This window comes from Paracoccus sp. (in: a-proteobacteria), assembly GCF_032007265.1.
In the GTDB taxonomy this organism is placed as follows: domain Bacteria; phylum Pseudomonadota; class Alphaproteobacteria; order Rhodobacterales; family Rhodobacteraceae; genus Paracoccus.
The window spans coordinates 1-41,694 of the sequence record NZ_DALZMB010000023.1 but is presented as its reverse complement, the minus strand read 5'-3'; the positions used below and the strand labels follow the sequence as shown (position 1 = coordinate 41,694).

Below are 41,694 nucleotides of genomic sequence, written 5' to 3'. Positions count from 1 at the left end.
ACGCTACGAGAAAATTCTACTGCCGCATCCCCTTAACCAAGGGGAGGATTACCGTCTCATGCGTCCTGGTCGTTGTCCCGAACCTGACCCGCAGAGCAAGGCCATATGGGCTCATCGAGAATGTCGTGACTCATCGCGATCATCGGCAAAGGGGCTATGGATCGCAGATCCTTGATGCTGCGACAAATGCCGCTTGGTCGTTGGATTGCTACAAAGTCATGCTGATCACCGGGGCGAAGGATCGCGCTACGCTGAATTTCTATGCCCGCGCGGGGTTTGAGCAGTCCAAAACGGGGTTCGAGAAGCGCCGCCTGCCTGCTTGGCGTGAAGGCTGACTATGGGCGTGCACTTTGATCGCGATCCTTCTGGCGCGCGCAGTGGCGGCCGTGGGCGCAGGTTTGACACTTGATCTGACAGGCCTCGGGTCAGGCGGGCAAATGCAGATTATTCCGCCGGTGGGACCGTGGTGCGGTAGTCGCCGCCGTGATCGTCAACCTCAACTTTGCCGATCCACCCGGTTACGGCCTCAAGGGGCTGTTCAATCGTCGTGTTCACCATTCTTGCGAATATGGCGTAAAAAAGCGCGAATACGCATAGCAAAGCCACGGCAATGGCTGCGATTACCTTGCCCCGCGAACCGCTTGGCTTGTTCTTGATACCGCTTTTCCTCATGACGCTCCTTGGGTCGGATTCGGGCTGGCGAAGGCATAGATAGCAGAATGGCCCCAGCTATGCGAAGGGCCGCGTCTGTTGCATGGCTTTGGGCCCTGCATCCCTTTGGGGGATCACGCCCTGTGCAACCATACGAGAGGTTAGGGAAATTCGGAATTTGGATTTTCGGCGGATGGGGTGCCAACTGCGTCCGGCATGTTGAGCTGGCAGAAGGCACCGCGTTAGAGGGCGGCCCATCGAACATAAGGCATAAGGCAGGGATGTTTGACGATCAGAATAACCGCTGCCCATTTCTTGGGTGTCGCGTAATCTGATTGAAAAGATTGTGGAAATGGCAGCCCGTAGGGGAGTCGAACCCCTCTTTTCAGGTTGAAAACCTGACGTCCTAACCGATAGACGAACGGGCCATTCCAGTGCCGCGCAGCTTGCGCCGCGTCGTGTGAGGCGGTGTTTAGGGCAGGGGGGCGGACACTGCAAGATCAAAACTGCATCAAATGACCCAGAGACATTAACTTTATCGCAAAACTTTGGATCTAAGCTGAATTGGGGGCGTGAGATCAGGGAAAAACCTTGCAAGACAAACGGATGGCCGCGCGGGTCATCGACAGTCTTGCATTCGGGTAAAGACATCCGGGCAAAGAAAAAGGGCTCCGTTTAAGGAACCCTGCGTCGTCTTTTTCTGGATGGAAATGGCAGCCCGTAGGGGAGTCGAACCCCTCTTTTCAGGTTGAAAACCTGACGTCCTAACCGATAGACGAACGGGCCATTCCAGTGCCGCGCAGTGTTACCCGCGTGGTGTGAGGCGGTGTTTAGGCCAGCCCATGAGGGCTCGCAAGAGGGAAAAAGCACTTTGACACAAAATAGTTGTCAAAGCGCTTTCCGTTCTGGTTCAGCCACTGACTGCCGCATCATCAAGGCGCAGTCGCACCCGTTCCTTGCCCCCCCAAAGCGAAAGCTCGAGCTTGCCCACCAGATGATAGCGACGCCCCTTTGCACCCAGCATGGCCGGGCCCAGGGGGCTGTTCATGGCGCCCCATGCCACGGCCTCGATCGCGGGCGATCCGGGGCTGCGAAAGCGCAGACGCAGGTGGTTTTCCCCAATGGTCGAAATGCCCTCGACCATTTGATCGGCAAAGGCAAAGCGTGGCGCGGATGCTGCCTGACCAAAAGGGCCAGCCCGCTCGAGCATCTGCATCAGCTCAACGCTGACGCCCTGCGGATCCAGCAGGCCCGAGATGCGCAGATCGTGGATTCCGGTCCGTTCGGCCATTTCGCGCGCCAGCAAGGCCTCGAGCCGCTGCATTGCAGCGGGGATCATGTCGGCAGCGACGGTCAGCCCGGCGGCCATGGCATGGCCACCGCCCTTGATCAGCAGTCCCTCGGACGCCAGGGTCTGGATCGCGCGACCCAAATCAACCCCGGGGACTGACCGCGCCGAACCCTTGCCGATTCCATGTTCGATACCGATGATCACCGAGGGCAGGTTGACGGCCTCTTTGACCCGCGCGGCGACAATTCCCACGACCCCGGGATGCCAGCCCTCGCCGGCGGCCCAGGCCAGTGACGGGCTGTCGGACTGGGCGAGATGCGCCTCGACCTGTGCCAAGGCTTCGTCGCGAACGGCGGCCTCGATGGTGCGGCGGTCACGGTTCAATTCGTCAAGCTGTGCAGCCAGCGTTGCGGCCTGACGTGGATCGGTCGTTGAAAGGCAAAGCGCCCCGAGATCTGCCTTGCCAATTCGTCCGCCTGCGTTGATGCGCGGCCCCAGAAGAAAGCCCAGATGAAACGCCGTGGGCGCGGTATCAAGGCGTGCAACATCGGCAAGCGCAGTCAGGCCGATCCGCTCGCGTCGGGCCATGATCGTCAGGCCCTGACGCACGAAGGCCCGGTTCACCCCAACAAGGGGCGCGACATCGGCGACCGTAGCCAGCGCGACCAAGTCCAGAAGCGGTATCAGATCGGGCAGGGGACGCCCGGCTGTGCGCAGTAACCGATTGGCCTGAACCAGCGTCAGGAAAACGACACCAGCCGCACAAAGGTGACCAAGCGTGCCATCCTCATCCTGGCGGTTGGGGTTAACGACCGCCAATGCCGGAGGCAGGGTTTCGCCGCCCTGGTGATGATCCAACACGATCACATCCGTCCCCTTTGCCGCGGCAAGGGCGTCATGGCTTAGCGTGCCACAGTCAACGCAGATGATCAGATCATGGTTTTGCGCCAGTTGGCTGATGGCCGGGGCATTCGGGCCATAGCCCTCGTCGATCCGGTCGGGAATATACAGCGTGGCGGCCTGACCCTGCGCCCGCAGCCAGTCGATCAGCAGCGCCGCCGAGGTCGCGCCATCGACATCATAATCGGCAAAAATGGCAATTTTCTGCCCCTTTATCGCGGCTTTGACCAACCGCTCGGCTGCGGGGCCCATATCACGCAGCGCCAGCGGATCGGGCAGAAGGTCACGCAGCTTCGGATCCAGATAGCCAGGGGCATCCAGCGCAGCCACCCCGCGCGAAGCCAGGACCCGCGCAATCGCCAAAGGAAGACCCGTCTCTTGAGCCATTGCCTCGGCCGCGCGCTCTAGCGCGGGGTCCGGGGCAAGCCAGCGGCGACCGGTCAGCGAATTTTCAACATTCAGGAAAGCACTCATGGCGTGATTTCTGCGCCAGCCGGTGCGAGCTTGCAAGCATGCGCGTGTAAAAACACATGCAAAGCTTGGCCGAAGGGCTGCGGGCCACAATGAATGGCCCGCAGCTGGGTGAATTAGGCGCGGATGGGGTTGCGATAGATCATGCGCCGCACCGAACCGGTTTTCGAGCGCATCAGGATGGTTTCCGTCTGCAGGAAATGCGGCTCACGCTTGACGCCGGCCACGATCGAGCCGTTGGTCACGCCGGTCGCGGCAAAGATAACATCCGCAGTGACCAGCTCGTCGCGCGAATAAATGCGGTTGAGATCCGTGATACCCGCTTTCGCTGCGCGACCACGCTCGTCGTCATTGCGAAACAACAGACGGCCCCAGATTTGCCCGCCCATACATTTCAGCGCCGAGGCGGCCAGAACCCCCTCGGGTGCGCCGCCCGAACCCATATACATGTCAATGCCGGTCAGCTCGGCTTCGGCGCAATGGATCACACCGGCAACATCGCCATCGGTGATCAGGCGAATGGCTGCACCGGTTGCCCGCACTTCGGCGATCAGATCCTCGTGGCGCGGACGCTCGAGGATGCAAACGGTGATGTCGCTGTCTTTGACGCCGCGCGCCTTGGCCAGTGCCTTGACGCGCTCGGTGGGGGTCATGTCAAGGCTGACCACATCTTTCGGATAGCCCGGACCGATTGCCAACTTGTCCATGTAAACATCAGGCGCATGCAGCAGCGTGCCGCGAGGTGCCATGGCGATCACGGTCAGCGCATTGGGCATGTCCTTGGCAGTCAAGGTCGTGCCTTCCAACGGGTCAAGCGCGATATCAACCTCAGGACCCTGACCCGTGCCGACTTCCTCTCCGATATAAAGCATCGGTGCTTCGTCGCGCTCGCCTTCGCCGATGACGACAACGCCTTTGATGTCCAGCATGTTCAGCTGTTCGCGCATGGCGTTGACGGCTGCTTGGTCGGCGGCCTTTTCATCGCCTCGCCCGATCAGCAGGGCCGAGGCATGTGCGGCTGCCTCGCTGACGCGGGCGAGGCCGAGCGACAGCATGCGGTCATTGAAATCGGTGGTGGGCATGAAAATATCCTTGGGACGATATACGGGTTGATCGGGCTTTTACGCTTGCACCGGCGGTGCAGCAAGACTGGGGGCGCTAACGGCTCAGCTTTCCTTGAGCTCAAGCGCAAGTGCATGGACCCGTGGAACGATGTCGCCAAGCGTGCGGTGAACCAGCCGATGACGCTCCATCCGGGTCAAACCGGCGAAAGCAGGCGAGGTCAGGCGAATGCGGAAATGGCTCTCGCCGCCTTCACGAAAACCAGAGTGACCCCGATGCCCCTCGCTTTCGTCTATGATTTCAATAACCTCTGGCTGAAGTGTAGCCAGTTTCATCCGCATCTCATCGGCTATCATCCCGAACCCCCTTTAAAGTGACGTGAAATAGCCTAAACTATCGGTCCCGACGAAAACAAGGCAGGCACTATGAGCACTAGGGATCCGTTCGCGTTCGATATTTCCGCCGCTTCCGACAAGAAGCGCAGGGCTAAAGGCCGCCGCGGGATGTCGGGTGCTTTCGAGACATCGACACGCCGCTGCGACAAGGCGGGCTGTAACGAGCCCGGACAATATCGCGCGCCAAAATCACCGCGTTCGCTGGATGATTATTTTTGGTTTTGCAAGGATCACGTTCGCGAATACAATTTGAATTGGAACTATTTTCAAGGGCAATCCGAAGAGGAATTCCAGGAATTCCTGGATAACGCAACCGTTTGGGACCGCCCGACCAAACCCTTTGGCCGCGCTGCACAAGAGCAAAAATGGGCGCGTCACGGCATCGATGACCCGCTTGAAATTCTTGGAGCAAATGGCACCAACCCCGAGGTGCGGGCACGCGCCAATCTTCGGCGCTTGCCGCCAAGCGAACGGCGAGCCCTTGAAATCCTTGAAGCGAAGGACAGCTGGACGCGCGGAGAAATCCGTAAGCAATATAAATCATTGGTCAAAGATCTGCATCCCGATATGAACGGGGGCGACCGCTCGGATGAGGACCGCCTGCAAGAAGTCGTCTGGGCCTGGGATCAGATTAAGGAAAGCAAAAGTTTTCGCGACTAATGCTTTGCCAAGAGGGCTGCCTCTGTTCTGGATGGCACCCTCTTTGGGTATTTAGAATGATAGAGAAATGAGTTGCTCGCATTTCTCGAGCGAGCGGCAGAAACTCTTTCTTCCATGAGAATTATCCTGCGGGGTCCGGGGGCGCATAGCCCCCGGTCGTTTTTGATCGGCAAGAAACGATCAGATCGTCTTCAGAAGGGGATCTACCAGATCGGTCTTTTCCCAAGAGAAGCCACCGTCAGCTTCTGGCGCACGGCCAAAGTGACCATATGCTGCCGTTCGGCGATAAATCGGGCGGTTGAGATCAAGATGTTCCCGAATGCCCTTGGGCGACAGGTCCATGACCTTGGAGATGGCCTGTTCAATCTGCTCCTCGGGGACCGTGCCGGTTCCAAAGGTATCTGCATAGATTGACAGAGGTTTTGCGACGCCGATCGCGTAGCTCACCTGAATGACACAGCGCCGTGCAAGTCCGGCCGCCACGACGTTCTTGGCAAGATAGCGTGCAGCATATGCCGCTGAGCGGTCAACTTTGGTCGGATCTTTGCCCGAAAACGCGCCGCCACCGTGGGGTGCTGCGCCGCCATAGGTGTCGACGATGATCTTGCGCCCTGTCAGGCCCGCATCACCATCCGGGCCACCGATCACAAATGTACCGGTTGGGTTGATCCACCATTCGGTATTTTCCGTCAGCCAATCCTTTGGCAGCGTTTCGCGAATATAGGGTTCGACGATGGCGCGAATGTCGTCCGAGGTCAGGCTTTCATCGTGGTGCTGATGCGAAAGCACCAGGCTTGTCACCTCAACCGGCCGGCCATTCTCATAGCGAAGGCTTAGCTGAGATTTGGCGTCCGGTCCAAGTTGCGGCTCTTGTCCGGATTTGCGTGCCTCTGCCAAGCGGCGCAGGATGGCATGCGAATACTGGATCGGCGCGGGCATCAGCTCGGGCGTTTCGTCAACGGCATAGCCGAACATGATGCCCTGATCTCCGGCGGCGTCATTCTTGACGCCTTGCCAGATATGGGCCGATTGTTCATGCAGGACGTTTTTCACCTTGCAGGTATTCCAATGGAACGAATCCTGCTCGTAGCCAATGTCGCGGATGACATCGCGGGCGATCTGGCCAATGCCGCTCATATATTCACTGAGGCGATCTTTGTCATTCAGACCGATCTCGCCGCCGATGACGACCAGTCCGGTCGTGGCAAATGCCTCGCAGGCTACACGGGCATGCGGGTCTTCGGTCAGGAGCGCGTCAAGAACGGCGTCAGAAATCTGATCGCAAAGTTTATCGGGGTGTCCCTCGGAAACCGATTCCGAAGTGAACACGTAATTCTGTCTGGACATGGGGTTGCTCCGTTGAAAGTAGCCGTCACGCCAGGAAGCCGTTGTGACGGTCAGCCATCAGCGATATGCCACCCCGTCAAGGACGTCAACCTCGGGATGACTTGCGTTTTAGGCGATCTGCGAGGATAGACCCGGCCAGTACCAGACATGTGATCAGCAAAATTGGCCAATCGCCGGTCTTGCTCCAGGGGGTTTGGGCAAAGCTGCCGGGAAGGGCTGCATCAATCCTGCCTTCAAGGTTCAGCCCCAGCTCTGCCCGAACGACACCACGTGCGTCGATCACGGCCGAGACCCCGGTATTGGCCGCGCGCATCAAGGGCAGCCCCGATTCGATGGCACGCAGCCGCGCTTGCGCCAGGTGCTGCCAGGGGCCTGACAATGTCCCAAACCAAGCGTCATTGGTGATCTGCAAAAGCCATTCGGGCCGCTCTGGTCCCGAGGTCAGAAGATGGCGGGAAAAGACCGCCTCATAGCAAATCAGCACCTGAACGGCGGGCAGATTTGCACCCAAACCGCGCAGGCTTTGCGGCCCCGGCCCGGGGGTGTAGCCATTGCCATAGCGCGCAGCAAAGGCCGAGATTCCCAGCCGCGACATGGCATCTCCCCAAGGGGTATATTCGCCAAAGGGGACCAGATGGAATTTATCGTAAATTTGACCGATTGCGCCATCCGCGCGGATCTCGGCCATGCTATTGAAATAGCGTGTCCCTTCGACACGCTGAACCCCCATCAGTACGGTGGTGTCAGCGGATTGGGCGATTTGCTGGGGCGCGTCGCCTGCATATTCCAGCAGAAAGTTCACGGCCGTTTCCGGCCAGATCACGACATCGGGCGCGCGACCATTATCCGTTGGCCCATGCGAAAGGTCCAACAAACGCAGGTAAAAGACTTCGGACCAATAGGGGTCCCATTTCAGCTGTTGCTGCGCATTGGGCTGCACCAGTCGCACGATTTGCGCATGATCTGCGGGGCCGGGCGCGGCAAGGCGGGCAAGGCCATAGCTCCAGGCGACGAGGATCGTAAGGCAGGATAACACCGCACCCGCAAGGCCACCGCGCAGGCGACTGCTTGGGCCGCGCCAGCACCAGATCGGAAGGCTCGCGGCCAGCATTGTCAGCGCCGAGAGGCCAATGCTGCCACCGACTGAAGCAAATTGGCCCGCCGGAGTATCGATCCAGATATGTCCGGTCAGTGCCCAGGGCAGACCCGTGAACAGCCAGCCGCGCAACCAATCTGACAGCACGATTGCAGCAGCAAAGGCCAGACCACGCATCTTGAAACCTGTCGTCAGGCGCAAGGCAAGCCAGCCGGGAACTGCCCAGAAAAGGGCGCCGCCAAGGGCAATCAGAAACAGGGCAAAAGGCGCCATCCAGCCATAGATCTCGGGCTCGACCAGAAAAGGATCGACGATCCAGAACATGGCCAGCGCGAAATAGCCAAAGCCCGCGCAAAGGGTGCGAAACCCTCCGATGCGCGCGGTTTGGCTGCGGGCGACGCGCCAGACCAGCAAGGACAGTGCCAGAATGGACAGGGGCCAGACACCCCAAGGTGCCTGGCCCAATGCTGCGGCGCATCCCAAAAGGACATCGAACGCCATCCACCCAATCCGTTGCGCGCGCAAGCGGCGACGCAGTCGAACCATCAGATTGGCGTCCATGATGGCCTTCCTGCTTATTCCTCGGCGGCTGCCGCGGGCTTGGCGTCACCAGATGCCTCGGCGGCTGCCGCGGGCTTGGCGTCACCAGATGCCTCGGGTGCAGCCGCGGTGGTTGCGGCCTCCTCGGCAGCAGGTGCTGCTTTGCGAGCACGAGGCGCGCGCTTGCGAACAGGCTTTTTCGCCTCGACAGGGGCAGTTTCAGCTGCGGTTTCTGCAGGGCCTTCGGTCGCCGGCGTGGCCGCAGGGGCCGCCTCGGCGGGCGCGGCTGCGCTTTCGCTATCTGCGCCAGCGACATCGGCAGGTTTCGCCGTTTTGCGCGGGGCGCGCTTGCGAGGTGCCTTTTTCACAGGGGCTTCGTCTGCAACCGCGTCTTGCGCGGGTGCTGCGGCTTCTGTGATCGGCTCATCACCAGCCGGGGCGTCCGTGGTGCTTGCAGGTTTCGCTGCTTTGGCACGGCTACGGGTTTTACGCGCCGGCGTGCGGGTTGCTGCGGCCTCGACGGCTGCAACAGCCTCGGGTGCTTCGGCGGTCGGGGCCGTTTCGGCTTTCTCGACGACAGCGACCGGCTCGGAGGCGACGGGCTGGGCCACAACAGCCACATGCTCGACCGGGGCCGGGGCGGCAGGCGCTACCGGCTCGACGGCAGCGGGGCGGGTTTCAATCGCGATAATCTCGACGTGATCCGCGTTATCTGCCGATTTTGCGGCTTCTGGTGTTTCATTTTCCAGGAATGCCGGCTGGAAGCTGCGCAGCATAAAGTCCGGAACATGATCACCCATGCCCACGACCGCATGACGGTCGTCACGGCGATGATCGCGGTGGCGCTCGTTTCGCTGTTCGGTCCGGGGTTCATGGCGAGGCTCGTGACGCGGCTCTTCGCTGCGGGTCTCGTGGCGACGATTGTCGTCACGGTTGTCACGGCGCTTGTCATCACGGCGACCGTTTTCCCGACCATGCTCGCGACCGTTTTCGCGGCCATTCTCACGACCGTTCTCACGGCGATTTTCGCGACCATTTTCACGGGCAGTTTCGGTGGCGATGGAAGCGGGACGGACGTCCTCGGCCTTTTGCGGCTCGACGGTGGCAACCTGCTCGGTGACCTGATGATCGACGGGCACCATTGCAGCCTCTTCGCCATGTTCATGATCGCGCGGATGGCTGCGGCGCTGTCGGCCGCGACCATTCGTGCCATTGCGTCCGCCACGGCCACCATTTTGACCCTGACCATGCGGGCGCGGTGCGCTTTGGGCGGCTGCGGACAGCGAGAAGTTCTCGGGCAGATCGCCGCGCGGCAAGCTTTGTTTCACCAGGCTTTCGATCGCCGCCAGCAGCTTTTCGTCAAAAGGCGTTGCGATCGAGATTGCCGTTCCCAGACGACCGGCGCGACCGGTGCGGCCGATACGGTGGACATAATCCTCGGCATGGCTGGGAAGGTCGAAGTTGAACACATGGCTGACCGAAGGCACGTCAAGACCACGCGCCGCCACATCCGAGGCCACCAAAATCCGCAGCTTGCCCTCGCGGAAGTCCTCCAGCGTGCGGGTGCGCTGACTTTGGTCAAGGTCGCCGTGAATGGGCATCGCGTCATAGCCATGGGTTTTCAATGACTTGGCGACGATATCTACATCGGTTTTACGATTGCAGAAAATGATGCCGTTTTGCAGCTTGTCACCTTCGGCATCGATCAGCGCACGCAAAAGCTCGCGCTTTTGCTTGGCGGTCTGGTCTTTGCGGGTGGGGACGATTTCGATCAAGCGCTGCGTAATGGTCTCAGAGGTCGTCGCCTGACGCGCCACTTCGATCCGCTCGGGCGAATGAAGGAAGGTATCGGTGATGCGTTCGATCTCGGGCGCCATCGTCGCCGAGAAGAACAGGGTCTGGCGCGTGAATGGCGTCAGCTGGAAGATGCGCTCGATATCGGGGATGAACCCCATGTCCAGCATGCGGTCTGCCTCGTCGACGACCATGATCTGAACGCCGGTCAGCAGCAGTTTGCCGCGCTCGAAATGATCCAGTAGGCGGCCGGGCGTGGCAATCAGCACATCGACGCCGCGGTCAATCAGCTTGTCCTGCTCGCCAAAGGATACGCCGCCGATCAAAAGCGCTTTGGTGAGGCGGGTGTGTTTTGCGTAGACATCAAAGTTCTCGGCAACCTGGGCCGCAAGTTCGCGAGTCGGTGCCAGAACCAGGCTGCGCGGCATGCGCGCACGGGCGCGACCACGGCCAAGCAAGGTGATCATCGGCAGCGTGAAGCTGGCGGTTTTGCCGGTTCCGGTCTGCGCAATGCCCAAGACATCGCGGCCTTCCAATGCGGGCGGGATTGCGCCAGCCTGGATCGGGGTCGGGCTGTCATAGCCGGCCTCGGCGATTGCCTTCAGGACCTTGGGGTCCAGCTTAAGGTCAGTAAACTTGGTCATCAGGGCTTTCGTCTGGGTGCTTGAGTGTCCGGAACAGCTGACAAGCGTCGGGCTTGTCGGCTTAATCGGGACGCATTTTCCAAACGCCCCTGTGAAAATCGCCGAATGCGATGCTTGGCCACTACCTTAAATGTGCGCCAGCGTCAATCGTGATCACAATCGCGCCTGTCAACCATCTATCATCCCAACCACATGCGGGCGAGGGGGAATGGACGCCAGCCGGGGCTATACATTCGGGGCGAGCCGCCCCGCAAAGCTGCGCCCCAGAGGCGGGCGCGGCGAATTTTTCGTTTTCATCGCGCTAATTCACTGGGGATATGCACAGAATGTGCGCCGTAGGTTGACTGCCCCTTGCTCGCAAGGTTATCCCGCAGGGTAATCTAGGATGGATCCCATGAACCTGTTTTCCGATATTCGCACGCTGGTCCTTGACGCGCTAAGCAAACTTGTAGCCAAGGGCGATCTGCCCGAAGGTCTGGACATGGCTGCTGTCACCGTCGAGCCGCCGCGCGATCCGGCGCATGGTGATATGGCCACCAATGCCGCGATGGTGCTGGCAAAGCCCGCCGGCAAAAAGCCTCGCGAGATTGCCGATGCCTTGGCTGAACTGTTGCGCCAAGATCCTCGCATCACGGCCGCCGAGGTTGCCGGGCCGGGCTTTTTGAATATGCGTATCGCTGCCGAAAATTGGCAGAATGTGGTGCGCAACGCCCTGAATGAGGGCGCCGATTACGGTCGCTCGACGTTGGGTGCGCGGCAAAAGGTCAACGTTGAATTCGTCAGCGCCAACCCGACCGGACCGATGCATGTCGGCCATACGCGCGGTGCGGTCTTTGGTGATGCTTTGTCGGCTCTGCTGGATTTCGCGGGCTATGACGTTACGCGTGAATATTACATCAACGACGGCGGCGCACAGGTCGATGTGCTGGCACGTTCGGCCTATGAGCGTTACCGCGAGGCCAATGGCCTTGAGCCGCAGATCGTCGAGGGGCTTTACCCCGGTGACTATCTGATCCCGGTCGGCCAAAAGCTTAAAGAAAAATATGGCACCAGCCTGATCGACCAGCCCGAATCCGTGTGGCTGAACGATGTCCGCGATTTCGCGACCGCCGAGATGATGGCGATGATCCGCGAGGATCTGGCGATGATCGGCGTCGAGATGGATGTCTATTCCTCGGAAAAGGCGCTTTACGGTACCGGCCGGATCGAGGCCGCGATTGCGCGCCTGCAAGACGAGGGGCTGATCTACGAGGGCGTACTCGAGCCGCCGAAAGGCAAGACCCCCGAGGATTGGGAGCCGCGCGAGCAGACCCTTTTCCGTTCGACATTGCACGGTGATGATGTCGATCGCCCCGTCAAGAAATCGGACGGCGCCTGGACCTATTTCGCCCCTGATATCGCTTATCACTGGGACAAGATCGACCGTGGCTTTGATCAGCTGATCGATATTTTCGGCGCGGATCACGGCGGATATGTCAAACGCATGACTGCGGCGGTTCGTGCGCTTTCTGGCGGGCGCGTTCCCTTGGACATCAAGCTGATCCAGCTGGTCAAACTGTTCAAGAACGGCGAGCCCTTTAAGATGTCCAAGCGGGCAGGGACCTTTGTCACCTTGCGCGATGTCGTCGAGCAGGCTGGCCCGGATGTGACCCGCTTCCACATGCTGACGCGCAAGAATGATGCGGCGCTGGACTTTGATTTTGACAAGGTGCTGGAGCAGTCCAAGGACAACCCGGTCTGGTATGTCCAATACGCAAGCGCGCGGGTCAATTCGGTTCTCAAACGCGCCGGGGACTTGGGCGTCGACACATCGGATGCTGCTTTGGCAAAGGCCGATTTGTCCAAACTCGATCATCAGGCCGAGCTTGATCTGGCGAAAAAAGTTGCAGAATGGCCACGCATTATTGAAATCTCGGCGCGCGCCAATGAGCCGCATCGGATTGCATTCTTCCTATATGACTTGGCTTCCGACCTGCATTCGCTGTGGAACCGTGGCAATGACGAGTTGTCGCTGCGCTTTGTGCAAGAGGGCGACCTGACCGCGACCGCCGCGAAAATCGCATTGGCTCGTGCTGTCGGCGTTGTCATTTCAGCCGGGCTTGGTATTCTTGGGGTGAAGCCGGCGACCGAAATGCGCTGATCAAGGCGCTGAACCGGCATTGAGCAGTGAACGATTGACGCCGGATCAACCGGCAGGCAGGCAGGACATGGCAGTGGTTGATTTCCGCGCTGGCGGATTCGTTGGCGCGCAGCCCCGGCAGGTACGCGACTATCCCTATGGTCAAGATCCGCATGGGCAAGATCCCCGTTACGACGCGGATGCCGAGGATTGGCAAAGCGATCCCCAATGGGACGAGCAGCGCTATTATACCAATGCCGATGAGGGTCTTCTTGCTCAAAGCGGCTCGGTCATCGGGCGGGTCGGGCGCTTTACCCAATATCTGGGCGCGCTGATCTCGGTCGGTCTTATGGTCATGCTGCTGGTCTGGGGCTATAAGCTGGTGGTCCGCGATGTCTCGGGTGTGCCGGTGATCCGTGCGATCGAAGGCGAGGCGCGCTCGGCCCCCGATAATCCCGGCGGCGAACTCAGCGCCCATACCGGGCTGGCTGTCAATTCTGTGGCGGCTGGCGCGGATACGCGTCCGACCAATCAGGTGGCCATCGCGCCCGAATCGACCAGCCTGGGCGAAGAAGATGTCGCCATGGGCAATCTTGGCGCCACTGCGCGCGCCCCCTCGCGCGATGTCGATCTGCCGGTCAATGAAACCAGCGCGCGCGTGATCGCACGCCCCGATGCCGAGGCCGCAGCCGCCGAAGCTGCCGCCAAAGCCGCCGCTGCACTCGAGGCCGACCGCCTGGCCGCTTTGGCCGATACTCCGACCACGCCCGTTTCGGAAACGCCAGCCAATGAGGCGGTGACCGATCTCGAAGGCGAGGCCGCCAATACCGATGCGATCAATGTCGCCCTGACCGAGGCAGCTGCCGCCGCCGCGCCGCCACCCGCAGCCGTCAAGATTTCGGCGCGTCCGGCACCGCGTCCGCGCCGTGCAGCCCCCGCGCCAACCGAGGCCGCGACCCGGGTTCCTGCCGCTGTGACCCAAACCGCTGCAGCCGCCCCGGCGCCTGCTCCGAAAGTTGCCCCTTCGGCGATCTCATCGGGTGCGGCCATGGTGCAGATCGGTGCTTTTGACAGCAATGCTTTGGCCGATGGTGAATGGGGCCGCGTCTCGCGCAAATTTGGTGCTCTGTTTGCTGGCAAAGCGCAGGTCATCCAGAAAGCTGAAAGCGGTGGTCGTACCTTCTGGCGCCTGCGTGCCGCCGGTTTTGAAAGCCGCGACGAGGCGCGTCGTTTCTGTGCCGCGCTGATTGCCGAGGGCATCGATTGTATCCCCGCAACGGCCAAGTAAGCCATGAAGGCAAGAACGTGACCCAAGAAACAGTGGCCGGCGCGACAATCCTCGGGGGGATCGCCGGCCCCGAGCTTTCCGCAGACGAGCGGGCCTTTTTTCGCGAGGCCAATCCCTGGGGCTTCATCCTTTTTGGTCGTAACATCGACACCCCCGATCGCCTGCGCCGCCTGACCTCCGAGCTGCGTGCAACCCTTGGTCGCGAGGCCCCGATCCTGATCGATCAGGAGGGCGGCCGCGTCCAGCGGATGCGCGCGCCCCATTGGACGGATTTTGCCGCGCCGATGGATATTGCCCGGCTGGGCCAAAGGGCGGTCTGGCTTCAATATCGCCTTCTGGGCGCCGAATTGCACGAGATGGGCATTGATTGCGATTGTGCGCCGGGTCTGGACATCGCCAATCCTGAAACCCACCCTTTCCTGATGAACCGCTGCTTTGGTCAGGATCCGGAAATGGTGACGCTTCTGGGTCGGGCAGCAGCCGATGGGTTGATGGCGGCAGGCGTTTTGCCGGTGATGAAACATCTTCCCGGTCATGGCCGCACCCGCGTCGACAGCCACCATGATCTGCCTGTGATCGATGCCTCACTCGAAGATCTTGATGCCTCGGATTTCGTGCCTTTCCGCGCACTCGCCAATCTGCCCTTGGCCATGACCTGCCATATCCGTATCAGCGAGCTCGACGATCAACCCGCCACGGCCTCTGATGCGGCAATCCGCCTGATCCGGGAACGTATCGGCTTTGACGGGCTTCTGATGACCGATGACATCGGCATGCAGGCGCTGTCGGGCACACCAAGCGAGCGCGCCCGCGCTGCAATTTCTGCCGGTTGCGATGTGGTGCTCAGCTGCAATGAAAGCCTCGAGCAGATGGCGGCAATTGCAGATGCATCCGGCCAGCTGACGCCCAAGGCCCAGAAACGCGCCGCTCAGGCTCTTGCAATGCGGCGCGCGCCTGATGATGCGGATCTCGGCGATCTTCGCTCTGAATTGCGCGCGCTGGGTGGCCTCGCCTGACGTCTCTGTCATCCAAATACCCGCGGGGTCCGGGGCAGCAGGCCCCGGCTTGCCTTGCCTTGCAAGTTGCGCGACACCCAAGTTGACAGCGGCCCCTGCATTGCCGATTCTTCCACCCATTCTTGGCTCAGCCTGTGCTGGCCCGTCTCGCCGCCAAACGTCTTGAAACCCAGCAGCCGATAAACCTCACGCCGATGCGCACTGACAGCGATACTTCCCCTCTCGCGGCATTGATCAGCCCGACCGCCGCTTCTCAAGGGGGCGATGGGGGCAATGCTGCTGCGCCCCAGCCCGGCGTCGCCGAGCGTCGCGCAGAAGAGGTACTGGTTGTCGATGTCTCGGGCTTCGAAGGCCCGTTGGATCTTTTGCTAACCATGGCACGGATGCAAAAGGTCGATCTCATGGCGATCTCGGTACGTGATCTCGCCGAGCAATATCTGGGCTTTGTCGAAAAAGCCCGCGCTTTGCGCATCGAGCTGGCCGCGGATTATCTGGTGATGGCAGCTTGGCTGGCCTTTCTCAAATCCCGGCTGTTGCTGCCCCCCGATCCGGCCGCCGAAGGCCCTTCTGCCGAGGATATGGCCGCCCATCTTGCCTTCCAGCTCGAACGCCTCAATGCCATGCGCGAAGCCGCGGCCCGGCTGATGGCGCGTGACCGGCTGGGCCATCAGCGTTTTGCCCGTGGCGCGCCCGAGAATATCACCCGAAACCGCCAGACGCGCTGGCAGGCCGGGTTGATCGATTTGATGCGGGCCTATGCACGGCTGCGCACCAAAGATGAATTTCGCCCCTTCGCTTTTGATCGCCGCGATATTTTCACGATGGAGCAAGCGCTCGAGCGGCTTCGCGGGCTGATCGGCTTTAGCGGCGACTGGACCACATTGGCGCAGTTTCTGCCCGATGACTGGGGCGCCGACACCAAGCGCCGCCGCTCGGCTACAGCAGCGACTTTCGCGGCCTCGCTTGAACTTGCGCGTCAGGGCGCCATTGAAATTCGCCAATCCGAAACCTTCGCCCCGATCACCATCCGACGGCGCGCCCAACCCCCCGGACCGACGTGAACGAAATCTCTGCACCCCCCCATCAGGAACCCGATGACGCGGCGGATGCGCCGATCCCTGCGCCGCCGCTGCATCAGCAAGAGCGCATGGTCGAGGCGATTTTGTTTGCCTCATCCACCCCTCTGACCCTGCGCCAGATCGCGGCACGCCTGCCCGAGGGGTGTCAGCCGGCCGAAGTGCTTTACGGCCTCAGGGTTCGCTATGAGGGGCGCGGTGTCCAGCTGGCCCGTGTGGGCGAGGCATGGGTGTTTCGCACCTCTGCCGATTTGGGATTTCTTATGCAAGAAGATGCGATTGAAAATCGCAGGCTCTCGCGCGCGGCGACCGAAACTTTGGCGGTCATCGCCTATCACCAGCCCGTCACCCGGACCGAAATCGAAGAGATCCGCGGTGTTGCCGTCAACCGGGGCACGCTTGATCAGCTGATCGAAATGGGCTGGGTCCGTATTGGGCGGCGGCGCATGACGCCGGGCCGTCCTGTCACTTTTGTTGTGACCGATGATTTTCTGGATCACTTCGGGCTGGAAAGCGCGCGCGATCTGCCGGGCCTGTCCGAACTGCGCGCAGCGGGCCTTCTGGAATCGCGCCCGCCTGCCGATAGCATTGCCGCCAGCATCTTCCCCTCGCCACTCTCCGAGGATGATGATCACGCCACCACCCAAGACTTCTTCGAAGACGAATAACGCCAGGATAGGCCGAGCCATGAGCAACATTCTTAACCAGATTTCACGGTTTTTCACCCGCAAGATGAGCAATTGGGCAATGCGCCGCGCGGTCAAAGGCCTGAACCAGCCCGCCAAAGGCGCGGCCAAGGCCACGCGCACCGCATCCGAGGCCTCCGTGGCGACACCGCAGCAAAAGGCTGCCCGCGCAGCCGCCAAACGCTCGCGTCAGGCGGCACGGGTGACCCGCAAAGGCCGCTAAGGGCCGGTTTGCCGGACAAGCTGTCTGATAGGGTGATTATGGGCAGGTAGGGGCGCATCAGCGCCCCAAAACCTATCCTATCGGCTTAACGCCCAAAACGGATCGATTGGCCTAGCGAAACTGCTTGGCCAATTTCAAACCCTGACCTTGATAGTTCGAGGCAATGCCGCTGCCGTAAAGGCGTCCGGGGCGTTCGGCCATCCGCTCATAGACCAATCTGCCCACGACCTGACCATGCTCAAGCGCAAAGGGTGCCTCGTGGCAGCGGACCTCAAGCACGCCGCGCGCGCCTTGGCCGCTGATGCCATGGCCAAAGCCTGGATCAAAAAAGCCCGCATAATGCACGCGAAACTCACCAACCATCGCCAGATAAGGCGACATTTCAGCCGCATAGTCGGGGGGAATGGCAACGGCCTCGCGGCTGACCAGAATATAAAAGGCGCCGGGATCAAGGATCAGGCTGCCGTCATCGCTGTGCAACTCGTCCCAGAAATCGCGCGCCGGATAGGCGCCGATACGGTCCAGATCGATAACCCCGGTGTGCGGGCGGGCGCGATAGCCCACCAGATCGCCGCTGGCAGGGCGTAGATCGACCGAGAAGCCCAGCCCCTCGTCAATCAGCGCCTCGCCCGTTACCAGCGGCTCGCTTGCGTGCAGGGCCGAAAGCTCGGCATCATTCAAGATGGCCTGACCGCGCCGCAGCCTCAGCTGGTTCAGGCGCATGCCCGGACGCACCAGCACCGAAAATGAGCGCGGGCAGATCTCGGCGTAAAGCGGGCCATCATAGCCTTCGGGCAGGCGATCGAATTCGGTGCCATTATCGGTGACAAGTCGCGTCAGCAGATCCAGTCGCCCGGTCGAAGATTTGGCATTGGCGACGGCATCAAGCCCCTTGGGCAGGCGCAGACGCTCCATCAGCGGCACCAGATAGACGCAGCCTTTTTCCAGAACGGCACCACCGCTTAGATCCATGCGGTGCATCTCGAAATCGGCCAGGCGCTCAGAGACCAGCCGATCACGGCCCGCCAAAAATGAGGCCCGGATCCGCCACGCGCTTTGCCCCAATCTAAGATCAAGGCTGGCGGGTTGGATTTGTTCAGCAAGGATCGGTTGGCTTGCGGAAATCGAACCATTCTCGATCAACGCGCGCAAGGCCAGGTCGGGTAAAACGCCGTTCATGAGGTCTCCGTGAAAACGGAAACGCTCACCTCCGCAAGGAGATGAGCGTTTCTGATTTGGTCGGGCCGGAGAGATTCGAACTCTCGACCTTCCGCCCCCCAGACGGACGCGCTAACCAGGCTGCGCCACGGCCCGACACGGCGCATATAGATCGATCCTGAGGGGCAGCACAAGGGGCCATGGCCTGATTTTTCGACAGAATTTTGAAGAAAGTGAAAAGCGCCGGAAAATCGCGGAATCATGGGCCTTAACGCAGGTCGCCAAGCGCATGGCGCAGGGCACGCGCCTGTTCTGGCAGGGGCTCTTGGCGGGCCAGAAGCGTGGTCAGCGTCGCTGAAAGGCTGGCAAGCCACTCTTGATCGGGAATCGGTACGACCTGATGGCGCGGCTTCACGAAATAGGCGCCATTTGGGCCGCCACGGGCCGGATCGTAAGAAGGGTGCAGATCTGGCGCCCCTTGCGCGCTTTGCGGCAAGCTTGCGTGTTCGGGCTTTGTCGGTGTGCCAGGATGCTGATGCGGGGCAGGGGGTGGCGTTGCCGGTGCCTCGACCTTGGTGTCGGCGGCCTCGAGCTGTTCCCCAGCAGGGGCCTGAGCATCCCCCGCAGACGGGCGGGCAGGTTCAGGGGCAGACGGCAGGACAGACACAGGCGATGTTTGCGCTGTCTCATCGGTCAAGCTGGGCTGAGCTGGCTTTGATGCCTCGATCGCCGCAGCAGAGGTCTGCAAATCAGAGCCGTGCAAATCGGCAGCCTTCAAATCACCAGCTGGCTCAAGCGTTTGCGTCAAAGGGGCGGTTTCGCGCGGCGGGTCTTCGTGCCGCGCAACCGATGGCACATCGTTCGGGATAGCCTTGGCATGAGAAGGCTGTGCCTGTGGCCGCTCATCGTGCGCTGAGGCGGCCAGAGGCGGTGGATGCTGCATCGGCGCGTCTGGCACCGCAAGGCGCACGGCCGTGCGAGTGGTTGCAAGGGCGCCATCGCCCATACCCTCGCCCAGCCGGGCCGCCCCGATCTGGCGCAGACCTGCGCCACGGTCCTCGGCAATCAGGCGCTTGGCACCGCGAATGCTTAGACCGTCTTCGCGCAGGACCTGACAAAGCCCGGCCACCAGCTTGATATCTTCGGGGCGATAGTAGCGCCGCCCATCAGCCCGCTTGACCGGCGACAGCTGGGTGAACTGCCCCTCCCAGTAGCGAAGGACATGGGTCGCCACGCCCACAAGGCGGGATACCTCACCGATCGAGCGAAAGGCCTCGGGCGCTTTGGTCATACGGCTTAGCGTTTGTTGCCGGCCGACACGCGATCTTTCATCAGATGCGAGGGTCTGAAAGTCAGGACGCGGCGCGGAGTGATCGGGACTTCTTCCCCGGTCTTGGGGTTGCGGCCAATACGCTCGTTTTTGTCGCGAACCGAGAAGGTCCCGAAAGACGAGATTTTGACCTGTTCCCCGCGCACAAGGGCGTCCGAGATATGGCCAAGCACGCTTTCGACCAGCTGGGCCGATTCGTGACGAGAAAGACCGACGTCGCGGAACACGGCCTCGGCCAGATCCATGCGGGTCAAAGTGGAGTCGCTCATGAGATCTACCTTTCGAATGGGCGTCAGGATGCGGACTTTAGCTTGGCAAGTCAACAACGGCCACCCAATTGCGTTCCCTGATGCCCGCAAAATCGCTGCAATATTCGCGTCTTACAACCAATTTGGCGTGAAATCGGCCTTGGAAGTCGCGCAAAAGGCGCTTGGCCGTTTAAAATCTATCCCGAAGGCTGAAGGCGGGATTGATAAAAAGCATCCCGGCGCCCCTCCTTCGCCACCTCAGTTTCCGACGGAAAGCGGGCAGAACCTTCGGTTGATTTGAACTTTGGCCTCGGTCCCCTATCTTATCTCTGGCCCAGGGTGGTTCGCGCCCTGATGAAACGCAGGAGGGGTGAAATGGCAGGCGGATGGTCGCGCGACGGCGCGGTGAACGAACAGATCGAAGCCTCGATTGCGGATGAGCTGGCGCGTATGCGCGCCGAGCGCGAAGCGTTGCGCGGCACCAGTTTGAGCGAATGCGAGGAATGCGGTGATCCGATTCCAAAGGCACGGCGCGAGGCCATTCCCGGTGTCAGGCTTTGCGTCAGCTGCCAAAGCGATCGCGATCACGCCTTCCGTGCGCGCGGGGGCTATAACCGACGCGGCTCAAAAGATTCGCAGCTGAAATAACGGCGCGTTTTACCAGCGCAGAACGACGCTGCCCCAGGCAAGACCGCCGCCAATCGCTTCGGCCACCAGAATGTCGCCTGCCTTGAAGCGGCCCTCGCCATTGGCAACTGATAGTGCCAAGGGGATGGATGCAGCCGAGGTGTTGCCGTGATCGGCAACCGTCAGCACGACCTTTTCCATCGGCAGGCCCATTCTTTTGGCAGTGGCCTCGATAATGCGGATATTGGCCTGATGCGGCACCAGCCAGTCGACCGCCTCGGGGGAAATGCCAGCCCGGTCCAGCGCCTGATGGGCTGTCGCGGCAAGCTTTTCAACGGCATGACGAAAGACAAGGTTGCCCTGCATACGCAGATGTCCGGCGGTTCCGGTGGTGGCCACGCCGCCATCAACATAAAGCAGATCGCGGTGGCGGCCGTCACTGTTCAGATCCAGGGCCAGAATACCGCGATCGGCCTGCGTGCCTTCGCCTTGTGCCGCCTCAAGGATGACCGCGCCTGCGCCATCGCCAAACAGCACACAGGTCGAGCGGTCGGTGTAATCCAAGATCCGGCTGAAAACCTCGGCGCCGATCACCAGAATGCGATCCGCCTGACCACCACGGATCAGCGCATCAGCGGTCGATAGCGCAAAGATAAAGCCCGCGCAGACCGCCTGAATGTCAAAAGCGAAGCCACGTTCCATGCCGATGCCCGCCTGAACCATCGTCGCAACCGATGGAAAGGTCAGATCAGGGGTCGAGGTGGCGACGACAACCGCGTCAATATCTGCAGCCGTCAGGCCGGCATTGGCTAGGGCTGCATTGGCGGCAAGAATGCCCAAATCGCTGGTGCTTTGATCATCGGCGGCAAAGTGGCGGCGCGCGATTCCGGTACGCGCGCGAATCCATTCATCCGACGTGTCCAGCTGCTGGGCGAAAAAGTCGTTTTCAACAATGCGTTCGGGCAGGTAGTGACCCGTCCCCCGTACGACCGAGCGACGAATCATTGCTGGCTCTCCGATTGCGAGGCCGCTGCGGCATCTGCCGAGGCGGTAGTATTATCTGTTGCTGCGGCCTCGGGGGCAGCAGCATGGGCCACGCGGGCGGCAAGGCGATCCTGAAAGCCCGATTGCGACAGTTGCGAGGCCAGTCGGATTGCCGCAGCAACCCCGGTCGCATCCGCCGAACCATGCGATTTCACCACCGTGCCGTTCAGGCCCAGAAAGACCCCGCCATTGACCCGACGCGGATCGATACGGGTTTGCAGCCGCTTGAGCGATGACATCGCCAGAAGGGCCGCGAATTTGGATAGAATCGAATTGCTGAAAGCATCTTTCAGAAATTCACCAACCAGCTTGGCCGTGCCTTCGCCGGTTTTCAGCGCGATATTGCCGGTAAAGCCGTCCATGACGATGACATCGACCTTGGCCGAGGCCAAATCGCCGCCTTCGACAAAGCCGATATATTCGAAATTTCCGTCAGCTGCGGCAGCAGAGATCAGCTCTTGCGCCTGTTTCAGCTCGGCTTTGCCTTTATGCTCTTCGGTGCCGACATTCATCAGCCCGACCCGCGGACGTTCAACCCCAAGCCCGTTGCGCGCGTAGGAGGAACCCATCAGGGCATATTGCAAAAGATCAGGGGCATCCGCGCGGACATCTGCGCCGACATCCAGCATGATGTTGAAGCTCTGCGGATTACGCGAGGGCCACAGGCAGGCGATGGCAGGGCGGTTGACGCCGGGCAGCTTGCGCAGCCGGATCATCGACACCGCCATCAGCGCGCCGGTATTGCCGCAGGACACGGCAACGGAAGCTTCATGCGTGCGGACAGATTCGATCGTGGACCACATACTTGTCCCGTCGCCATTGCGGACGACCTGACTTGGCTTGTCGTGCATCGTCACAACGCCTTCGGCATTGCGAATGACACAGCGTTCAGCCAAGCCGCTATGCTGCGCGATCAGCTTGCTCAGCTCTGCTTCAGGTCCGTGGACGATGAAGCGGAGTTGCGCATTCTCGGCAGCACTGGCCGCGATGCCGGCAACCACGGCAGAGGGACCGCGATCCCCCCCCATAGCGTCAACCGACACCACGACGCCGCCCCGGATCGGGGCAGCCAGCGGCGGTATTGTGGACTCAGCCGGGGACATGTCCGCGGGTCTTCCGATTATGCCGCGTCGTCGTCCAGATCGACTTCGTTCGCCTGAGCGACGACCTCGCGGTCAGCGTAGTGACCACAGGACGGGCAAACGTGGTGCGGGCGCTTCAATTCGCCGCAGTTGGTGCATTCGTTCGGGTTACCAGCAACAAGTGCATCGTGCGAGCGACGCATGTTACGGCGTGAGCGTGTAACTCGGTTCTGAGGGACGGCCATGTCTCAACCTCGGGTGGTTCGGGGGGCGGATCCGGAAAGGAAGGCCCCGAGTTGTGCGTTTATGATCGATGTGAGCCAATAGGCCAGGTCAGCGATGCCCGCAAGTCAAAAGGGGCCGCGGCCTGGGGCTGCCCCGCCGGTCAAATGAACGCGAGAAACTAGCGTTATTCGCGCAAGGTGCAAGAGAAAAAGGCAGATTGGCTGAATTTGCCATCATTTCCTGACAATCTTTGGACCAAACACCGGGCTTTAGACCAAAAGCCGGGCGTTCACCTCTTGGAGATCGACCTCGGACAGGGGCTTTTGCCGATCCGGATCGTCGAAATCATATTTATAAAGCTGGAAGTCCTGCTTGTAGATTTCCCAGATCAGATGATGCGACAGATCGTCGAAATAGGCGCTGATCGGATGGGCGCGCTTGGGGCCGTGGTTCGAGGATTCATTATAGCGCGGAAAACTTGCCACATCGATCGGGATGGCGGGGCTGGCGCTGTCCAAAACCGTTTGCATGCCGGCGTTGAAGTTCTCGACATGGAAAATCTGATCGAAATAGCCGCCATTCACCAGAAAACCCGAAAGTTTCGGCGACATGGCCTCCCAGTGGATATCGGCATCGGCGGGACGGCGAAAGCGAATGGTGTCGCGTGCATAAAGCAAAAAGCGGCGAAAGCTTTTGATCTGGTCGAAGTCGAAACCTTCTTCGGGTGATCCGACCTCGATGCCATAGCGCTGCATCAACTGGGGCACGAAATTGGCGCGGTAACGCTTACCATTGCGCTGAATCCCGGCAATTTTATCAAAAAACGCCGACAGGATGCGCCCATAGGGATTGCGCACACAGGTAAAGCTTAACGGTTTTTGCGACTGGATGGCAGCCAGCATCGCCTCGCGGGATTCGGGTTGTGACCATTTGTGCAGGCCTTCCTCCGAATCGTGGATATCGCCCTCATAGGTCACGCCATTATCCGACAGATACATGATCTGCCCGATGGATGAGCAGGCGCATTTGGGCACAACCCTGTAAAGCAGGCTTGCGTTTTGCGTCATCCATACGTCTTTGAAATCCATCGCCACCATCCCCTTTATCAGCCCCAGGTCGCTTTCCCGCCAGGCAGGCCACCAGATTGACCCGCCTAGGGGTCTTTTCCCGGTATGGCTGCATCTTGGCAGGTTTTGGCCGGGGCGCTTGCCCTAGCTGCTAAAATCGTTAGAGACGGAAAGCAATTGAGTCAGGACCTTTCCTACGAATGTATAGATCGACCAAAGGCACGGCGAGGGGGGCGTAAGATGGCCAGAATCGCTTTTATTCTGCTGTGTCATAAGGATGCGCCGGGGATTATTGCCCAAGCACGGCGGCTGACCTTCTCGGGGGATTTCGTGTCGATCCATTTCGACGCAAGTGCCGATCCGACGACTTTTGCCGAAATTCAGACGGCACTGGCGGATAACCCCTCGGTCACCTTCGTCAAAAAGCGGCACAAATGTGGCTGGGGCGAATGGTCATTGGTTGCGGCAACGCTGTCAGCGGTGCGTGCGGCCGTCGATGCCTTTCCGACGGCGACCCATTTCTACATGTTGTCGGGCGACTGCCAGCCCATCAAATCCGCCGAATATGCGCATGAGTTTCTGGATGCCAGCGAATGCGACTATATCGAGCATAATGACTTCTTCAAATCGAACTGGATCAAGACGGGCCTCAAGGAAGAACGTCTGATCTATCGGTATTGGTTCAACGAGCGCACCCAGTCGCGGCTTTATTATGCCTCGCTGGCGATCCAGCAAAAGCTGAAGCTGACGCGCAAAGTGCCAGCCGACATTCAGGTGATGATTGGTTCTCAATGGTGGTGTCTTCGTCGGCAAACCATTGAAAAGGTGCTGGAGTTCTGCGACCAGCGTCCGGATGTGCTGCGTTTCTTCTCGACCACATGGATCCCGGATGAGACGTTCTTTCAGACCATCGTGCCCCATGTTGTGCCGCGCACCGAGCTGCGCAACCGCACGCTGACCTATCTGGTTTTCACCGACTATGGCATGCCGGTCACGTTCTATAATGACCAATATGACCTGCTCTTGCGTCAGGATTATTTGTTTGCGCGCAAGATCAGCACCGAGGCGATCGAGCTGCGCGAGCGGCTTGGGACCCTTTGGGGGGCCAAGGGCGTGCATTTCTCGACCTCGAACGAGGCGACGGGGCTGTTTCGCTTTCTGACCGGCCGGGGCCGGGTCGGGCGCCGGTTTGCACCGCGTTTTTGGGAAAGCGACAATCAACTTGGTCGCGACAAGACGCTTTTGCTGATCGTGTCGAAGAAATGGCATGTCGCCAAGCGCCTGACCGAGGGGCTGCGCGACAAGACCTCGATTTCGGCTGTCGATTACCTGTTCAACGAACAAGAGGCTCGCTTGCCGGATATGGGCGGGGTGGAAAGCACCGTCGCCAAGCGCGACCGCCACCGCAGCGCGGTTGTCAAACTGTTGTTCGATCAGCTGGAAACCAAGAAATTGGCTTTGTGTCTGGACAGTTCGGCCCTGCCGCTGATCGAGAACTTCTTTGAATATAAAACCGATACCCGCGTCTTGCTGATCGAAACGGATTTTGATCGCGAATATCTGCGCGGCCATATTACCCGTGTGGGTCTGGCCGGACGCTCGCCCGCGCCAGAGGTGATCGAGCGCCTATTGCCGACCGTGCGCCGCGATCTAGAGCACGAGGCAGAACGTCTGCGCGATATGGGCTTCTCGCAATTCTACTCGATTTCGCCCAAGGCATCGGTCGACGACAATGCCGCCGCTTTGGCCAAGTTTCTGGATGAGACCCCCGAGACTGCGCGCGAGCTGGCCTCTATTCCCTACCTGTTCAGCGATTGATCGGAGATTCAGATGCCCGCCTATGATGATCAAAACATCTTCGCCCGCATTTTGCGCGGCGAGATCCCCAATGATACCGTGATCGAGACCCAGCACACGCTGGTCTTTCGTGATATCCGGCCACAGGCACCGGTGCATCTGCTGGTCATCCCAAAAGGGGCCTATGTCAGCTTCGAAGATTTTGCGGCCAATGCCTCAGAGGTCGAGATCATCGACTTCATGCGCACCGCAGCCAAGGTCGCCGAAGATCAGGGCATTTCGATCGACAGCGGCAATGGCTTCCGTGCCATCGCCAATTCGGGCGAAGACAGCCATCAAGAAGTCCCTCATTTCCACCTGCATCTTTTGGCAGGACGCCCGCTGGGGCCAATGCTGGTTCAGCCCAAGGCATAAACCCCAAAAGGCCCGCTTGGATCCAGGATCCGGGCGGGCCTTGGCCGATCTCAGCGCGCGGTCAGCCGCAAAAACACATCTTCCAGATCCGGGCTTTCCGTCGCCACATCCAGAATGGGCAGCCCGACCGAGCGGACTGCGTCAATCAACACATCTGCGCGCAGCTGCGATGGTGCATAGCTTAGCACCAGCCTTCCATCCGCACGCCGTTCGGCACGCACGGCCTCGGGCAGGGCGGGCAGACGCAGGTCCTCGCCTGTGTCCAGAATCAGCGATTTGGAATCCGCGCGCCCCAGAATGGTCGCAGTCTCTTCGCAAACGATCAGCTCGCCCCGGTCGATGATCGCAATCTGATCACACATATCCTCGGCCTCTTCGAGGTAATGGGTGGTCAGAATGATCGTCATGCCCGATTGGTTCAGCTTGCGCACATTGGCCCAAAGCATTTCACGCAACCCGATATCGACCCCGGCGGTCGGCTCGTCCAGAACCAGAATGCGCGGCCGATGCACCAGCGCTTTTGCCAGCAACAGCCGCCGTTTCATCCCGCCCGACAGATGGCGCGAATAGCTTTCGGCCTGATCGCTCAAGCCCACCAGCTCTAGCAGCTCATCTGTCCAGCGCTCGGATTTGGGAACGCCGTAAAGGCCGGCCTGCACCTCCAGGCTGGCGCGGGGCGTAAAGAACGGGTCGATGTTCAGCTCTTGCGGCATGATCCCGATCGATGCGCGCGATTGGCGAGGGTTTACATCCTGATCAAAGCCCTGGATCACGACCTTGCCCGCAGTTTTATTGACCAGCCCAGCCAAGATATTGATCGTGGTCGATTTTCCAGCACCATTTGGCCCCAAAAGGCCAAAGATGCTGCCCGCCGGAATTGTCAGATTAAGCCCTTTCAGCGCATGTTTGGGCGGCGCCGAGCCCGAAGTGGCATAGGTCTTGGACAGGTTTGTAATCTGGATCGCGTTCGGGCGGAGAGGGGCTGGCATCGGCATCTGGCTCTGTCTATGATTGCGATAAAGGTTAAACCTCGTTTTGCGTCAAAGCTCAAGGAATCGCCATGACACTTCCGGCACCCGAAATCCAGACCGTCACCTCCTGGAAGGTCGCCTGTGATGGTGATCAAAGCATGGGGCTGGGACATCCGCGTGTCTGGCTGGTCATCCCCCAGGACAGCGGCTTTGTCGAATGTGGCTACTGCGACAAGCGGTTTGAGATCGACCGCGCCCATGCCCATGACGATCACTAGGCGCAAGCGCTGATCAAAGCGGCAAGATTGCCATTGCATCGGCCTGCGCCCCGGCGCGGGCTTTTTCTGTTCCCGGCACCTGCACGGCCCGCCTAAGGCAGCCTGCAAGGGCTTGGCCCGTTGGCCCTATCGTGGCAGAACAGGGGCCAATCGAAAGGACCGACCATGACCAAGATCAATGACGCCAAAACCGAGGGCCAATTCGGTAAGGGCAGCCATCTTCATCTGATCGACGGCTCGGCCTTCATCTTTCGCGCCTATCACGCCTTGCCGCCCCTGACGCGCAAATCCGATGGCTTGCCGATCGGCGCGGTCGCGGGCTTTTGCAACATGCTGTGGAAATATATCCAGGATGCGAGTGGGGCGGATGCGCCGACCCATGCGGCGGTGGTTTTTGACCATTCCTCTAAAACCTTCCGCAATGACATCTATCCCGAATACAAAGCCAACCGCCCAGAGCTGCCCGAAGACCTGCGCCCGCAGTTTCCGCTGACCCGTGCCGCGACCCGCGCCTTTAACATCGCCTGTATCGAGCAGGAATTTTACGAGGCTGATGACATCATTGCCACGCTGGCCTGTCAGGCGCGCGCCGCAGGGGGGACCGCCACGATCATCAGCTCGGACAAGGATCTGATGCAGTTGATCGGCGATGGCGTGGACATGCTGGACCCTATGAAGAACAAGACCATCGGTCCTGATGAAGTGTTCGAGAAATTCGGCGTCGGCCCCGACCGGGTTGTTGATATTCAGGCACTGGCTGGGGATGCGGTCGACAACGTGCCCGGTGCGCCAGGCATCGGCATCAAAACGGCCGCGCTGCTGATCAATGAATATGGCGATCTGGAAACCCTGTTGGCGCGTGCGGGCGAGATCAAACAGCCCAAGCGGCGCCAAGTCTTGATCGATCATGCCGAGCAGATCCGCATCTCGAAGCAGCTGGTGCAGCTCGATTGCGATACCCCGGTGGAATTCACGCTGGAAAGCCTCGAGGTTAAAGAGCCCAATCATCAGGAATTGCTGGATTTTCTAAGCGAAATGGAATTCCGCACCCTGGTCAATCGTGTGGCTGATCGCTTTGGTGCCGAGGCGCCAGCGGTAAAGATCACGCCAGCAGCGGTTGCGCCCGCCACGCCGCAGGCAGCGCCGAAGCTGCCTGCGATTTCAACCGACGGCTATGTGCTGATCCGCGATGCGGCCACGCTTAGCGCCTGGATTGACGAAATCACTGCCCTTGGCATGGTTGCGATTGATACGGAAACGACCGGGCTGGATGAGATGGAGGCCGATCTGGTCGGCATCTCGTTGTGCATTGGCGCGGGCCGCGCGGCCTATGTGCCGCTTGGGCATGTGGATGGCACGCAAGATCTGTTCACCTCCAGGCAAGTGAGCGAAGGCCAGATGCCGGTTTCCGAGGCTTTAAGCCTGCTCAAGCCGATGCTGGAAGATGGCGCAGTTCTGAAAATTGGCCAAAATATCAAATATGACTGGAAGATTCTGGCCCGCCACGGCGTGAAATATCTGGGGGGCGTGCCCATTCGCATGGCACCGCTTGAAGATACGATGCTGATGTCATTTGCCCTGAATGCGGGCGGCGGCATTGGCCACGGAATGGATGCTTTGGCCGAGGCCCATCTGGATCACAAATGCATTCCGATCAAGGATTTGATTGGTTCGGGCAAAAGCCAGATCACCTTTGCACAAGTGCCGATCGACAAGGCCTTGGCCTATGCGGGCGAGGATGCCGAAGTCACCTGGCGTTTGTGGCAATACTTCCGCCCCTTGCTTGCCCCCAATGCCGTGATGACCGCCTATCGCACGCTAGAGCTGCCGATGATTCCGGTTCTGGCGGATATGGAAATGGCCGGGATCAAGGTCGATACCGATCACCTTGCGCGGATGTCGAATGCGTTTTCGCAAAAGATGGCCCAGCTCGAGGACGAGATCCACACGCTTGCAGGGGAAAAATTCAATGTCGGCTCTCCCAAACAGCTGGGCGAGATTCTATTTGATAAAATGAGCCTTCAGGGTGGCAAGCAGGGCAAGACCGGCGCCTATTCGACCAGCGCCGATGTGCTGGAGGATTTGGCCGCCGAAGGGCATGATCTGCCCGCGCGCGTGCTGGATTGGCGCCAGATTTCAAAGCTGAAATCGACCTATACAGATGCGCTGCAAACCCATGTCAGCCCTGAAACCCGGCGGGTGCACACATCCTATTCGATTACTGGCGCACAGACCGGGCGTCTGGCCTCGACCGATCCGAACCTGCAAAATATCCCGGTTCGCACCGATGAGGGCCGCCGCATCCGCGAGGCCTTTATTGCCCCCGAGGGCCGCAAGATCGTCAGCCTGGACTATAGCCAGATCGAGCTGCGCATTCTGGCCCATGTTGCCGATATTCCGGCGCTGAAACAGGCCTTCCGCGAGGGGATCGACATTCACGCCATGACAGCAAGTCAGATGTTTGGCGTGCCTGTCGAGGGGATGGACCCGATGATCCGTCGTCGTGCGAAAGCCATCAACTTTGGCGTGATCTACGGGATTTCCGGCTTTGGCCTGGCACGAAACCTGCGGATTCCGCGCGCCGAGGCGCAGGCGTTCATCGACACCTATTTCCAGCGTTTCCCGGAAATTCGGGCCTATATGGATCGCACGGTCGAGGATGCCAAGCGCGACGGCTATGTCCGCACGCTGTTTGGACGCCGGATCATGACGCCGGGGATCAATACATCAGGGCCAGCTGCGGGGGGCGCCAAACGTGCTGCCATCAACGCGCCAATTCAGGGGGCGGCTGCAGATATTATCCGTCGTGCCATGGTGCGCATGCCTGATGCCATTCGCGATCTGCCTGTGAAAATGCTGCTTCAGGTTCATGACGAATTGGTCTTTGAGGCAGATGAGGGCGCGGTCGAGGATCTGATCCGGATTGCTCGCGACATCATGGAAAATGCGCCCGATCCTGCAGTCAAGCTGTCGGTGCCGCTGGTGGTGGATGCGGGAACCGGTGCCAATTGGGCGCAGGCACATTAAGAACCAAAAGCAATTCTGCGCGCCCCTCAGGTTTCGACCCCCGGGGCGCGCTTTAACGTCAAATCGCTGCGGAATAGCCCCCGGCAGCGGCGCTGGAATAGGCATCAAAGCTTTGCGCAATCAAGCGGGTCAGGGGGCGTGATTGCGGCGGAATGCGCAGCCCTTCCTCGTCCAGCTCGATCATCTGGTCAAAGCGCGCTTTGACTGGGGCAAAGATCTGCACAAGCTGATCTGCGGTCAGGCCGAAATCTCTGCGCATCTCAGCAGCGCTAATGGCAAAATCACACATCAGTGCCTCGATCATCCGCGCGCGCCAGCGATCCTCGGTCGTGAACTCATGGCCCCGCGATACCGAAAACCGGCCCTGCCGGATCGCGGCCATATGCGCGCCCGTCGCCGGGGCGTTTTGGGCATAGCCTTGTGTGAACCGCGAGATCGATGACGCCCCGAGCCCGATTAGCGCTTGCGCCCGATCATCGGTATAGCCCTGAAAGTTGCGCCTCAGCTGACCCTTGGCTTGCGCCTGTGCCAGCCCATCCCCTGGACGGGCAAAATGATCGATGCCGATTTCCTCGAAGCCATCGGCCAAAAACAGATCGCGTGCGGTGGCGAATAGCTGCAAACGCTCTTTGGGCTCGGGCAGCAATTGTGCGGGGATCATCACCTGACGGCGTGCCATCCACGGCACATGGGCATAGCCGTAAAGCGCGACCCGATCCGGAGAAAGGGCCAAAAGCTTTTGCACCGTTTGCGAAATCTTGGTGCGATCCTGACCGGGCAGGCCAAAAAGGATGTCGGCATTCACGCTGCGAATGCCGCAGGCACGGATCATTTTGACGGCGGCAGCGGTCAGTTCAAAGCTTTGATCGCGCCCGATGATCTTTTGGATTTCCGGATCGAAATCCTGCACGCCGATACTGGCGCGCGTCAGGCCAGCCTCGGCCAAGGCATTCATCCGTGCCTCGTCAATTTCGTTTGGGTCGATTTCAACCGAGAATTCGGCCCCTTCCTCGAGTGGAAATGCCGTCAAGACTGCGTGGGCAAGCTTGCGGATCAGATCGGGTGGTAAAAGCGTCGGCGTGCCGCCCCCCCAGTGCAAACGTGACAGGCGAATGCCCGGGGCAAGTCGCGATTTCAGAAGTTTGATCTCTTGCAAAAGCATTTCTGCATAGGCGCGTACCGGCGCCTCGCTTTGTGTGCCTTGCGTGCGACAGGCGCAGAACCAGCAGAGCCTGCGACAAAAAGGCACGTGGAGGTAGAGTGAAATCGAGGAATTGGCTGGTATCGCATTGATCCAGCTTGAAAATTTATCTGAACCGATCGCCGGGGTAAAATGCGGTGCGGTGGGGTAACTCGTATAGCGCGGCGCACGCGCGTCAAAGAGTCCCAATTGCTCAAGTTGTGATTTCGTATCCATAGGCGTATCTTCGCCAAATTAAGCGAACAATCCTTGACACAGGTCAAATCAAATGCCCAACGACGTTGCCTTTTTGGCGTCTCAAGCCGCCTGTGAAGATTGCCCGATCCGCTACCGTGCGGTTTGTGCGCATTGCGAGGCGGAAGAACTGGCAATTCTCGAGGATGCGAAACTTTATCGCAGCTATCAGGCGGGACAGGTTGTGACCTGGGCCGGGGACCGGATGGAATTCGTGGCTTCGGTGGTGTCAGGGGTGGCGACGCTGACGCAGACGCTTGAGGATGGCCGCACTCAGATGGTGGGGCTTTTGCTGCCAAGCGATTTTCTGGGCCGTCCCGGGCGCGAGCGTGCAAGCTATACGGTGACCGCGACTACGGACCTGTTGCTATGCTGCTTCCGGCGCAAACCTTTTGAGCAATTGCTAGAGGAAACGCCACGACTATCGACGCGCCTGCTTGAGATGACCCTGGACGAGCTGGATGCGGCCCGCGAATGGCTGCTGCTTTTGGGGCGCAAATCCGCGCGCGAGAAAATCGCCTCACTTCTGGCGATCTTATGTCGGCGCGAAGCCGCGTTGAACAAGGTCAAGCCCTGCGGCCGGATGACCGTTCTTTTGCCGCTGACGCGCGAGGCGATGGCGGATTATCTGGGGCTGACGCTGGAAACCGTCAGCCGCCAATTGACGGCGTTGCGCAAAGACGGCGTCATCGAAATGATCGGCAAGCGCGAGATCGTTATCCCGTCATTTCAGACGCTTGCCGAGGAAAGCGGTGATGACGCCGATGGCGGTCCGCTGATCTAAGCGCGCCTGCGGACGCCTAGGGTTGTGGGGCAGAGCAGGGCGGTGCCAGCCAAGATATGCCCCCTGATTTCAGATCGCGCGGTTTCAATTCGCGCGATCGCTGGGCACCGTGATCCCCCTGCCTTAATTCTAGGGCGCCTGCCTTAGCGCGCCATGAACACCGGAATATTCGCGGCCTCCAGCATATTGCGCGTGGCGCCACCCAGGATCGCCTGACGAAAGCGCGAATGGCCATAAGCGCCCATGACAATCATATCAGCGCCAATTTCAGTCGCGCGGCGCGCAATGATTTCGCTGATCTTGGGCATGGTGCGGGCCAAAACGGCCACTTCGGCGCGCACGCCCTGACGGGTCAACATCTGGCAAAGCGCCGATCCGGGGTCTGATCCCTCGGGGCTGTGGGGAGAGGGGTCGATGACAGTGACTTCGACCGCTTCGGCGGCCTGCAGGAAGGGCATGGCGCGACGAACCGCGATTAGCGCCTCACTGGACTGGTTCCAGGCCACAAGAATGCGCTGGCCAAAGGTTTCGCCGATTTCGCCCGGCACGATCAGCACCGGGGCGCTGCCCTCAAAGAGTGATGCCTCGGTCAGGGCCTCGCCATCTTGGGAAATCTCACGATCATAGGGGCGGCCCAGCACCACCAGATCCGAAAAGCGCGCTTTCATTGCAATCAGCGTCGACAGGCCGCCGACTTGGGCCACGGCAGAATCGATCGACCAGCGCATATCCTTGCCCTCAAGATAGGCACGGACCTTGTCCTCCAGCTCGCTGGCCGCGCTCATGGCCTTGTCGATGGCTTCCTGAAAGACATAGGCCGACGCCCCGGCATAGTAATAGCCGCTTTGGGTGTGATCGACGCCAAGGCAAAAGACATCAAGATGCGCATCCTCGCGCCGGGCGATGGCGATTGCGGCATCAAGCTGCGCTTTCTGACCCGTCTCGGTCAGGATTGTCAGAATGGATTTATAGCCCATGATTATTCCTTTCAGGAGGCGTGAGGGCAGATCGTCGGGGCACAGACTGCGCGCTGGCCCCGGATGCCGCGTTGATTTCGATCAGCTTTCCATAGCGCCGCTGTTTTTTCACGATAGCGTCGTGAAATCGCGAAACCTTGACCCAGATCAAGGCGCTATCGGCGACCGCGGGCCTAATTGCTAATATCGGACCCCTGTCCGCACCTGCCCTTGGTGTTGGCGCGGGTGTCGGCCGTGCCGAGCATAGACGAAGGGACTTTAAACTCATGTGGGACACCATCAAGCTGATCGTGCTTGGCGTGATCGCGGTACTGGCCGCAATCGCCGCCAATTTTGCACGTCCGGACGACCCGGCCTATTTGGTCAACGCAATCATCGTGATGCTGGTTGCAGCCGTCGCCTTTATTCGCGTGTTGCGCCAGACCGGGAACGAGCAGCCCGGCCTCGAACCGCATCCGGAAACCGAATATATGGATGATGTCATCCGCGCGGGCGTGATCGCCACCACCTTCTGGGGTGTTGTTGGCTTTTTGGTCGGCGTGGTCATCGCCTTTCAGTTGGCCTTTCCGGCGTTGAACCTAAGCGAATTTGCTCAGGGTTACACGAACTTCGGCAAGCTGCGTCCCCTTCACACCTCTGCGGTGATTTTTGCATTCGGGGGTAACGCCCTGATCGCCACTTCGTTCTATGTCGTCCAGCGGACCTCGGCCGCGCGCCTTTGGGGCGGCAATATGGCCTGGTTCGTGTTCTGGGGCTATAACCTGTTCATCGTACTGGCTGCGACGGGCTATATCCTGGGCGCCACCCAGTCCAAGGAATATGCCGAGCCGGAATGGTATGTCGACTGGTGGCTGGTCGTTGTCTGGGTCGCCTATCTTGCGGTCTTCCTTGGCACGGTGATGAAACGCCGCGAGCCCCATATCTATGTGGCGAACTGGTTCTATCTCGCCTTCATCGTGACGATCGCGATGCTGCATATCATCAACAACCTTTCGGTTCCGGTCTCGGTTTTCGGGTCGAAATCGGTGCAGCTGTTTGGCGGCGTGCAGGATGCGATGACGCAGTGGTGGTACGGCCATAACGCTGTGGGCTTTTTCCTGACGGCGGGCTTCCTTGGGATGATGTATTACTTCATTCCCAAACAGGCAGGGCGCCCGGTCTATAGCTACAAGCTGTCGATCATCCACTTCTGGGCTTTGATCTTCATGTATATCTGGGCGGGTCCGCACCACCTGCACTATACTGCGCTTCCCGAATGGGCGGCGACACTGGGCATGGTCTTCTCGATCATGCTGTGGATGCCCAGCTGGGGCGGCATGATCAACGGTCTGATGACGCTTTCGGGCGCATGGGACAAGCTGCGCACCGATCCGATCATCCGCATGATGGTTGTCGCGGTGGGCTTTTACGGCATGGCGACCTTCGAGGGTCCGATGATGTCGATCAAGGCCGTGAACTCGCTGTCGCATTATACCGACTGGACCATCGGCCACGTCCATTCCGGCGCTTTGGGCTGGAACGGCATGATCACCTTTGGCGCGCTTTACTATCTGACGCCGCGCCTGTGGGGTCGTGAGCGGCTTTACTCGCTGCAACTGGTCAGCTGGCACTTCTGGCTCGCGACCATCGGGCTGGTGCTTTACGCGGCCTCGATGTGGGTTTCGGGGATCATGGAAGGGCTGATGTGGCGCGAAGTTGATGCCCAAGGCTTCTTGGTCAACGCATTCGCTGACACGGTTCAGGCCAAGTTCGCCATGAACGTGGTGCGCGGCCTGGGTGGCACGCTTTACCTGCTGGGCGGCATCATCATGGCCTATAACCTGTGGGCCACGGTCGCCAAACAGCCCAAATCGCTGTCCACCATCATCGCTGTCCCGGCTGAGTAAAAGGAACGGATCATGGCCATTCTTGAAAAGCACAAGATCCTGGAAAAGAACGCAACCTTGCTGTTGGTGTTCTCGTTCCTTGTCGTGACCATCGGCGGCATCGTCCAGATCGCACCTTTGTTCTATCTGGAAAACACCATCGAGAAGGTCGAGGGGGTGCGCCCCTATACCCCGCTCGAGCTGAAGGGTCGCGACATCTATATTCGCGAGGGTTGCTATACCTGCCACAGCCAGATGATCCGTCCGATGCGCGACGAGGTCGAACGCTATGGTCATTACAGCCTTGCGGCGGAATCGATGTATGACCATCCCTTCCAGTGGGGCTCGAAGCGGACCGGCCCGGATCTGGCACGTGTGGGCGGGCGCTATTCGGATGAATGGCACTTTGACCACCTGACCGATCCGCAATCGGTCGTGCCGGAATCGATCATGCCGAAATATGGCTTCTTGACCAACCGCAAGGTCGAGCCCTCGAATATGGGTGATCGCCTTTTGGCCGACAGCCGCGTCGGTGTTCCCTATAGCGTCGAGATGATCGATGCCGCGGTCGAGGATTTCCGCGCACAAGCCGATCCAGATCGCGATGCCTCGGGATTGATCGAGCGCTATCCGGGTGCCGAGCAGCGCAACTTTGATCGTCGTCCCGGGATCTCCGAGATGGATGCGCTGATCGCCTATCTGCAGGTCATGGGCACGATGGTCGATTTCTCGACCTTCCAGCCGGACCCGGCGCGGTAAGGGGGGCAAAATGGATACCTACAGCTTCTTGCGTGAATTGGCTGACAGCTGGGTGCTTTTGATGCTGACGCTGTTCTTTGTCGGGGTGGCGCTTTTCGCCTGGCGCCCCGGCTCGCGCAGCCTGCATCAGGATGCAGCCGAAAGCATCTTTCGCAACGAAAAGAACCCCGCCCAAGCGGGCGAGATGGAGGTCAAGTGATGGCCGATCATGACGAAAACCACAAAGCCGCCAAAGATAGCCGGCTCGATGCCCCGCGTGAAACCCGTGTGGTACGCAACGCCAAGGGCCGTCGCGAAAAGGTCGAGGTTCCCTCGACCGGCCATGAATGGGACGGAATTCGGGAATATGACAATCCTTTGCCGCGTTGGTGGCTATGGGTGTTTTACGCCACCATCGTCTGGGCACTGTTTTATGTCGTGGCCTATCCCGCCTTTCCGCTGATCTCGGGCAATACGCCGGGGGTGCTGGATTACTCGCCGCGCAAAGAGGTCGCGGCCGAGATCGAGAAGTTCAACCAAGCCAATGCGCCCATTCAGGCCAAGCTGGTGGAAACCCCGATCGATCAGATCGCAAAAGACCCCGATCTGGTGAATTACACTGCCAATGCGGGTTCGGCGATCTTCCGGACCTGGTGCGCGCAATGTCACGGATCGGGTGCGGCGGGTGCGCCGGGCTATGCCAACTTGCTGGATAACGACTGGCTGTGGGGCGGTACGATCGAGGAGATCTACACCACCGTTCAGCATGGTATTCGCAGCCCCTCGGATCCCGATACCCGTTACTCCGAGATGCCGCGCTTTGGCACGGACGGGCTTCTTGAAAAGCAGCAGATCGACGAAGTGGTCGAATATGTCATGGCACTTGGCAAATTGCCCCATGATGCAGGCAAGTCGGCTGCTGGTGCAGCGATCTATGCCGATAACTGTGCTGCCTGCCACGCCGAGGACGGCACCGGCGACCGTGCACAGGGCGCCCCCAATCTGACTGATGCGGTCTGGCTATACGGCGATGACAAAGCCACGCTGACCCGCATTGTCGCTCAGGGGCCCTTTGGCGTGATGCCGGCCTGGCATGACCGTCTGTCCGAAGCCGATATTCGTGCCGTTTCAAGCTATGTCCATAGTCTGGGTGGCGGCGAATAAATTCGCCCTACCTTGACTGATCAAGATCTGCGGCGGCAACGCAGCAGATAGCACCAGCCCTCGTCCTGTTCGCGCATTTCCGGGGGGCTGGTGCTTTATTTTTATTTATTACAATGACTTGTTCGATTGCTGCGACAATCCGGCCCATGCCGGTTCCTGTCTGAGCGGGATAAATGCTCTTTAGCAAATCTGATGCAGGTCAAGGTGCCGTCACGCTGATGGGGGTAGCTTGGAGCTGCGAACAAGGAGAGCCAAGATGTCATCGCCCGAAATCGAGCCGCCGGTCCTATACCAGGCGCGCGAACCGATCTTTCCTCGGCGGGTCAGCGGCAAGTTCCGAAACCTGAAATGGGCGATCATGGCGGTTGCCCTGGCGATCTATTATATCACGCCCTGGCTGCGCTGGGACCGTGGCCCGAATATGCCTGATCAGGCCGTGCTGGTCGATATTGCGAACCGGCGCTTTTTCTTTTTCATGATCGAAATCTGGCCGCATGAATTTTACTTCATCGCAGGCCTTTTGATCATGGCGGGGCTGGGGCTGTTTCTGTTCACCTCGGCCTATGGACGTGTTTGGTGTGGTTATGCCTGTCCGCAAACCGTCTGGACCGATCTTTTCATCCAGACCGAGCGCTGGATCGAGGGGGACCGCAACGCCCGTGTGCGCTTGTGGAACGCGAAATGGGATGCGCGCAAGATCCGGCTGCGTCTGACCAAATGGGCGGTCTGGTTGCTGATCGCCATTCTGACCGGCGGGGCTTGGGTGTTTTACTTCACGGATGCGCCGACGCTTTTGCACAACCTTTTGACCGGCACTGCCCATCCGGTCGCCTATACGACCATCGCCATTCTGACCGCGACCACCTTTGTCTTTGGCGGCTTCATGCGCGAGCAGATCTGCATCTATGCCTGCCCCTGGCCGCGCATTCAGGCGGCAATGATGGATGAAAGCACGCTGACCGTCGCCTACCGTGACTGGCGCGGAGAGCCACGCGGTAAAATCCACAAGGGTGATGAGGCACAGTCTGCCCCCTCGCTTAAGGGCGATTGCATTGATTGCATGGCCTGCGTCAACGTTTGTCCGATGGGGATCGACATCCGCGATGGGCAGCAATTGGAATGCATCACTTGCGCTTTGTGTATCGATGCCTGTGACGAAGTCATGGACAAGGTGGGCAAGCCGCGCGGGCTGATTGACTATATGGCCCTGCAAGACGAGCAATCCGAGCGCGCGGGCCAGCCGCCCAAGCCGCTTTTGCGCCATGTGCTGCGCCCGCGCACGCTGCTTTACTTCACGCTTTGGGCGGGTATCGGCGTGGCATTGGTGGTGGCGCTGTTCATGCGCTCTCCTTTTGATCTGAACGTGACGCCGGTGCGCAACCCGCTTTTCGTGACCATGTCGGATGGCTCGATCCGCAACAGCTATGAGATGCGCCTGCGCAATAAGCGGGGCGATGCGCATGAGTTTGCCTTGGCGGTCACGGATGGCAATGGGGCGCCATTGCCCGATGTCACCCTTGCCATGGAAGGGCAGGCGGCGGATCGTTTGGTGGTGGCATCCGATGCGACCCAGACCCAGCGCATCTATTTGACCGCGGCGCCGGGTTCGGCACTGGCGGCGACCGAGCGCAGCAATATCACGCTTTGGGTCGAGGATATTACTGATAAAACCCGCGCCTCAGTCGGCACGGTCTTTCACGGAAAGGAAAAGAAATGACGCGCGAGCTGACGGGAAAGCATGTTCTTGCGATCACGATCGCGGCGTTTGGCGTGATCATTGCGGTCAATCTTTACATGGCTTTCAATGCAATCGCGACCTTTCCGGGGCTGGAGGTGAAAAACAGCTATGTCGCTTCGCAAAGCTTTGACCGCGACCGCGCCGCCCAAGAGGCCCTGAACTGGCATGTCACCCCTGATTACAGCGATGGCATTTTGTCCATCGCAATTCAGGATGCGGCGGGTGCGGCGGTCGAGGTCGATGATCTGCAAGTTACAATCGGTCGCCCCACCCATGTCCGTGATGATCAAAGCCCGCATTTCACCTATCATCGCGGTATCTACAGCAGCCCCGTTGCGCTGGCGGCGGGCAATTGGAACATCCATCTAAGCGCACGCGCCAAAGACGGCACGCTATTCCGTCAGCGCCTTGATCATTACCAAGGAGCAGTGGTGAAATAACATGACCGATGTGACCGCGCAGAGTTTTGCCCCGCGCCTATCGGCTTGCCCGGCCTGCGATGTTGCCCCTTTGGCGATGCGTATCTCCGAGCAAAATCAGCGCCGCGGCGACATCATCTTGTCCTTGCCGGGCATTCACTGCGCGGCCTGTATCTCGGATGTCGAGCGCGCGCTTGATCGTCACCCCGGCGTCCGGCAGGCTCGCGTTAACCTGACCTTGCGCCGTGTCATGGTTGATGCGCCGGGCCTTGAGGCAGCTGATCTGATCCCCGTGATCGAGGCGGTGGGCTATGAGGCCCACGACCTGGACCCTTCGGCGCTTAGCGCCACGACCGCCGACCGCGAGGGGCGCAATCTGCTGATGCGTCTTGGCGTTGCGGGCTTTGCCATGATGAATGTCATGATCTTGTCTGTCGCGGTCTGGTCGGGCGCCGATGCGGCGACGCGCGACATGTTTCACTGGATTTCGGCCGCAATTGCGCTGCCGACCGTGGCCTTTGCCGGCCAGCCCTTTTTCGCCAGCGCGTTGCGTGGGCTTAAACACGGGCGCCTTGGCATGGATTTCCCGATCTCTTTGGCGCTTATTCTGGCCAGCGGGATTTCGGTTTACGAGGTTATTCATTCTGGGCCGCATGCCTATTTTGACGGCGTTGTCTCACTTTGCTTTTTTCTGCTGATCGGGCGCTATCTGGATAACCGCGCGCGTGCGGTGGCGCGCTCGGCGGCGCAAGAGCTGACCGCATTAGAGGTTCCACGCGCCACCCGGTTGACTGCTGATGGCGAAGAAGTCGTGGCGGTGGCCGAACTGCACCCCGGTGATCTGGTTTTGGTCAGGCCCGGCGGGCGCGTGCCGACCGATGGGCGCGTCACCCAGGGCCACAGCGAAATTGACCGCTCGCTTTTGACGGGCGAAAGCATTCCTGTCGTGGCCGGACCGGGGGATGAGCTTTCGGCGGGCGAGGTCAATCTGACCGGACCTTTGACATTAAGCGTGACGGCTGCGGGGCGTGACAGCTCGCTTTCGCGCTTGGCCGAACTGGTCGCCGCTGCGGAAACGGCGCGGGGACGATATACGACGCTGGCGCAGAAAGCCTCGGGTTTTTATACGCCGGTGGTTCATATTCTTGCCTTTTCTAGCTTTCTGTTCTGGCTGTGGTGGTCAGGGGATCTGCGGCTTGCGGTCAATATCGCGGCGGCTGTCTTGATCATCACCTGTCCCTGTGCGCTTGGTCTGGCTGTTCCTGCGGTCGTCACCGCGGCCTCGGGGCGGCTGTTTCGCAAGGGCTTGCTGATCAAGGACGGCACCGCACTTGAGCGGCTGGCCGAGGTCGATTGCGTGGTCTTTGACAAGACGGGAACGCTGACACTTGGCATGCCCGAACTGGCATCGCTGGATCCATTGCCCCCAGAGTTGCGCCCGGCGGTTCTGGCCCTGGCTCATGGGTCGAACCATCCGCTGTCGCGCGCGATCGCCACGCGACTGCGCGAGGCGGAAACCCAGCCCGCGACGCTTGAACACATCCGCGAGCAATCGGGCTTTGGCATCGAGGCCGATTTCAATGGCCAGCGCTTGCGGCTGGGTCGGCCTGACTGGGTCGGGGCCGAGGCGGGGGCCGTTCAGGGCATCACCAGCGCCGCAACCTATCTGCGCCTTGGCACGGGACCGGTCATTGCGCTGCGCTTTGACGACCGGCTGCGCCCCGGCGCCGAGGAATGCATTCGCGCCATCTCTGCCTCGGGTCGCAAGATCGTGCTTTTATCGGGAGACGGCGAGGGCGCGGTTGCTCAAACCGCCGCGCGTTTGGGGATCGATGACTGGAGTTCCAGCGTCACCCCGGTTGAAAAGGCCGATAAAATCACCGCGCTTCGCGCGCAGGGCGCACATGTCTTGATGGTTGGCGATGGGCTGAATGACACCGCCGCCCTTGCCGCAGCGGATGTCGCCATTTCGCCCGCATCGGCGCTGGATGCGGCACGGGTCGCCTCGGATATTGTGCTTTTGGGGCAGGATCTGGCACCGGTCGCC

The 41,694-nt window shown here is 60.1% G+C and carries 38 protein-coding genes, 3 tRNA genes, 1 pseudogene and 1 riboswitch; of the genes and pseudogenes, 22 read left to right on the top strand and 20 right to left on the bottom strand.

Features of this window, described 5'->3' with window-relative positions:
• Positions 1-335: GNAT family N-acetyltransferase (locus RTS12_RS07245; RefSeq protein WP_312526924.1), on the top strand; the 335-nt coding region annotated here is incomplete at its 5' end.
• 109 nt (positions 336-444) lie between these two features.
• Here RTS12_RS07245 and RTS12_RS07240 read toward each other — a convergent pair.
• The 6 genes from RTS12_RS07240 to RTS12_RS07215 all read right to left on the bottom strand — a co-directional run bounded on the left by RTS12_RS07240 (position 445) and on the right by RTS12_RS07215 (position 4,731).
• Entirely contained in the window at positions 445-672 is a 228-nt protein-coding gene (locus tag RTS12_RS07240) for a hypothetical protein (protein WP_312526922.1), read from the bottom strand.
• A gap of 332 nt (positions 673-1,004) precedes the next feature.
• A tRNA-Glu gene (locus RTS12_RS07235) sits at positions 1,005-1,079 on the bottom strand.
• 283 nt (positions 1,080-1,362) lie between these two features.
• Positions 1,363-1,437, bottom strand: a tRNA-Glu gene (locus RTS12_RS07230).
• Positions 1,438-1,561: 124 nt separating this feature from the next.
• Complete coding sequence (recJ, locus tag RTS12_RS07225; protein WP_312526920.1) at positions 1,562-3,316, bottom strand: single-stranded-DNA-specific exonuclease RecJ; 1,755 nt, start codon at positions 3,314-3,316, stop codon at positions 1,562-1,564.
• A 113-nt stretch (positions 3,317-3,429) separates the two neighbouring features.
• Positions 3,430-4,395 (bottom strand): class II fructose-bisphosphatase, encoded by a 966-nt coding sequence (gene glpX, locus RTS12_RS07220; protein ID WP_312526918.1) that lies wholly within the window; start codon positions 4,393-4,395, stop codon positions 3,430-3,432.
• An 84-nt stretch (positions 4,396-4,479) separates the two neighbouring features.
• Positions 4,480-4,731: a BolA family protein gene (locus RTS12_RS07215; RefSeq protein WP_312526916.1), complete on the bottom strand. Its 252-nt coding sequence runs from the start codon at positions 4,729-4,731 to the stop codon at positions 4,480-4,482.
• A gap of 69 nt (positions 4,732-4,800) precedes the next feature.
• On the opposite strand from RTS12_RS07215, the gene RTS12_RS07210 reads away from it, so the two are divergent.
• Positions 4,801-5,430, top strand: a complete 630-nt coding sequence (locus RTS12_RS07210) for a DnaJ domain-containing protein (protein ID WP_312526915.1) — start codon at positions 4,801-4,803, stop codon at positions 5,428-5,430.
• A gap of 180 nt (positions 5,431-5,610) precedes the next feature.
• Here the strand turns inward: RTS12_RS07210 and metK are convergent, their stop codons facing one another.
• The 3 genes and pseudogenes from metK to RTS12_RS07195 all read right to left on the bottom strand — a co-directional run.
• The gene (gene metK, locus RTS12_RS07205) at positions 5,611-6,777 is read right to left on the bottom strand and encodes a methionine adenosyltransferase (RefSeq protein ID WP_312526913.1); all 1,167 of its coding nucleotides are present in this window, start codon (positions 6,775-6,777) and stop codon (positions 5,611-5,613) included.
• Between the two features lie 5 nt (positions 6,778-6,782).
• Positions 6,783-6,830: riboswitch (SAM-SAH riboswitch) on the bottom strand.
• Between the two features lie 32 nt (positions 6,831-6,862).
• A complete protein-coding gene (lnt, locus tag RTS12_RS07200; protein ID WP_312526912.1) occupies positions 6,863-8,434 on the bottom strand; it encodes an apolipoprotein N-acyltransferase in 1,572 nt (523 codons plus the stop codon).
• Positions 8,435-9,689: 1,255 nt separating this feature from the next.
• Positions 9,690-10,851, bottom strand: a pseudogene (locus RTS12_RS07195) (DEAD/DEAH box helicase); the annotation flags it as partial.
• Positions 10,852-11,245: 394 nt separating this feature from the next.
• On the opposite strand from RTS12_RS07195, the gene argS reads away from it, so the two are divergent.
• The 6 genes from argS (at position 11,246) to RTS12_RS07165 (ending at position 17,259) form a co-directional block, all read left to right on the top strand.
• A complete protein-coding gene (argS, locus tag RTS12_RS07190; RefSeq protein ID WP_312526910.1) occupies positions 11,246-12,991 on the top strand; it encodes an arginine--tRNA ligase in 1,746 nt (581 codons plus the stop codon).
• Positions 12,992-13,058: 67 nt separating this feature from the next.
• The gene (locus tag RTS12_RS07185) at positions 13,059-14,258 is read left to right on the top strand and encodes an SPOR domain-containing protein (protein WP_312526908.1); all 1,200 of its coding nucleotides are present in this window, start codon (positions 13,059-13,061) and stop codon (positions 14,256-14,258) included.
• 17 nt (positions 14,259-14,275) lie between these two features.
• Entirely contained in the window at positions 14,276-15,274 is a 999-nt protein-coding gene (locus RTS12_RS07180; protein WP_312526906.1) for a glycoside hydrolase family 3 protein, read from the top strand.
• 194 nt (positions 15,275-15,468) lie between these two features.
• A complete protein-coding gene (locus tag RTS12_RS07175) occupies positions 15,469-16,335 on the top strand; it encodes a ScpA family protein (RefSeq protein ID WP_312526904.1) in 867 nt (288 codons plus the stop codon).
• An 86-nt stretch (positions 16,336-16,421) separates the two neighbouring features.
• On the top strand, positions 16,422-17,018 hold the full coding sequence (gene scpB / locus RTS12_RS07170) for an SMC-Scp complex subunit ScpB (RefSeq protein ID WP_409455672.1): 597 nt from the start codon (positions 16,422-16,424) through the stop codon (positions 17,016-17,018).
• Positions 17,019-17,037: 19 nt separating this feature from the next.
• Positions 17,038-17,259, top strand: coding sequence for a hypothetical protein (locus RTS12_RS07165; RefSeq protein ID WP_312526901.1), 222 nt, complete (start codon positions 17,038-17,040; stop codon positions 17,257-17,259).
• Between the two features lie 111 nt (positions 17,260-17,370).
• Here RTS12_RS07165 and RTS12_RS07160 read toward each other — a convergent pair whose 3' ends face one another.
• The 4 genes from RTS12_RS07160 to ihfA form a co-directional block, all read right to left on the bottom strand.
• Positions 17,371-18,438, bottom strand: coding sequence for a 2'-deoxycytidine 5'-triphosphate deaminase (locus tag RTS12_RS07160; protein ID WP_312526899.1), 1,068 nt, complete (start codon positions 18,436-18,438; stop codon positions 17,371-17,373).
• Between the two features lie 57 nt (positions 18,439-18,495).
• Positions 18,496-18,573 (bottom strand) — tRNA-Pro (locus RTS12_RS07155).
• 112 nt (positions 18,574-18,685) lie between these two features.
• Complete coding sequence (locus RTS12_RS07150; RefSeq protein WP_312526897.1) at positions 18,686-19,708, bottom strand: MerR family transcriptional regulator; 1,023 nt, start codon at positions 19,706-19,708, stop codon at positions 18,686-18,688.
• A 5-nt stretch (positions 19,709-19,713) separates the two neighbouring features.
• Positions 19,714-20,016 (bottom strand): integration host factor subunit alpha, encoded by a 303-nt coding sequence (gene ihfA / locus RTS12_RS07145; RefSeq protein WP_312526896.1) that lies wholly within the window; start codon positions 20,014-20,016, stop codon positions 19,714-19,716.
• Here ihfA and RTS12_RS07140 point away from each other — a divergent pair.
• The gene (locus tag RTS12_RS07140) at positions 20,015-20,296 is read left to right on the top strand and encodes a hypothetical protein (protein ID WP_312526894.1); all 282 of its coding nucleotides are present in this window, start codon (positions 20,015-20,017) and stop codon (positions 20,294-20,296) included. The two genes, ihfA and RTS12_RS07140, sit on opposite strands and share 2 nt — an antisense overlap.
• Positions 20,297-20,370: 74 nt before the next feature.
• Positions 20,371-20,643, top strand: a complete 273-nt coding sequence (locus RTS12_RS07135; RefSeq protein ID WP_312526892.1) for a DksA/TraR family C4-type zinc finger protein — start codon at positions 20,371-20,373, stop codon at positions 20,641-20,643.
• A gap of 9 nt (positions 20,644-20,652) precedes the next feature.
• On the opposite strand, the gene RTS12_RS07130 is transcribed toward RTS12_RS07135, so the two are convergent.
• The 4 genes from RTS12_RS07130 to RTS12_RS07115 all read right to left on the bottom strand — a co-directional run bounded on the left by RTS12_RS07130 (position 20,653) and on the right by RTS12_RS07115 (position 24,061).
• Complete coding sequence (locus RTS12_RS07130) at positions 20,653-21,627, bottom strand: beta-ketoacyl-ACP synthase III (RefSeq protein WP_312526889.1); 975 nt, start codon at positions 21,625-21,627, stop codon at positions 20,653-20,655.
• Positions 21,624-22,769: a phosphate acyltransferase PlsX gene (gene plsX, locus RTS12_RS07125; RefSeq protein WP_312526887.1), complete on the bottom strand. Its 1,146-nt coding sequence runs from the start codon at positions 22,767-22,769 to the stop codon at positions 21,624-21,626. The genes RTS12_RS07130 and plsX overlap by 4 nt, the downstream gene beginning before the upstream one ends.
• Before the next feature lie 17 nt (positions 22,770-22,786).
• Positions 22,787-22,993, bottom strand: a complete 207-nt coding sequence (gene rpmF, locus RTS12_RS07120) for a 50S ribosomal protein L32 (RefSeq protein WP_145398788.1) — start codon at positions 22,991-22,993, stop codon at positions 22,787-22,789.
• Between the two features lie 249 nt (positions 22,994-23,242).
• Positions 23,243-24,061, bottom strand: coding sequence for a sulfotransferase family protein (locus tag RTS12_RS07115; RefSeq protein ID WP_312526880.1), 819 nt, complete (start codon positions 24,059-24,061; stop codon positions 23,243-23,245).
• Between the two features lie 219 nt (positions 24,062-24,280).
• Between RTS12_RS07115 and RTS12_RS07110 the strand changes: the two genes are divergently transcribed.
• Both RTS12_RS07110 and RTS12_RS07105 read left to right on the top strand, forming a co-directional pair.
• Complete coding sequence (locus tag RTS12_RS07110; RefSeq protein WP_312526878.1) at positions 24,281-25,858, top strand: DUF5928 domain-containing protein; 1,578 nt, start codon at positions 24,281-24,283, stop codon at positions 25,856-25,858.
• A 12-nt stretch (positions 25,859-25,870) separates the two neighbouring features.
• Positions 25,871-26,251 (top strand): HIT domain-containing protein, encoded by a 381-nt coding sequence (locus tag RTS12_RS07105; protein ID WP_312526876.1) that lies wholly within the window; start codon positions 25,871-25,873, stop codon positions 26,249-26,251.
• Between the two features lie 50 nt (positions 26,252-26,301).
• Here the strand turns inward: RTS12_RS07105 and RTS12_RS07100 are convergent, their stop codons facing one another.
• Positions 26,302-27,240 (bottom strand): ABC transporter ATP-binding protein, encoded by a 939-nt coding sequence (locus RTS12_RS07100; protein ID WP_312526874.1) that lies wholly within the window; start codon positions 27,238-27,240, stop codon positions 26,302-26,304.
• 71 nt (positions 27,241-27,311) lie between these two features.
• Between RTS12_RS07100 and RTS12_RS07095 the strand changes: the two genes are divergently transcribed.
• Both RTS12_RS07095 and polA read left to right on the top strand, forming a co-directional pair.
• On the top strand, positions 27,312-27,500 hold the full coding sequence (locus RTS12_RS07095; protein WP_312526872.1) for a zinc-finger domain-containing protein: 189 nt from the start codon (positions 27,312-27,314) through the stop codon (positions 27,498-27,500).
• A 165-nt stretch (positions 27,501-27,665) separates the two neighbouring features.
• Positions 27,666-30,527 carry a DNA polymerase I gene (gene polA / locus RTS12_RS07090; RefSeq protein ID WP_312526870.1) on the top strand — a complete coding sequence of 954 codons (2,862 nt, stop codon included), beginning with the start codon at positions 27,666-27,668 and terminating at the stop codon, positions 30,525-30,527.
• Between the two features lie 58 nt (positions 30,528-30,585).
• Here polA and hemN read toward each other — a convergent pair whose 3' ends face one another.
• On the bottom strand, positions 30,586-31,944 hold the full coding sequence (gene hemN / locus RTS12_RS07085) for an oxygen-independent coproporphyrinogen III oxidase (protein ID WP_312526869.1): 1,359 nt from the start codon (positions 31,942-31,944) through the stop codon (positions 30,586-30,588).
• A gap of 52 nt (positions 31,945-31,996) precedes the next feature.
• Here hemN and fnrL point away from each other — a divergent pair, with 52 nt between their 5' ends.
• Positions 31,997-32,746 (top strand): transcriptional regulator FnrL, encoded by a 750-nt coding sequence (fnrL, locus tag RTS12_RS07080; RefSeq protein ID WP_312526867.1) that lies wholly within the window; start codon positions 31,997-31,999, stop codon positions 32,744-32,746.
• A gap of 143 nt (positions 32,747-32,889) precedes the next feature.
• On the opposite strand, the gene RTS12_RS07075 is transcribed toward fnrL, so the two are convergent.
• Positions 32,890-33,723 (bottom strand): universal stress protein, encoded by an 834-nt coding sequence (locus tag RTS12_RS07075; protein ID WP_312526865.1) that lies wholly within the window; start codon positions 33,721-33,723, stop codon positions 32,890-32,892.
• Positions 33,724-33,989: 266 nt separating this feature from the next.
• Here RTS12_RS07075 and ccoN point away from each other — a divergent pair, with 266 nt between their 5' ends.
• The 7 genes from ccoN to RTS12_RS07040 form a co-directional block, all read left to right on the top strand.
• Complete coding sequence (ccoN, locus tag RTS12_RS07070) at positions 33,990-35,609, top strand: cytochrome-c oxidase, cbb3-type subunit I (RefSeq protein ID WP_312526863.1); 1,620 nt, start codon at positions 33,990-33,992, stop codon at positions 35,607-35,609.
• Positions 35,610-35,621: 12 nt separating this feature from the next.
• A complete protein-coding gene (ccoO, locus tag RTS12_RS07065; protein ID WP_312526861.1) occupies positions 35,622-36,347 on the top strand; it encodes a cytochrome-c oxidase, cbb3-type subunit II in 726 nt (241 codons plus the stop codon).
• A gap of 10 nt (positions 36,348-36,357) precedes the next feature.
• On the top strand, positions 36,358-36,546 hold the full coding sequence (locus RTS12_RS07060; protein WP_312526859.1) for a cbb3-type cytochrome c oxidase subunit 3: 189 nt from the start codon (positions 36,358-36,360) through the stop codon (positions 36,544-36,546).
• Positions 36,546-37,490, top strand: coding sequence for a cytochrome-c oxidase, cbb3-type subunit III (ccoP, locus tag RTS12_RS07055; RefSeq protein ID WP_312526857.1), 945 nt, complete (start codon positions 36,546-36,548; stop codon positions 37,488-37,490). The genes RTS12_RS07060 and ccoP overlap by 1 nt, the downstream gene beginning before the upstream one ends.
• A 256-nt stretch (positions 37,491-37,746) precedes the next feature.
• Positions 37,747-39,207, top strand: a complete 1,461-nt coding sequence (ccoG, locus tag RTS12_RS07050; RefSeq protein ID WP_312526855.1) for a cytochrome c oxidase accessory protein CcoG — start codon at positions 37,747-37,749, stop codon at positions 39,205-39,207.
• The gene (locus RTS12_RS07045; RefSeq protein WP_312526853.1) at positions 39,204-39,668 is read left to right on the top strand and encodes a FixH family protein; all 465 of its coding nucleotides are present in this window, start codon (positions 39,204-39,206) and stop codon (positions 39,666-39,668) included. Before ccoG ends, RTS12_RS07045 begins: the two co-directional genes overlap by 4 nt.
• Position 39,669: 1 nt before the next feature.
• Positions 39,670-41,694: heavy metal translocating P-type ATPase (locus RTS12_RS07040; RefSeq protein WP_312526851.1), on the top strand; the 2,025-nt coding region annotated here is incomplete at its 3' end.

What these genes read in the sequence shown, in the direction of transcription:
- scpB (WP_409455672.1), top strand. Translation starts at nt 16,422, where the DNA reads ATGGTCGAGGCGATTTTGTTTGCCTCATCCACCCCTCTGACCCTGCGC.
- RTS12_RS07060 (WP_312526859.1), top strand. Translation starts at nt 36,358, where the DNA reads ATGGATACCTACAGCTTCTTGCGTGAATTGGCTGACAGCTGGGTGCTT.
- RTS12_RS07140 (WP_312526894.1), top strand. Translation starts at nt 20,015, where the DNA reads ATGAGATCTACCTTTCGAATGGGCGTCAGGATGCGGACTTTAGCTTGG.
- RTS12_RS07150 (WP_312526897.1), bottom strand. Translation starts at nt 19,708, where the DNA reads ATGACCAAAGCGCCCGAGGCCTTTCGCTCGATCGGTGAGGTATCCCGC.
- RTS12_RS07160 (WP_312526899.1), bottom strand. Translation starts at nt 18,438, where the DNA reads ATGAACGGCGTTTTACCCGACCTGGCCTTGCGCGCGTTGATCGAGAAT.
- RTS12_RS07185 (WP_312526908.1), top strand. Translation starts at nt 13,059, where the DNA reads ATGGCAGTGGTTGATTTCCGCGCTGGCGGATTCGTTGGCGCGCAGCCC.
- metK (WP_312526913.1), bottom strand. Translation starts at nt 6,777, where the DNA reads ATGTCCAGACAGAATTACGTGTTCACTTCGGAATCGGTTTCCGAGGGA.
- fnrL (WP_312526867.1), top strand. Translation starts at nt 31,997, where the DNA reads ATGCCCAACGACGTTGCCTTTTTGGCGTCTCAAGCCGCCTGTGAAGAT.
- ihfA (WP_312526896.1), bottom strand. Translation starts at nt 20,016, where the DNA reads ATGAGCGACTCCACTTTGACCCGCATGGATCTGGCCGAGGCCGTGTTC.
- lnt (WP_312526912.1), bottom strand. Translation starts at nt 8,434, where the DNA reads ATGGACGCCAATCTGATGGTTCGACTGCGTCGCCGCTTGCGCGCGCAA.
- RTS12_RS07210 (WP_312526915.1), top strand. Translation starts at nt 4,801, where the DNA reads ATGAGCACTAGGGATCCGTTCGCGTTCGATATTTCCGCCGCTTCCGAC.
- hemN (WP_312526869.1), bottom strand. Translation starts at nt 31,944, where the DNA reads ATGGATACGAAATCACAACTTGAGCAATTGGGACTCTTTGACGCGCGT.
- RTS12_RS07215 (WP_312526916.1), bottom strand. Translation starts at nt 4,731, where the DNA reads ATGATAGCCGATGAGATGCGGATGAAACTGGCTACACTTCAGCCAGAG.
- RTS12_RS07095 (WP_312526872.1), top strand. Translation starts at nt 27,312, where the DNA reads ATGACACTTCCGGCACCCGAAATCCAGACCGTCACCTCCTGGAAGGTC.
- polA (WP_312526870.1), top strand. Translation starts at nt 27,666, where the DNA reads ATGACCAAGATCAATGACGCCAAAACCGAGGGCCAATTCGGTAAGGGC.
- RTS12_RS07045 (WP_312526853.1), top strand. Translation starts at nt 39,204, where the DNA reads ATGACGCGCGAGCTGACGGGAAAGCATGTTCTTGCGATCACGATCGCG.
- ccoN (WP_312526863.1), top strand. Translation starts at nt 33,990, where the DNA reads ATGTGGGACACCATCAAGCTGATCGTGCTTGGCGTGATCGCGGTACTG.
- RTS12_RS07130 (WP_312526889.1), bottom strand. Translation starts at nt 21,627, where the DNA reads ATGATTCGTCGCTCGGTCGTACGGGGGACGGGTCACTACCTGCCCGAA.
- RTS12_RS07165 (WP_312526901.1), top strand. Translation starts at nt 17,038, where the DNA reads ATGAGCAACATTCTTAACCAGATTTCACGGTTTTTCACCCGCAAGATG.
- RTS12_RS07175 (WP_312526904.1), top strand. Translation starts at nt 15,469, where the DNA reads ATGCGCACTGACAGCGATACTTCCCCTCTCGCGGCATTGATCAGCCCG.
- RTS12_RS07240 (WP_312526922.1), bottom strand. Translation starts at nt 672, where the DNA reads ATGAGGAAAAGCGGTATCAAGAACAAGCCAAGCGGTTCGCGGGGCAAG.
- ccoO (WP_312526861.1), top strand. Translation starts at nt 35,622, where the DNA reads ATGGCCATTCTTGAAAAGCACAAGATCCTGGAAAAGAACGCAACCTTG.
- RTS12_RS07135 (WP_312526892.1), top strand. Translation starts at nt 20,371, where the DNA reads ATGGCAGGCGGATGGTCGCGCGACGGCGCGGTGAACGAACAGATCGAA.
- ccoG (WP_312526855.1), top strand. Translation starts at nt 37,747, where the DNA reads ATGTCATCGCCCGAAATCGAGCCGCCGGTCCTATACCAGGCGCGCGAA.
- RTS12_RS07115 (WP_312526880.1), bottom strand. Translation starts at nt 24,061, where the DNA reads ATGGATTTCAAAGACGTATGGATGACGCAAAACGCAAGCCTGCTTTAC.
- RTS12_RS07110 (WP_312526878.1), top strand. Translation starts at nt 24,281, where the DNA reads ATGGCCAGAATCGCTTTTATTCTGCTGTGTCATAAGGATGCGCCGGGG.
- argS (WP_312526910.1), top strand. Translation starts at nt 11,246, where the DNA reads ATGAACCTGTTTTCCGATATTCGCACGCTGGTCCTTGACGCGCTAAGC.
- RTS12_RS07100 (WP_312526874.1), bottom strand. Translation starts at nt 27,240, where the DNA reads ATGCCAGCCCCTCTCCGCCCGAACGCGATCCAGATTACAAACCTGTCC.
- rpmF (WP_145398788.1), bottom strand. Translation starts at nt 22,993, where the DNA reads ATGGCCGTCCCTCAGAACCGAGTTACACGCTCACGCCGTAACATGCGT.
- glpX (WP_312526918.1), bottom strand. Translation starts at nt 4,395, where the DNA reads ATGCCCACCACCGATTTCAATGACCGCATGCTGTCGCTCGGCCTCGCC.
- RTS12_RS07075 (WP_312526865.1), bottom strand. Translation starts at nt 33,723, where the DNA reads ATGGGCTATAAATCCATTCTGACAATCCTGACCGAGACGGGTCAGAAA.
- RTS12_RS07105 (WP_312526876.1), top strand. Translation starts at nt 25,871, where the DNA reads ATGCCCGCCTATGATGATCAAAACATCTTCGCCCGCATTTTGCGCGGC.
- recJ (WP_312526920.1), bottom strand. Translation starts at nt 3,316, where the DNA reads ATGAGTGCTTTCCTGAATGTTGAAAATTCGCTGACCGGTCGCCGCTGG.
- plsX (WP_312526887.1), bottom strand. Translation starts at nt 22,769, where the DNA reads ATGTCCCCGGCTGAGTCCACAATACCGCCGCTGGCTGCCCCGATCCGG.
- ccoP (WP_312526857.1), top strand. Translation starts at nt 36,546, where the DNA reads ATGGCCGATCATGACGAAAACCACAAAGCCGCCAAAGATAGCCGGCTC.